Source organism: Erwinia sp. ErVv1, from assembly GCF_900068895.1.
Lineage (GTDB): Bacteria > Pseudomonadota > Gammaproteobacteria > Enterobacterales > Enterobacteriaceae > Erwinia.
On sequence record NZ_CDPK01000013.1, the window covers coordinates 106,524 to 151,639 of the forward strand.

Consider the following 45,116-nt stretch of genomic DNA (forward strand, 5'->3'; position numbering starts at 1 on the left):
GGCCGTGCCGTTGGCGACCACGTTATCGGTGGTGACCGTCAGGTCGCTGACCTGAGCGGTCGTGACATCGCCGATAAAGGTCACTCTGGCGCTTTGTGACGAATCCCCCAGCCCGGCGCTAACGCTGTAAACGGCTGCAGTGGTGCTGGTAGCCGTAAAGGTGGCGGTACCGTCCTTCGCGGTGGTGACGCTGGCAGCGCTGAGCGTGACGCCTTTATCAGCGGCGGTCAGGGCCACTTTCTGATCGGCCAGCAGGTTGCCGTGTTTGTCCTGCACGGTAACGCGCAGGGCGGCTTTGGCCGTGCCGTTGGCAACCACGTTATCGGTGGTGACCTTCAACGCGCTCACCTGGGCGGTTGTGACGTCCCCGATAAAGGACACGTTCGCGTTACGTACGGAATCACCGAGCGCGGCCCTGACAGGGAAGGTGGCTGCGGTAGTACTGGTGGCGGTGAAGGTAGCGTTGCCATCCTTCGCGGTGGTGACGGTGGTAGCGCTGAGCGTCAGCGCCTTATCGGCGCTCAGGCTGATCTTCTGACCGGCCAGCAGGTTGCCATTTTTATCCTGTACGGTAACGCGCAGGGCGACTTTCGCCGCACCGTCAGCGACCACGTTATCGGTGGTGACCATCAGGGCTGTAATCTGGGCGGTCGTGACGTCCCCGATGAAGGTCACGGAAGCGTTGCGCACGGACTCACCCAGCGTGGCCCTGATGTTAGAGGTGGTCGCGGTAGTGCTGGTGGCGGTAAAAGTAGTCGTGCCGTCACTGCCAGTTATAACGGTAGCGGCGCTGAGTGTCAGGGTATTATCGGCGTTCAGGCTGACCTTCTGACCGGCCAGCGGGTTACCATTTTTATCCTTGACGGTGACTTTTAGGGCAGCCTTAGCCGCACCGTTAGCGACCACGTTATCGGTGGTCACCGCCAGGGCGGTGATCTCGGCGGAGGTGGCATCGGCGATAAAGTTCACCCTGGCGCTGAGGTTTGATTCACCGATGCTGGCGGTCACGTTTAAGCCAGCGGCGACGATGCTGGTGGCGGTAAAAGTGGCTGTACCGTCACTACCTGTTGTGATGCCCGTTGCCTGCAGTATCAGCCCGGTTTCTGCGCTGAGTGCGACAGACTGGTTGGGTACCGGGTTGCCATTTTTATCCTGCACGGTAACGCGCAGTGCCGCTTTGGCCACGCCGTCAGCCACCACATTATCGGCGGTCACCGTCAGGGCTGTAACCCGGGCGGTACTCCTGTCGGCGACAAAGTGAACAGTAGTCCTGGCATTTTCTGAGGATTCACCAAGGCTGGCGGTAATAGTGAAAGCCGACGCGATACGACTGGTAGCGGTAAAGGTGGCTCTGCCGTCAACGTCGGTGGTAACCACACGGTTACTCAGGCTCACGCCGTTCTCCGCGGTTAGCTGCACTTTCATATTAGCGAGCGCGTTACCCTTCGCGTCGTTAACCCACACCTGTAAAGTATTGGTCGCCGTGCCGTTGGCGACAGCATTATCGGTGCTGACCGACAGCTTACTGATCCTTGCAGTTCGCGTGTCGGCGATAAACGTGATCGACGCATTAGCGGTGGAATCAGCAAGTGAGGCGGTGATTTCATAGGTTGCTGCAGTCAAACTGGTAGCGGTGATGATGGCACTGCCCTCGCTGCCAGTAATGACGCTGTCAGCCCCCAGGGTCAGACGCTTATCACTGCGCAGGTCGACCTTCTGTCCGGCAAGTCTGTTACCGTTCGCGTCGTTGACGATGACGCGCAGCACGTTGCGGATGTTACCGTCAGCGACTGAATTATTGGTCAGCACTTCCAGTGAGTCTATTCGGGCAGTGCGGGCATCAGCAATAAAGTGAACGGTAGCCTGGGCCGATGTCCCGCCGAGGCTGGCACTGACGTGCGAAGCGGCTGCCACCTTACTGGTAACGGAAAAGGTAGCCAGCCCGTCACTGCCTGTGATAACGCGGGTGGCGCTCAGGGTAAGATCGTTGACGGCGTCAGGCGTAACGACCTGATCGGCAAGGGCGTTGCCCCAGGCATCCGTCACGCTAACCTGGAGATCCACAGTGTCGAGACCATCAGCGATAGCATTGTCGTTGAGAACGGTCAGTGCGCTAACCTGGGCGGTGCTACTGTCAGCCATAAAGGTTAGATCTGCGCTGGCCGCCGATGCTCCGACGGAGGCGGTAACACTCATTGTGGCCGCGACGCGGCTGGTGGCGGTGATGATAGCGCTGCCGTCAATGCCAGTAGTGACGCTGGCTGCGGTAAGTTTCAGGCCTTTTGCCGCCTGAAGCGCAACCTCCTGACCGGCAACCGAGTTGCCGTGGGCATCATGTACGATCACCCGCAGGGAGCCTGTGGCGAAGCCGTTAGCGAGGGCATTATTATTAACGACCTGTAGCGTATTGATTTGTGCCGTACTGCGGTCAGCGATAAAGGTAAGGGTCGCATTCGCGGTCGAGGTACCAAGAGTGGCAGTAACGTCTGCGGAGGTGGCGGTAGTACTGGTGACGGCGATGTCAGCAGTACCCTCGCTGCCGGTGGTAACGCTTTTGGCAGGCAGGACCAGCCTCATATCGGCTCTGAGAGCGACAGGTTGGTCAGCCAGAAGGTTGTTATAGGCATCCACGACGGTGACGCGCAGGATACCCGCAGCAACCCCATCGGCGACGGCATTATCTTTGACCACCGTCAGCGAGTCGATCTTCGCGGTAGTGACGTCGCCAATAAAACTGACCGTCTTACTATCGCTGTTACCGTTTTCCATTGCGGCCAGAAGCTGATAATTACCTGCTGTCGTGCCGCGAAAACGAATGGAGACTTCCCCTGCGCTATTGGAGCTAAGCGTGGCTTCGCAGGTCGCGGCATCATTAATGATGCACTGTTTAGAAGGACCGGACAGGGTAAATTTCACCGTCATATTACTGAGTGGGGCGCCAGCTTTATCGGTTAATAATGCGGTAGCCTTTCCTTCATCAATACCGTTGGCGACAATACTTCCGGCAGGCATTTGGGTTAGATGAATAGTATTACTGGAACGAATAACATTTATCAGCGTTTCCTGCTGTGGGGCGGCATTGCCATGCGTATCGGTCGCGACAGCCGTGACCCGCCAGCCGTTATTCCCTTCACCTGAATAGGCTGGAAGGGTAACGGAAAGTGACGTTGGCGAGGTTTTCTGAATTTTCCCACCTGCGCTGATTAATTCCGGCGCTTCCCAGTGAATATCTTTTAAACCGTATTTAGCTCTGACGCTGGCATCAATGGATAACGTCGTCATCGCTTCACCGGTCACCGACGCGGGAAGGGAGAGGGCAATAAGATCCTGTTTACGATATTGCATAACAATATTGTAATTACGATCTACAAAATCATAACGGCTGCCGGCAAGGCTACGCATGATCCCGACCGTTCTGGGATCGATCTGATCCCGCCATGACACGCCGGTTCTATAACTGACCGCAATATTGGCGTAGTTTTCTGAGATAGTGCCTGCCCTGTGACCCGCACTCAGCGTCAGCAGAGGGAAGGGGGTATAATTAATTTCCGTGGTCACGGCGGAGGGAGAATCTTTTAAAGCTGATACACTGGCCGAGTCATTGAGAATAACGCCTTTACCAAAGTATTTTTCATATTTCAGCGCGCCACCCAGCTGTGGGTAAGCGGGCAGCCATGCCTGAGCATTAACGTCGAATCCATTTGCCGGACGCTCATCATAATCCTCCATTACACCCAGGGGGGACTGATGCCATTGTGTCAGGCGAAAATAACCGTTAGCTGAAAGCTTAAGATAATCGGTCCATCCTTCGACGCCAAGGCCGAAGCGGGCATTATCGCCCGTCAGATCGTAATCCCAAAATCCATTAATACCCAGCATCCAGCCGTCGTCTATAAAATGACGCAGGCCGCTGCCGACATTATAGGTTGTTCTCTCACTGTTACGTCTGATACCTATTTGGCTGAATAACAGATTATTTGTACCCTCCCACAGTGGAAGCAGGATATCTGCACTGCCTGTCCCGTTACTGCTGAACTGAAATTTGCTGTTGCTGCTCTGGCCCAGCCAGTCACGCAGTGCATTATCCGCCAGGCCGCTGCCGATGCCTGATATCATATTAATACCCGCCTGCGCGCGACTGTCAGCGCCTAAAACCTGCCACAGGCTCCTGATACCGGTCAGTGAGGGAGGCATTCTCGGGTCCTGTTCTGCCGTGGTGGCGTCAGGGGCAGAGGCGGCGGCTGGTTCAGCCGGTGTATCGGCCTGCGTTTCCCCTAAAGAAGGCAGCGAACTCACTATGCCTGACAGGGCGTTATCGACCGGGATCTTGCCTGAATGAGACGGCTCAGCCGGGCTTTTTTTATCGGTTTTTGCTGGCAGGGCGAACTGTGGGGATAAAAACCAGTCATCACCTTTTTTTGCAGGCTCCGTCTCGGTTTCTGAATAAATTTTAACCGTTTTTCCGGTGGGCTGGGCAGAGGAATCTGCCTTTGCGTCAGGCAGGTCAGGCAGGGAAGGTGCCCCCTCGAGCGTAACGGAAGCGCTCCCGATATCGCCTTTTCTGAGTTCCAGAACCTGTTGGTCCAGAGAGTCAAATGCAGTGATGGCAGCATAAGCAGGCATGCCAGCAGTCAGCATGAGATGATTAAATATGACAAAATAAACTATCGGTCTGAAAAATCTGTTCATTTCCATATGACGGTTACTCATTCCATGAATAAGGCGTGACTTCTCACTGGACCAAATGACAACGGGATAACACCTGTTAGATAAAGTGTTATCCTGTCGTAAATTGTCTCAAAAACTGGCGGTCAGATCTTACTTACCGCCAGCATCTTTTTTCTTATTTCAACAAACGTCTGGCTTTTAACGCGATCGCAAATAAGGTTAAGTTTGTCATTCAGCGTCAGCGTCATTAGCTCGCGTGGATCCTGCTCTAATAGATTTTCATTCTTTTTGTAATAGGAGTGTGAAGCATTGATGGCATCGAACTGTTTACGATACATCGTAAAGGCCTCATAGTTCAGGCTCTTAAGAAGATCGAAATTATCCACGCACTGCCTGCCCTCAATTTTTTCTGCTTTAATCACTTTATTGGTAGGTGAAAGCTCAGCTTTAACCGTATTGGGTTTTGTTTCTACGCTGCTACATGATGTGACTAAAACAGACGTAAGAAGTACAAATAATGCTTTCCTGGTTATCATTTCTCGTCATCCTGGTTGAAAGAAATTAATTAAAGTCGCTGCTATTATTACGACATTGCTGACATGTACGATTAAAGAGGGGTGTCTGTTTTTGATACTGTCATTCTACAGGGTGATACTCTGAGACTGGAAAGTGTTTGTTCTTATCGTTCATTACCTATAAGTACATTATTTCCTTTCAGGGGGGGAAGGGCTAAGATGCATTACATTCCCTGGAAATGTTGTATAATGAAAAGTTTTGCAAAATAAAGATGAAATGAAATCCGGCGGGCTGCTGCCAGTCAGCGTGCGGCGTCGCCGTTTACCCACTACGCTTAGTCACGCAGCGGCAAAGGGGGTAAACAGTGCATTGCCAGACTTCCTTACGAAATTCTTACCCGTTGAAGATAGAATTTATTCTAATGAATAACCCATAATGGCAGTGGGCCGGCCTGGCCTGCCTCTTATCGGCGGCGGCATGCAGCTGCCGTTAAATACCTTACTTTGGTTGACTCCACTGAGCCTCATGACCCAGACGACTATTAAAGCCTCATCATCCCGACGTAGAAAAATTATTTTTCTGATCCTGGTTGTTCTTATCGCACTGCTGGCCTGGCATTTCTGGCCCGGTGCCGGTTCGAAGGGGGGAGAAGCCCAGATGCAGGGACCGGGTGGTCCTGGTGGGCCAGGTATGCGGCGCGGGTTGACCACACCCGTTCATGCAGGTGACGTAACCACTGCGGATGTGCCCGTCTATCTGACCGCATTGGGCACGGTCGTCCCCAATGCGACAGTGACCGTGACCAGTCGGGTTGACGGACAGCTAATGCACGTGTTCTTTACCGAAGGGCAGAAAGTGGAGGCAGGGCAGCTGCTGGCGCAGATTGACCCGCGCAGCTACCAGGCGACGCTGGCCCAGTATCAGGGCGATCTTAATCAAAATCAGGCGCTGCTGAAAAGTGCAGAGCTGACGCTGGCCCGTTACCGTAAGCTGTTTGCGCAGGATTCACTCTCGCGTCAGGATCTGGACAGCCAGATAGCCACCGTTGGCCAGTACAGCGGTGCCATTAAGGCTGACCAGGCACAGATTGCGGCGGCAAAGCTAAATATTGATTTTGCACGCATCACCTCGCCCATCTCGGGGCGCGTGGGCCTGCGACTGGTGGATGCGGGTAATATGGTTCACAGCTCGGACACCACCGGCATTGTCACCGTTACCCAGACGCAGCCAGCCGCCGTTACCTTTAGCGTGCCGCAGAATAATATTCCGACGCTGTTAAAGGCGCTGCATAACGATAAGAGCCTTGCTGCCACCGCGTTCGATCAGGATGGCAGCACCGAGCTGGCGCAGGGAAACGTGCGTTTTATCAGCAATCAGATCGACACCAGCACCGGCAGCGTAGAGATGAAAGCGCTATTCGCGAATCAGGACGAGGCGCTCTACCCTAACCAGTTTGTTAATCTGCGATTACAGATCGGGACGCTTAAGCAGGCGGTGGTGATCCCGGCGCAGGCGCTACAGCTGAGCAGCGACGGCAGCTTTGTCTGGCTAATCAATAAAGACAACACCGTAACGAGAAAAGCGGTCAAAACCGGGCCCGCGCTGGGGGACACGCAGCAGGCGATCCTTAGCGGACTGGCGGCCGGTGATCGCGTCGTCACCGAAGGCATCGACCGCCTCAGCAGCGGCAGCAAGGTGTCGATTATCACCGCCGCTGGCATGAATACCGCTGGCGATGCGCCCGCCGCGCCCGTTGATAATATGAACGCTGCCGGTGGCAGCGCGACTCAGGCATCGCCGGGTAAAAATACCCAGGCCGCCAGCGGGAGTGCGAAGGAGAAATGAATCCTTCACGCATCTTCATAGAACGTCCGGTTGCCACTATTCTGCTGATGGTGGGCGTGCTGGTCTCTGGGCTTTTTGCCTACCGTTATCTCTCTACCTCTGCGCTGCCGCAGGTGGATTATCCCACCATTCAGGTGACGACACTCTATCCCGGTGCCAGCCCGGACGTGATGGCGTCCTCGGTCACTGCGCCACTCGAACGTCAGCTGGGTGAGATGGCTGGCCTGAGCCAGATGGCCTCCAGCAGCGCCAGCGGTTCGTCGGTGATTACGCTAAAATTCTCTCTCGACCTCTCGCTGGACGTAGCCGAGCAGGAGGTGCAGGCGGCGATAAACGCGGCAAATAACCTGCTGCCCAGCGATCTGCCCAATCCGCCGACCTATAAAAAGGTTAACCCGGCGGATACCGCCGTCATTACCCTGGCGGCCACCTCTGACACGCTGCCGCTGATCAAAGTGCAGGATCTGGTCAATACGCGCATTGCCCTTAAGCTGTCGCAAATTTCAGGTGTGGGGATGGTCACGCTGGCGGGCGGGCATCAGCCTGCTATTCGGGTCAGGGTCGATCCCAACGCGCTGGCGGCGCACGGCCTGACGCTGGAAGACGTTAACACGCTGATCGGCAACAGCAACGTAAACGGTTCAAAAGGCGGCTTTGACGGCCAGTATCATTCGGTCACCATTGACGCTAACGATCAGCTCCGTACGGCAAAAGAGTATGGCAATCTGATCCTCACCTGGCAGAACGGTGCGGCGCTGAGGCTGCATGATATTGCACACATTGAAGAGGCACCGGAGAACACCTGGCAGTCTGCCTGGGCAAATAACCGTCCGGCCATTGTAATCAGCGTCCAGCGCCAGCCAGGAGCCAACGTTATCTCGGTGGTTGACGCCATCAAAGCGCAGCTGCCCGCGCTCCAGGCCGCCCTGCCGGACGGCGTCAAAGTCCAGGTACTTTCTGACCGCACGCAGACCATTCGCGCCTCAATCAGCGACGTGCAGTTTGAGCTGATGCTGTCGATTGCGCTGGTGGTGATGGTAACTTTCCTGTTTCTGCGCAACGTGGCGGCCACCCTTATCCCAAGCGTGGCGGTGCCGCTGTCGCTGGTCGGCACCTTTGGCGTAATGTATCTGGCCGACTTCAGCCTGAATAACCTTTCGCTGATGGCGCTGACCATCGCCACCGGCTTTGTTATTGATGATGCTATCGTGGTGGTTGAGAACATTTCCCGGCGGCTGGAGCAGGGTGAAACGCCGATGGAAGCGGCGCTGAAAGGTTCGGCGCAAATCGGTTTCACCATCATCTCGCTGACCTTTTCACTGATTGCCGTCCTGATCCCGCTGCTGTTTATGGGCGATGTGGTGGGGCGGCTGTTCCGGGAATTTGCCATTACCCTCGCGGTCTCAATCCTGGTATCTATGGTCGTTTCGCTTACGCTTACGCCGATGCTTTGCGCCTTCCTGCTGCGCCACATCCCGGAGGAGCGTCAGAGCCGCTTTTATCGCAAGGGCGGACAACTCTTTGACCGTCTGATCGCCGGATACGATCGTCTGTTAACTATTGTGCTTAATCACCAGCGGCTCACTCTGCTGGTCGCACTGGCCACGCTGGTGTTTACCGCGCTGCTTTACCTTGTCATCCCGAAAGGCTTTTTTCCCTCGCAGGATACCGGCCTCATTCAGGGCGTGACTGTCGCCTCGCAGGATGTCTCATTTGGTGAAATGGCGAAACGTCAGCAGCAGCTGGCGGAAATCGTGCTGAAGAATCCGGCGGTAGACAGTCTGACCTCTACTATTGGCATTGACGGCACCAACACCAGCCTTAACAGCGGACGGCTACAGATCAACCTGAAGTCGTTTGATAACCGTGATGAACGCGCCGATAAGGTGATAGCCGAGCTGGCGCAGGCGACCCGCAGCGTGCCCGGTATCCAGCTGCATATGCAGGCCTCGCAGGACCTGACCGTTAACGATCAGGTCACGCCGGATCAGTATCAGTTCTCGCTGGATGATGCCGACAGTGAAAATCTGGTGAAGTGGTCACCGAAGCTGGTTGCCGCGCTACAGCAGCAGCCCGCGTTCAGCTCGGTGGTCAGCAATCTACAGGATCAGGGGCAGGTCGCCTACGTTGAACTGAATCGCGATGCCGCTGCACGCTTTGGCATTACCGCCGCCGACGTGGATACCGCGCTGTATAACGCTTTCGGTCAGCGGCTGGTTTCCACCATCTTTACCCAGTCGAATCAGTACCGTGTGGTGCTGGAAGTTGCGCCTAAGTTTCAGCAGTCCCCGGCCTCCCTTAACGATATCTGGCTGGCGACATCGAACAGCAGCACATCCTCTTCCAGCAGCAGCGCGTCGGGCAGCAGTTCGACCTCCACCTCATCAGACAGTACGACGTCATCCGGCAGCACCGATGGTATGGTCAGGCTGACCTCTGTCGCCACCATTCATCAGCGCACCGGGTCGCTGGTGCATATGCGGATCGATCAGTTTCCGGCGGTAACGATCTCCTTCAACCTCAATAAGGGCTACTCGCTGGAGGATGCGCAGAAAGCGATCGCTGAAACCACCCACAGCCTGGCGCTGCCGTCCAGCATAACGCTGCGCTATCAGGGCGAAACGGCGGCGTTTCAGAGCGCCACCAGTAACACGCTGTGGCTGATCCTTGCGGCGCTGATGACCATGTACGTGGTGCTCGGCATCCTTTATGAAAGCTTTATTCATCCGGTCACGATTCTGTCCACGCTGCCATCCGCTGCGGTGGGGGCGCTGCTGACGCTGCTGCTGGCGGGAACCGAATTCAGCCTGATTGCCCTTATCGGGGTGATTCTGCTGATCGGCATTGTGAAAAAGAATGCGATCATGATGATCGACTTTGCGCTGGACGCCGAGAAGCACCAGCACCTCAGCCCGCGCGAGGCAATCCATCAGGCCTGTCTGCTGCGCTTCCGCCCCATTCTGATGACCACCATGGCCGCGCTGCTCGGTGCGCTGCCGCTGATGCTGTCGTCGGGTTCCGGCGCTGAACTCCGTCAGCCGCTGGGGCTGGTGATCGTTGGCGGCCTGATCTTTAGCCAGGTCCTGACGCTGTTCTCCACGCCGGTTATCTATCTGTGGTTTGATCGCCTGGCCGAGCGGGGACGTCGGCGGATACGCAAAGTGGTCGATCGCGGATGAACATCACCCGCCTGTTTATCTTCCGGCCGGTGGCGACGCTGCTGCTGACCCTGGCGTTGCTGCTGCTTGGCGCGCTGGGCTATCGCCTGCTGCCCGTCGCGCCGCTGCCGCAGGTGGATTTTCCCACCATTATGGTCAGTGCCAAACTGGCGGGGGCCAGCCCGGAGACGATGGCGGCCACCGTAGCCACGCCGCTGGAGCGCTCGCTGGGGCAAATCGCCGGGATCACCGAGATGACCTCCAGCAGTTCACAGGGCTCAAGCAACATTATTTTGCAGTTCGAGCTGTCGCGTGACATTAACGGCGCGGCGCGGGATGTCCAGGCGGCGATCAACGCCTCCCGCAGTCTGCTACCCAGCAGTATGGCTTCGCTGCCGACCTATCGAAAGGCGAATCCCTCCGATGCGCCCATTGTGATGCTGGCATTAACCTCGTCTACCCGATCAAACGGGGAGCTGTACGATATTGCCGACAGCAAAATCGATCAGAAGATCGCCCAGGTGCAGGGCGTCGGTGACGTTTCCCTGATGGGCAGCGCGCTGCCCGCGGTGCGCATCGATCTTCAGCCGCAGCAGCTGACCCATTTTGGCCTGTCGCTGGATACGGTACGCAAAGCCATTGCCAACAGCACCACCAATCTCCCTAAGGGGATCCTGCAGGGCGACCGGCAGTCGTGGGTGGTCGACAGCAATGGTCAGCTCGATAAGGCCCGGCAGTACGCCAACCTGGTCATCAGCTATCAGGATGGCAGGGCGGTGCGACTGCGTGACGTGGCGACGGTGTACGATGCCGTCGAGGATAAGTACAACGTCGGCTACTTTAACCAGTCGCCATCGGTGATGATTGGGGTGACGCGCCAGGCCGGGGCGAATATGCTGGAAACCATTGATGCGATCAAAGCCCAGCTCCCGGCGCTGCAAAAGGATCTGCCTGCCGATGTGACGCTTAAAATTGTGCTGGATCGCGGGCCAAACGTTCGCGCCTCGCTCTATGACACCGAGGAGACGCTGCTGGTGGCGGTGCTGCTGGTGATCGGCGTGGTGTTTGTTTTCCTGCGTAACGTACAGGCGGTGCTGATCCCGGCGCTGGCGCTGCCGGTGTCGCTGATTGGCACCTGCGCGGTGATGTATCTGCTGGGCTACAGCCTGGATAACCTGTCGCTGATGGCGCTGATTATCGCCACCGGCTTTGTGGTTGATGATGCTATCGTGGTACTGGAGAACATTACCCGCTATATCGAAGAGGGGCTGAGCCCGGTTCGCGCCGCAATCAAGGGCGCGCATGAAGTGAGCTTTACGGTGCTGGCGATGACGCTGTCGCTGGTGGCGGTGTTTATTCCGATCCTGCTGATGGGCAGCATCGTGGGACGTCTGTTCCGTGAGTTTGCCGTCACGCTGACCGTTTCGCTGATTATCTCGATGCTGGTCTCGCTCAGCCTGACGCCGATGCTCTGCTCGCGGCTGCTGAAGAAAAAGCCAAAGGTTACCGTGCGCCCACATCCGCTGTTTCAGTGGATCGAGCGTGGGCTTAACCGGCTGCTGACCGCCTATGCCACCGCGCTGAACTGGGTGATGCGCCATCAGCGGCTCACCCTGTTTAGCCTGATCCTGACCGTTATTCTCAACCTGTTTCTCTACTCCGTGGTGCAGAAAGGCTTTTTCCCCAATCAGGATACCGGACTGCTGATGGGCATGCTGCGGGCCGATCAGAACGTCTCTTTCCAGGCGATGAAGCCAAAACTCCAGGCCTTCGCCAAACTGATCCAGCAGGATCCGGCGGTGGACGGGGTCATGTCTTCCATGGGCAGCGGGGCGTTTGGTTCGCGCAATACTGCCAACTTCTTCGTCCGCCTGAAGGATCTCGATAAGCGCAATGCTACGGCTACCGAGGTGGCGAACCGGCTGAGCGGCAAAACCCGCAACATTCCCGGCGTGGAGCTATTTCTGATGGCCGCGCAGGATATCCATATTGGCGGTCGTAGCGCCAATGCCTCTTACCAGTACAGCCTGCAGGCAGACGATCTGGACACCCTGCGTATCTGGACGCCTAAGGTTAAAGCCGCGCTGGAGGCGATCCCCCAGCTCACCAGCGTGGATTCTGACTCGCAGACCGGCGGTCAGGAAGTGATGATCGCTATCGACCGCGATCGCGCCACGCGGCTGGGGGTCGATGTCAGCATGCTGGATACGCTGTTAAACAACGCTTTCTCGCAGCGTCAGGTCGCCACCCTGTATAAGACGCTCAATCAGTACCATGTGATTATGTCGTTGCAGGATGCCTACACGCGCGATCCGGATATGCTCAACAAACTGTACGTGGTGAATGATAAGGGCCAGCAGATCCCGCTCTCCGCCTTCGCCAGCTTTAGCGGGGCCAATGCGCCGCTGTCGGTGGCGCATCAGGGGCAGTCGGCCACCAGCACCCTTGCCTTTAACCTTGCCGACGGCGTCTCGCTGGAGCAGGCCCAGGCGCTGATAAAAGCGGCGATGATTAATATCGCCCTGCCGGATAACATCCAGGCCGGTTTCCAGGGGACGGCGAAAGCCTTTGCCGACCTCTCGGCATCCATGCCCTGGCTGATACTCGCGGCGCTGGCAGCGGTCTATATCGTGCTGGGGATGCTGTATGAAAGCTATATCCACCCGCTGACCATTCTCTCAACGCTGCCCTCTGCGGGCGTGGGTGCCCTGCTGCTGCTGCTGTTGACCAACACGCAGCTGACGGTCATCGCGCTAATTGGCATTTTGCTGCTGATCGGCATTGTGAAAAAGAACGCCATTATGATGATCGATTTTGCGCTGGCCGCCGAGCGCAATCAGGGGATGTCGCCGCAGCAGGCGATCACTCAGGCCTGCCTGATGCGTTTTCGCCCGATTATGATGACCACCCTGGCGGCCTTTTTCGGTGCACTCCCGCTGGCGCTCGGCAGCGGCGGTGATGCCGATCTGCGCAGCCCGCTGGGGCTGGCTATTGCCGGTGGCCTGGCCCTGAGCCAGCTGTTAACCCTGTTCACCACCCCGGTGGTGTACCTTTACCTCGATCGCGCCAGCCGTGCCACTAAGCGACAGTGGGCACGTCTGCGCCCTGCGGAATAAATGTATTTATGAAACTCACTCCGGTAATAGTGGCGCTGCTGCTGAGCGGCTGCGCCGTGGGGCCTGATTATCACCGGCCCGCGGCGAATGTACCCAGCCAGTATAAAGAGGCGAAGGGCTGGAAAGAGGCCACGCCGCAGGACGCGCAAAGCAAGGGTGAATGGTGGTCGGTCTACCATGACCCGATCCTCTCCGGCCTGCTGCGCCAGGTATCCATCTCGAACCAGAACGTGGCGCAGTACGAAGCGCAGTATCGCCAGGCGAAAGCGCTGGTGTCTGAATCCCGTTCCGATCTCTTTCCCTCGGTGACCGGCACCGGCAGCTCAACGCGCAGCGCCAGCGCCAGCAGTGGGCAGCGCAGCGTCAGTAACAGTCACTCTCTGGAAGCCAGCGCCAGCTGGGAGCTGGATATCTGGGGCAAGCTGAGGCGCACGCTGGAAGAGAACAAGGCCAGTGCGCAGGCCAGCGCGGCGGAGCTGGCGAATATCACCCTCAGCGCCCAGTCAGAGCTGGCGCAGGACTATTTTCAGCTGCGGATTATGGACAGCCAGATTGCGCTTTATCAGCAGAGTATTGACGCTTACCAGCGCTACCTGACGGTCATCAACAATAAATACCAGGCGGGCACTGAATCACGGGCGACGCTGGCTCAGGCGCAAACCCAGCTTGAAAGCGCCCGGGCATCGGCGCTGGACCTGAGCTGGCAACGCGCCCAAACCGAACATGCCATCGCCATGCTTATCGGCACCACCCCGGCGGCGTTCAGCCTGCCGGCGGCACCGCTTACGGCGACGCTGCCCGCTATTCCCTCCGCCATCCCCTCGGAGCTGCTACAGCGACGTCCCGATATCGCCTATGCCGAACGCAACGTCGCCGCCGCGAACGCCGCGGTTGGCGTGGCAATCGCGGGCTACTATCCCGACCTGACCCTGAGCGCCAGCGGCGGCTTTTCCAGCAGCACCTTTCAGCATCTGCTGTCGCTGCCGAATCGCGTCTGGTCGCTGGGGCCGGAGCTGAGCGGTACGCTGCTGGACTTCGGCGCCACCTCCTCCCGGGTTGAACAGGCGAAAGCCGCCTGGGATGCGGATGTCGCCAGCTATCGCCAGGCGGTTTTACAGGGCTTCCAGGAGGTTGAAAACTATCTGGTTGAGCTGAATACGCTCCAGGACGAGGTGCAGGCGCAGCAGCGCGCCAGCGACGCGGCGAAGGAGTCTGCCCGGGTTACGCGCAATCAGTATCAGGCGGGCATGATCGATTATCTGGACGTTGCCACCACCGAAAACACCAGCCTCAGCCAGCAGCAGAGCCTGCTGTCGCTGCAAAGCACGCAGTGGGTAGCCAGCGTACAGCTGATTGCCGCGCTGGGCGGCGGCTGGCAGGGGACAAGCCCGTAGTGCCGGACGGTCTGAATGAAGAGGAGGAAGGTAAATCCTGACACAGGGCGTGAAGCGATCGCGCCTCAGCAAATTGGCAGTCCGGTTATTAATTGTTTTAAAACAATAATGCCCGACCACAAAGAGTATATAGACAAGTCAGCTATAAAGTTTATGTGCGCCGCCATAAAAACAGGCTGAGGAGCGAATATGCGTCAGAGAATCATTGTCTGCCCGATTATTGAGAATGAAGGGGAGTACCTGCTGTGCAGGATGGCCGCCGATCGGGGAGTCTTCCCGGGGCAGTGGGCCCTCTGTGGCGGGGGAATGGAGCCGGGTGAAACCATTGATGCTGCCCTCAGACGAGAGATCCGGGAAGAGCTGGGTGAAGCGCTGGAGATAACAGATGTGAGGCCCTGGACGTTTCGCGATGACACCCGCTGCAAAACCTACGCAGACGGCACCCGCGAAGAGCTCTACATGATTTACCTGATCTTCGACTGTATCAGCGCCAACCGGAATATTATCTTCAATGAGGAGTTTCAGGAGATCGCCTGGGCATCGCCTGCGAAGATAAAAGAGATGGATCTCAATGAGGCCACACGGGTTACCTTTACCCAGAAAGGGCTGATTTAGCGCAGCCTGTCGGGTTTACACTGCCTTACCAGGGGAAGGTGGCCTTTCTGTTCACAGCATTACTCGCAAAATTGCAGATTTCTCCTTAACCTGCATTGAGTTGTTCCGCTATATCCTGCATGGTTGTAGCCAACTTTTTTATGCTAAGGAGTTGGCATGTTGTTCACTTTTTTCCGCCTGCTGTTCAGACTCTGCTTCCGCACGCACTTAAGCGGCGATACGTCGGGTCTATATAAAGAAAAAGTTCTGATCGTTCCTAACCATATGTCTTTTCTGGATGGCATTCTGCTGGCTGTTTTTCTGCCGGTAAAACCCGTTTTTGCCGTCTACTCCTCGGTCAGCGAACAGTGGTATATGCGCGCGCTGCGTAAATTTATCGATTTCGTCCCGATGGATCCGACTAAGCCGATGTCGGTCAAACAGCTGGTGAAAACCATCAATCAGGGGCGGCCCGTGGTGATCTTCCCCGAAGGGCGCATCACGGTGACCGGCTCGCTGATGAAAATTTACGAGGGTGCGGGTTTTGTAGCCGCAAAAACCCAGGCGACCCTGGTCCCCCTGCGCATTGAAGGGGCCGAGTTCACCCCCTTTGGCCGCCTCGCGGGAGTCTTTAAGCGCCGTCTGTTCCCGCGCATCAGCCTGACGCTGCTACCGGCCACCCATATTCCGATGCCGGAGGCACCCAGGGCGCGGGATCGCCGCAAGCTGGCGGGCGAGCATCTCCAGCACATCATGATGGAAGCCCGCATGGCGGTCCGTCCGCGCGAGACGCTGTATGAAGCCTTCCTTGCCGCTCGTACGCGATACGGTCTGTTTAAACCCTGCATTGAAGACGTTAACTTCACGCCAGACAGCTACACCGGGCTGCTGAAAAAGTCACTCGGCGTGGGGCGCATACTGGAGCGCTACAGCGCACCGGGAGAATATATCGGCCTGCTGCTCCCCAACGCGACGGTGGCGGCGGCGGCAATTTTAGGCGCGTCAATGCGCGGCCGCATACCGGCGATGCTGAACTATACCGCCGGTGTAAACGGGCTCAGCAGCGCCCTGAAAGCATCAGGGGTGAAAACCGTCTTCACTTCACGGCAGTTCCTTGATAAGGGCAAGCTGTGGCATCTGCCTGAACAGGTCACGCAGGCACGCTGGATCTTCCTGGAAGATCTGAAGGATACGGTCACCACCCAGGATAAGCTGTGGATCCTTGGACATCTGCTGATGCCACGCCTCGCCGCAGTTAAACAGCAGCCAGAGGACGCGGCGATGGTGCTGTTTACCTCCGGCTCCGAAGGCAATCCGAAAGGCGTGGTGCATTCGCATAAGAGCCTGCTGGCGAACGTCGAACAGATCCGCACCGTGGCGGATTTCACCCCGCGCGACAGGTTTATGTCGGCCCTGCCGCTGTTTCATGCCTTTGGCCTGACGGTAGGGTTATTCACGCCGCTGATGACCGGTGCGCAGGTCTTTCTTTACCCCAGTCCGCTACACTACCGTATCGTGCCGGAGCTGGTTTATGACCGGAACTGTACCGTCCTGTTCGGCACCTCAACCTTCCTTGGCAACTATGCCCGCTTCGCCAATCCCTACGATTTTGCCCGCCTGCGCTACGTGGTGGCCGGTGCTGAAAAATTGCAGGAGGCGACGCGTCAGACGTGGATGGACAAGTTTGGCATCCGCATTCTGGAGGGTTATGGCGTAACGGAATGTGCGCCGGTGGTTGCTATCAACGTGCCGATGGCCGCCAAAAATCACACCGTTGGCCGTATTCTGCCAGGGATGGACTCGCGCCTGATCGCCGTGCCGGGCATTGAGCAGGGCGGTCTGCTTCAGCTGCGCGGCCCGAACATTATGAAGGGCTATCTGCGGGTGGAGGCGCCCGGGGTACTGGAAGCACCGCAGGCCGATAACGGAGAAGGGAAGATGGAGCCAGGCTGGTATGACACCGGCGATATCGTCAGCTTTGACGATCATGGCTTTTGTCAGATCCAGGGCAGGGTTAAACGCTTTGCTAAAATCGCCGGGGAGATGGTTTCGCTGGAAATGGTTGAACAGATAGCGCTGAAAGCCTCGGCAGAAAAACAGCATGCCGCTTCGCTGCGACCGGATGGCAGCCGCGGTGAGGCACTGGTGCTGTTTACCACCGATGCGGAACTGAGCCGGGAGCAGCTGCAACGTGCGGCCCGCGAACTGGGCAGTCCTGAACTGGCGGTTCCTCGCGATATCCGCTACCTGAAGCAGCTGCCCGTGCTCGGCAGCGGCAAGCCGGATTTTGTTACGCTACGCGGCATGGCTGAACAGGTGGAGAGTCGCGATGAGTGACGGCACCCGCAGCGAGGGGCTGTTTTCCCGGGGAATGCTGGCAGTAATTGCCGCGCAGTTTCTGTCGGCATTCGGCGATAACGCCCTGCTGTTTGCCACCCTGGCGGTGCTTAAGCAGCAGGTCTATCCCGACTGGAGCCAGCCGGTATTACAGATGGTATTTGTGGCGACCTACATCCTCCTCGCGCCTTTTGTCGGGCAGGTGGCAGACAGCTTTGCCAAAGGGCGGGTAATGATGTTTGCCAACGCCCTCAAGCTGCTGGGCGCACTGGTTATCTGCTTCGGCTTTAACCCCTTTATCGGCTACAGCCTGGTTGGCGTGGGCGCGGCGGCCTACTCCCCAGCCAAGTACGGCATCCTGGGCGAGCTGACCAACGGCGAGACGCTGGTAAAAGCCAATGGCCTGATGGAGTCATCGACCATTGCCGCTATTCTGCTGGGTTCCATTGCCGGAGGCGTACTGGCGGACTGGCACCTGATTGCGGCGCTGCTGGCCTGCGTGGTGGCTTATGGACTGGCCGTGGCGGCCAACGTCATGATCCCCAAACTGGCGGTGGCGCGTCCCGGCCAGCCGTGGCATCCGGGTAAAATGTCTGCCTCCTTTTTCAGCGCCTGCCGGGCGCTGTGGCGCGACGGCGAAACACGCTTCTCGCTGGTGGGCACCAGCCTGTTCTGGGGCGCGGGCGTTACGCTGCGCTTTCTGTTAGTGCTGTGGGTACCTGTGGCACTGGGCATCACCGACAATAAAACGCCTACGCTGCTGAACGCCATGGTGGCAATCGGGATTGTGTTTGGTGCTGCGGCGGCGGCAAAGCTGGTCACGCTGAAGACGGTAGGGCGCTGCATGCCGGCGGGCGTACTGATCGGCGTGGCGGTGGTGTTTTTCTCACTGCAGCATGCAGAGGTGGGAGCCTACCTGCTGCTGATCCTGATAGGCGTGCTGGGTGGGTTCTTTGTCGTGCCGCTTAACGCGCTGCTGCAAATGCGCGGCAAGGCCAGCGTGGGCGCAGGCAATGCGATTGCGGTGCAGAATCTCGGTGAAAACAGCGCCATGCTGCTTATGCTGGCGCTCTATACGCTGGCGATAAAGCTGGGTGCGCCGCCGGTTGCCACCGGCGTAGGTTTCGGTGCGCTGTTTGCTCTGTCGATGGCGGTGCTGTGGGGCTGGCATCTGGCGCAAAAAAAGGCCAGCACGCCTGACCTGTAATCTTATCGGGTGACGCGCCTGCGTCACCCGTCTCGCTTTGCCACCCGGGCCGGCTTACGGCGCCGGGTAGGTGTAACGACGGTGAATCGCTTCCAGCCCCTCTAATACTTCTTCATCCAGCGTCAGCGCATAGCTGTCAATATTGATCTGTAGCTGCTCCAGCGTGGTCGCGCCCAGCAGGGTACTGGCCACGAACGGCTGCTGGCGGACAAAAGCCAGCGCCATTTTAGCGGGATCCAGGCCATGTTTATTAGCCAGCGCGACATATTCTGCAATCGCCAGCTCTGCCTGCTCGCCACTGTAGCGCGTAAAACGGCTGAACAGGGTATTACGCGCGCCCGCGGGTTTCGCACCGTTGAGGTATTTTCCACTCAGCGTACCAAAGGCCAGGCTCGAGTAAGCCAGCAGCTCTACCCCTTCGTGCTGGCTGATTTCCGCCAGGCCCAGTTCAAAGCTGCGGTTTAGCAGGCTGTAGGGGTTCTGGATGCTGACAATGCGCGGCAGCTCGTGCTTTTCAGCCAGCTGCAAATAGCGCATCACGCCCCAGGGCGTTTCATTCGAGACGCCGATATAGCGAATTTTGCCTGCGCGGACCTGCTCATTGAGGGCTTCAAGCGTCTCAAGCAGCGTCACGGGCGCCGTATTATCACTGTATTCATAGTTCAGCTTGCCAAAGAAATTGGTCTGGCGCTGGGGCCAGTGCAGCTGATAAAGATCGAGATAATCGGTGTTGAGACGTTTGAGGCTGGCATCCAGCGCTTCGCGGATATTCTTACGATCCAGCGCCTGCTGTGGTCGGATAGAGGCATCGGCACCGCGAACCGGGCCGGCCACCTTGGAAGCCAGTACGATCCTGTCGCGGTTACCGCGCGCCTTCAGCCAGCTGCCAATATATTTTTCGGTTAATCCCTGAGTTTCAGGGCGCGGCGGCACCGGATACATCTCGGCGGTATCAATCAGGTTAATACCGGACTGTACGGCTAAATCGAGCTGCGCGTGCGCATCGGCTTCGCTATTTTGCTCACCAAACGTCATGGTGCCCAGCCCCAGAGAACTGACTTCCAGGCTGCTGTGGGGGATACGGTGATAGTGCATTTGCCGGCTTCCTTTTTCATTATTAAAAGCTGAACCTGAACATCGCGCTGCGGATGCTGACACAACGCTGCGCGTTACGATCCGGCACCTGACTATAACCGTCGGGCGCAGCAGGGGGAAGGGGGGATTAGTCGGGAAATGTTTCTCGCGCCACCGGCGAAGGAATACAGGTGGCGGTAATAAACTTATCGCTCAACGATGGAGGAAACGTCGTCACCGTTGATTTGTAATTCGTGGCCGGATCGATCGGTATATTTCACCAGTCCGGTCTCTTTATCAATCTCAGGCTTACCCTGGGTCATAATCATCTTGCCATCCCTGGTTGCCATCACGTAATCGCTGCTGCACCCGCTAACCAGCAAGGCCAGCATCAGCGCCGCCGCGCCAAACATATATTTCATTCTCCGCTCCCGTAAGCCTGTGACTGGAGCAGTAGTAATAGCGCATAAAACGGTAAAAGGTAACCGTATCACTCTGAAAATGCGTAATGAGCACGGGCCGCCATTGACTTTTTGGCTAAAATCTCCGTGGCAGCCCGGCCTAACCCGTTGAATTCAGGCTGTGCGCCGGTTAGCGCGCAGCAGGTTGAGGCACTCCACGACCATCGAGAAAAACATCGCGAAATAGATATAGCCTTTTGGCACATGCAACTCAACGCTTTCGAGGATCAGGGTGAAGCCCACTAAAATAAGGAAGGCCAGCGCCAGGATTTTAATCGAAGGATACCGCTCAACAAATTCACCAATAGATTTCGCAGCAAACATCATCACGCCCACCGCAATAACCACCGCCGCCATCATTATAATCAGGTGATCCGACAATCCTACCGCCGTGATGACCGAGTCCAGGCTGAAAATAATATCCAGCAGCACGATCTGTACGATGGCACCCATAAAAGAGTTAACCTGGGTTTCATGCGTTTCGTCACTGCCTTGAATGGTGTCGTAGATCTCTTTACCGGATTTCCACAGCAAAAAGAGTCCACCCGAGAAGAGGATCAGATCGCGTGCGGAAAAAGGGTGTTCCACCAGGGTAAATAGCGGCGTCGTCAGGCGCGTAATCCAGGCGATGGAGGCGAGCAGGGCAAGGCGCATTAGCATTGCGCCCGCTAAACCGGTGCGGCGCGCGGCATTTTGTTGGTTTTTCGGAAGCTTAGCCACAACCAGGGTGAGGAAAATAATATTATCAATGCCGAGGACGATCTCCAGAATCGTCAGCGTACCCAGTGCCAGCCAGGCGTTCGGGTCTGCAATCCATTCAAACATACAGGCGTCTTATCCTAAACGAAAGTTAAACGAGGAGTATACGCATCAGTACGCTAAGCTAAAGCAAAAAATGGCGGGCCAGCAGAGAAGCCGTGAAGTTTTTCTTCAGATAAAAACCACGAGGCAGAGTCGCAATCGGTTGACCGTTTTCACCAATGCCTTCGGTAAGCGCCTTACTGTTGGCGGCCTTAGGGCGGATCTGCAATACCTCGCCGTGCCGGGCGGTAATCCGTTCAACCTGACCCAGTACAATCATATCCATCAGCTCTTCCCAGTCTCGCCGGAGCTGAGCTTCTTCTTCCCGGTCCGGGCTCCACAGCAGCGGTGCACCAACCCGGCGCTGCGCCAGCGGTATGGCGCGCTCGCCTTCAACCGGCACCCACAGCACTCTCGCCAGCTTATGACGCACATGGCTGGTTTGCCACACCACGCCGCTATTGCCGGTAAGGGGAGCGACACAAACAAACGTGGTCTCCAGCGGACGGCCCCGCGCATCAATGGGGATCGTTTTTAGCTCTACGCCAATCTCCGGAAAATCCTGCTGGGGTTTACTGCCCGCGCTGGCACCCAGATAGATTTCCAGCAGCATCCCCACCCAGCCCTTATCTTTTTTCAAATTCTGCGGTATGGGAAGGCCGGCCCTTTGCGCCAGTTCACCCAGCGTATAGCCCGCCAGACTGCTGGCGCGTTCGAGGAGCAGGTCTTCATTTTCCGGCGGGGGCAGGGGGATGAAATCAGGGGACATGAATAACTCCCGGTTATTGTTCAAAAAAACAGCACTCTTTTCTGCCGCAGTAAAAGTTTGTTCCCGGGCTGCGGAAAACAATAATAATAGCATGATAAACCATGCTTTTTTATCTTTGCAAAAGGGGAGAACCTCAGCACGGCAGGATCTTATGCCCCGGTTGTCGGCCACAATGAACAGGATCTCACCCCCTGTTATCCACAGAAAAATGGGATAACTCATGATTTACCTTAACACTGTTTCGATTTACAGCCTTGACGGCGGCACTTTTGCCATATTTCAGTCAATTTATGCCTGGGATACCAGCATAACCTGTGGATAAAAACTCCAGTGCTCGATCTTTCACCAGCTAAGGATCTTTCTAAGCTGTGCGCAGTTTGATCCTCCCCGAAATCACCGTGACATGCAGATAAATCCTATGCACGATAAGGGGTTAATGTCATTACAGCGAGACGGCTGTAAAGGGCTTCAGAAAGTTTTCCCCAAACGGTAAATGAGTTCTGCACAAAGCTATCCACAGAAAAGGTGAATAAGATCGGTCAAAATCGACGATTTCTGTTTATAACTTTGTTGAGCGGTCTGAGTTATCCCTTATCAGGCCGCTATTCAGGGTGTAAAGCAGTGGTTTACCGCCTGTAAGGAGTATGAAACAATCAGAACATCCGAGTTTTAGTTTGAGGTAGTCCAGTGATCGATGATGATGGCTACCGCCCGAATGTTGGTATCGTAATTTGTAACAGACAGGGACAGGTGCTGTGGGCCAGGCGTTATGGTCAGCACTCCTGGCAGTTCCCGCAGGGGGGGATCAACCCTGGCGAGACGGCGGAACAGGCCATGTACCGCGAACTCTTCGAGGAGGTTGGCCTTCATCGTAAGGATGTTCGTATTCTTGCCTCAACCCGAAACTGGTTACGATACAAATTGCCAAAACGTTTGGTGCGTTGGGACACAAAGCCGGTGTGTATCGGCCAGAAACAGAAATGGTTTCTACTGCAGCTTATGTGCAATGACGCGGACATCAACATGCAGACCAGCAGCACGCCGGAGTTCGACGGCTGGCGGTGGGTCAGCTTCTGGTATCCGGTTCGCCAGGTTGTCTCTTTTAAACGCGACGTCTACCGCCGGGTGATGAAGGAGTTTTCCGGCGTGGTCATGCCGTTACAGGAGATCCCCGTACAGCGAAATGCGCTCTATCGACGGAAGAGAGGTTAGGCCACCCGGATTATGCTCACACAGCTACGCGAAATAGTTGAAAAAGTTGCGGGCGCCCCACGGCTTACCGAGGCGCTCGATATTCTGGTCAACGAAATCTCTCTGGCGATGGATATCGAGGTCTGTTCGGTTTATCTTGCCGATCATGACCGCCGCTGCTATTACCTGATGGCTACCCGCGGGCTGAAAAAACCGCGTGGTCGTACGGTTGCGCTGGCCTTTGACGAAGGGATCGTCGGGCTGGTAGGACGGCTGGCCGAGCCGATTAACCTGGCAGATGCGCAGAGCCACCCCAGCTTTAAATATGTTCCTTCCGTAAAAGAAGAGCGCTTTCGCTCGTTTCTTGGCGTCCCCATCATCAGCCGTCGCCAGCTGCTCGGCGTGCTGGTGGTCCAGCAGCGTGAGCACCGACAGTTTGACGAGAGCGAAGAGTCGTTTCTGGTCACGCTCGCCACGCAGATGGCGGCGATTCTTTCGCAGTCGCAGCTTAACGCGCTGTTTGGGCAATACCGACAAACCCGCATAAAAGCGCTGGCCGCATCACCCGGCGTCGCCGTGGCCGAAGGGTGGGTGGACAGTACGCAGCCCTCGCTGGATAACATCTTTGCCGCCTCTACGCTGGATGCGCAACGCGAACGTGAGCGGCTGTCGCTGGCGATGGATGAGGCTTCAGCTGAATTCCGTCGCTACAGTAAACGCTTCACGGCGGGGGTGCACAAAGAGAGCGCGGCGATCTTTGATCTTTACTCGCACCTGCTGAGTGATGCCCGCCTGAAAAAGGATCTCTTTGCTGAGATCGACGCTGGATCGGTGGCTGAATGGGCGGTTAAAAAGGTCATCGAAAAATTCGCTGCCCAGTTTGCCAGCCTGCAGGATAGCTATCTGCGCGAACGCGCGGGCGATCTGCGCGTGCTGGGGCAGCGGCTGGTCTTTCACCTTGATGATACCATTCAGGGCACCAATACCTGGCCTGAGCGCTTTGTGCTGGTGGCTGATGAGCTGACCGCGACCACGCTGGCCGAGCTGCCGCACGACAGGCTGGCTGGCGTAGTGGTCAGGGATGGCGCATCCAATTCCCACGCGGCCATTATGGTCCGCGCCATGGGGATCCCAACGGTGATGGGCGCTGATATCCAGCCTGAACTGCTGAATGGCAGGCTGCTGATCGTCGATGGCTATCGCGGCGAGCTGCTGGTGGATCCGGAACCGGTACTGGTGCAGGAATACCAGCGGCTTATCAGTGAAGAGAACGAGCTGAGCAAGCTGGCAGAAGACGTGGTTGAGCGGCCGGCCCTGCTAAAAAGTGGCGAACGGGTGAAGGTGATGCTTAATGCGGGTCTGAGTGCCGAGCATGAAAAGTCGCTTGGCAGCTGGGTGGATGGCGTCGGGCTGTACCGCACTGAAATTCCCTTTATGCTGCAAAACGGTTTCCCCTCGGAGGAGGAGCAGGTGGCGCAGTACCAGGGCATGCTACAGCTGTTTCTGAGTAAGCCGGTAACGCTGCGCACCCTGGATATCGGAGCCGATAAGCAGCTCCCTTATATGCCGATCAGCGAAGAGAACCCCTGCCTGGGCTGGCGGGGGATCCGCCTGACGCTGGATCAGCCGGAAATTTTCCTCGTGCAGGTCCGGGCAATGCTGCGGGCCAACGTCGCCAGCGATAACCTCAGTATTCTGCTGCCGATGATCACCAGCATTGATGAAATCGACGAGGCCAGGCGACTGATCGACCGCGCCGCGCGTGAGGTGGAAGAGATGCTGGGATACGCTATCCCGGTGCCGCGTATTGGCGTGATGATTGAGGTTCCCTCAATGATCTTTATGATCGGGCATCTGGCGCAGCGCGTTGATTTTGTCTCGGTGGGGACCAACGATCTCACGCAGTATCTGCTGGCGGTCGATCGTAACAACACGCGGGTAGCCAGCCTGTATGACAGCCTGCATCCAGCGGTTTTACGGGCCTTACAGACTATCGCGACGGAGTGCGAACGGGCGGGGCTCGAGCTCTGCCTGTGTGGTGAAATGGCGGGCGACCCGATGAGCGTCACGCTGCTGGTGGGGCTGGGCTATCATCACCTCAGCATGAACGGCCGCAACGTGGCGCGGGTGAAATATCTGCTGAATCATATCGACCTGGAGCAGGCCCGCAGGCTGGCCGGGCAAAGCCTGAAGGCCACGACGGCGGCTGATGTCCGTCACCTTGTCTCCGCTTTTATGGAGCGAGGCGGCCTTGGCGGCCTGATCCGTGGCGGTCGTTAGGGCGCTGTCCACCGGCAGCAGTAAAGCAGCGTAAACCCGTTGTGGTAAGGCGGGTACGAGCTGGCTCGCAGAAGTCTGCATAAAAGTCCCGGCGACGTGCTTTGAGGCCAGCGGCTTACAAAGTTTACAGTTCCCACAAACCGCAATAATCACGGCTGTGCTATGATGCGCGCCTTAAAGCGCTGCGCGCACTGGTTGATTAATTCCGTCGCCTGCTGGTCAGGACAGACATTAACAATGGTGAAAGATGACTAACGGCTATCTGGCTTTCCCTCAATTTGATCCGGTAATTTTCTCTATCGGCCCGATTTCGCTGCACTGGTATGGTTTGATGTACCTGGTGGGCTTTATTTTTGCGATGTGGCTGGCGGTTCGCCGCGCGAACAAGCCCGGCAGCGGCTGGAAAAAAGAGGAAGTTGAAAACCTGCTCTATGCGGGTTTTCTCGGCGTATTCCTTGGCGGTCGCATCGGCTACGTTCTGTTCTACAACCTGCCGCTGTTCCTTGATAATCCGCTCTATCTGTTCAAAGTCTGGGACGGCGGCATGTCGTTCCACGGTGGCCTGATTGGGGTTATCTGCGTGATGCTGTGGTTTGCCCATCGCACCAAACGTAACTTCTTTCAGGTATCTGACTTTATTGCTCCGCTGATCCCCTTCGGCCTGGGAGCCGGTCGCCTGGGTAATTTTATCAACGGCGAACTGTGGGGACGGGTGGCACCGGATCTCTCCTGGGCGATGCTCTTCCCGGGTTCAAGAAGTGAAGACGTGGCGCTGGCCGCGACTCACCCCGAATGGCAGCCACTGCTGGCCACCTACGGCGTGCTGCCGCGTCACCCTTCGCAGCTTTATGAGCTGGCGCTGGAAGGCGTGGTCCTGTTCATTATTCTCAACCTGTTTATCCGTAAAAGCCGCCCGATGGGAGCCGTGTCCGGGCTTTTCCTGATTGGCTATGGCGCGTTCCGGATTATCGTCGAGTTTTTCCGTCAGCCGGATGCGCAGCTCGGCCTGTTTGATAACGCCATCAGCATGGGCCAGATACTCTCTCTGCCGATGATTCTGGCGGGTGTGATTATGATGGTATGGGCTTACCGTCGCCGTACACAGCAGCATGTGAGTGAGGGAAAATGAAACAGTATCTGGCGTTAATGCAAAAAGTGCTCGATGAGGGCACGCCGAAAAACGATCGCACCGGTACCGGTACGCTGTCGATATTTGGTCATCAGATGCGTTTCAATCTACAGGAAGGCTTTCCACTGGTGACCACCAAGAAGTGTCACCTGCGCTCAATTGTTCATGAGCTACTGTGGTTCCTTAACGGCGACACCAATACCGCCTATCTGCGGGAAAATAAGGTCACCATCTGGGATGAGTGGGCAGATGAAAACGGCGATCTCGGCCCGGTTTACGGTAAGCAGTGGCGCAGCTGGGGGGTGGCAGATGGCCGCCAGATCGATCAGCTCGAAAAGGTGCTGCAACAGCTGAAAACCGATCCGGATTCGCGTCGTATTATTGTGTCTGCCTGGAACGTGGGTGAGCTTGACGAGATGGCGCTGGCTCCCTGCCACGCCTTTTTCCAGTTCTACGTGGCTGACGGCAAACTCTCCTGCCAGCTTTATCAGCGCTCCTGCGATATCTTCCTCGGCCTGCCGTTTAATATCGCCAGCTATGCGCTGCTGGTGCATATGATGGCGCAGCAGTGCGACCTTGAGGTGGGCGACTTTGTCTGGACCGGCGGCGATACGCATCTGTACAGCAACCATCTGGAACAGACCCGCCTGCAGCTTACCCGCGAGCCACGCTCGCTGCCGAAGCTGACCATCAGGCGTAAACCCGCTTCGCTGTTCGACTATCGCTTTGAAGATTTTGAGATTGAAGGCTACGACCCTCATCCGGGCATCAAGGCGCCTGTCGCTATCTGACCCCTGCCAGGAGCGGAAGCTTTCCGCTCCTGATTTTACCTCCGACATCCTGTACCAGAAACACCCTTAGTCTGGTACGTGCCGGATCCTCAATGTTCTGAAAATCCCCCTCCGATTCAGCCGTTTCTCTCTTCTTTGAGCACCCAGGTCAGTTCAGCGCTACGCTTATAGCCGGGACTAAACCACAGGGAATACCGATGAAAAACAGCTCACTCCTCACGCTTGCGATATTATGCGGATTTTCCGCTCTCTCCTCTGCCAGTGCCAGTGCCAGTGCCGGGCCCGGCGTTCACCCCGTACGCGCAGATGCGCCTGAGCAGACCATCAGCAATGGAAAAACGCAGCCTCCGGTGAAATTCGCCAGCGTATGGGCCGATAGCGAGGGCGCGACCCATATCGGTCACTGCCGCTTTGAAGGGTTAGAATACAAAAGCTATGCGCCCCCTTCTGCGCCACAGTGGATTGGCGTGTCACCCGACGAGGTGGAAAGTATTGCTTATGCCGTTCTGCCCCCCGGGTACGTCGGCAGCTGGCATCATGCTCCGGGTCCACAGTGGGTGATCACCCTTTCCGGGAAATGGTCCGTTGAAACCACGGACGGCACCACGCTGGTCCAGGGGCCGGGCGAGGTCCAGTTCAATGCGGACAGCAGTTCACATCCGCGGCCTGGCGATAATCGGGTGGGCCACATATCCCGTACGGTAGGGAATGAACCCAACGTGCAGCTGATTATTAAACTCAAGCCCGGCGCGCAGAACACCGGTATCTGCACCCGCTGAGGGGATATTTCCCGGAATGCGCCTCGCAACAGTCAGGATTGATGCTGGTTAATGCCCGTTCATCGCGCCATTCTGCAGGAATGAAAAACGCATCCGGTTTTACCCTGCTGGAACTGCTGGTGGTGATGGTTATCGCCAGCGTGCTTGGCTTTGGCGCCGTCAGCGGCTGGCATCGCTGGCAGCAGCATCGGCATCTGAATGACACGGCAGCGCAGATCCAGCATTTTCTGCTGCGTCTGCGCAGCGAGGCGAACTGGCACAACGATACCCGCCTGCTGTGGCATCTGCCCGGTCAGAAATGGTGCCTGGGGAGCGCGGCCGTTCAGCTGCGCTGTAACGGTAGAAGCCGCCATACGCTGCTTGCGCCCTGGCAGGAGGTCAGGCTGCTGTCGCTTACTGAGGGCGTGGGTTTCTATGGTCGTCGCAGCATGGCTAAACCCGGGCGGATTGTGATTTCCTGCGACGCAGGGGAGCGGCACATTATTGTCTCCTCCCGGGGCCGCATCAGGATTTGTCAGCCAGCGGAGGGACTATGTGGATGAGAAATGCGGGCTTCAGCCTGCCTGAAATGCTGATCGCGCTGGCCATTAGCAGCATATTGATGCTGGGGGCCGCCCGTTTGCTGCCTGTGCTGCAAATGAATAATCTGCGCAGCCTGATGGCCTTTCAGCTACAGGAAGAGCTGCAGCAGATGATGGCCTCGCTGGAAAAAACGGTGCGCCGCGCGGGCTATTGCCCGGGCCAGTGCCTGGGGGAAGGGTTGAGTATCCACGGAGCATCGGGGAGCTGCCTGCTCATTCGCTGGGACGAAAACAGTAATGGTCGATGGGAGGCGGCAGGACGGGATGACAGCGATTATCATGGCTATCGCCTGCGCAGCGGCAATCTCGAAATGCAGCGCGGGGTAACCGACTGCGAAAGCGGTGGCTGGGAGAAGCTTAACGATCCGGCGGTAATAGCGATTGATAGGTTTCAGGTGACTCAGCGGGCGGGGCAGGTAAGGCTGCTGCTGGCGGGCTATGCACTTATCTGGCCGCAGCATCCGCTGGTGATTGAGCGCTGGGTTACGGCGGTCAACCTGTGAACGCACAGAGAGGAAGCGGTTCGCTGTTAGCGGTCATTATTCTGCTTATGATGTCGGCTACCCTGCTGCATGCTACCCGCATACAGCTTGATGACGCACTCGGCCTGCTGGCAGATGAGCGCCAGTTTTATCTCCAGTACAGCCGCGCGGCTTCTGCGCTGGTCTGGGGAGGCGAGCAGCACTGGACAATCAACGCCGCGGGATGGGTCTGCAAAGCCGATCCCGTTTATGGCCGCGCCTGCCTGAGTATGCAGGGCGAAAATAGCCTGCTCCTGCGCGGAGATGCGGGCAGCGGAACCCTTGCGCACTACCGCTGGGTTGCCCCGACGGGCAGTGCGGGAAGGATTAGATCGGTGCCGCACGGCTGGATCGACTACTGCCCGTTGGCTTTACCCGCAGCGTGCCAGCCAGAATGAGTCGCCAGCTTGGGTTTAGCCTCCCTGAAACCCTGGTCGCTTTGCTGCTGCTTACCCTGAGCATCAGCACGTTAATGCGCTATCAGCTGGTGCTGGCTCAGGGATTTATGCGCCAGACCGAGCAGCGGGAAGCCTGGCGGCAGGCTGCGTCAGGGTTTGAAGGCTATCAGACACCCGGCTGGCAAACCGAGCTGACAGAGCAGGCGGGTCCCGGTGGCTGTCGGGTTAGGGTTTCAACGGCGACAGGCCCAACCGGCCGACGAGCGCAGCTAACGCTTTTGCAATGCCCCCAAACGGCAATTCATTAGTTTCCCGTGCATTTGCAACGGATGCAAGAAGGGTTACAGTGTCCGCGCAGAGCAAAATTATGCTTAAGGAGCAGAGATGTTTACGGTCTACCACTCAAATCAGCTGGATTTGCTGAAAACGCTGGCGGCATGGCAAATTGAAAATCAGCCGCTGCGCGATCCCTTCCAGTCTGAAGTGATTCTGGTGCAAAGTCCCGGCATGGCGCAGTGGCTGCAAATGTCGCTGGCTGCGCAGTTCGGCATTGCCGCTAATATCGCCTTTCCTCTGCCCGCCACCTTTATCTGGGATATGTTTGTGCGCGTCCTGCCGGGGATCCCAAAAGAGAGCGCCTTTAACAAATCCAGTATGAGCTGGAAGCTGATGGCTATCCTTCCAGAGATGCTGACGCGCCCGGAATTCGCGATGTTAAGGCACTATCTGACCGACGATGAAAACAAGCGTAAGCTTTTTCAACTGGCCTCCCGCGTGGCTGACCTCTTTGACCAGTATCTGGTTTATCGGGCCGAGTGGCTTAACAGCTGGGAGAAAGGCCAGCTGATTGAGGGGTTGGACGATGCGCAGCAGTGGCAGGCGCCGCTCTGGACCGCTCTGGTGCAGTACACCCGCGAGCTGGGACAGCCCGAGTGGCACCGGGCAAATCTTTATACGCGCTTTATTTCGGCTCTGGAAAATAGCCGTGAGCGCCCAGAAAATCTCCCCGATCGCGTTTTTATCTGCGGCATATCTGCGCTGCCGCCGATCTATTTGCAGGCGCTCCAGGCGCTGGGCAGGCACATTGATATCCATCTGCTGTTCACTAATCCCTGTCGGCACTACTGGGGCGATATTCAGGATTACGCATTTCTGGCAAAGCTGCAAAACCGACGGCGACAGCACTTCGGGCAGCAGCGTGAAAGCGCCCTGTTTCGCGACGAGGATGCCTCCGGCCTGTTTAACGAGCAGGGGGAGCAGCAGCTCAGCAACCCGCTGCTGGCCTCCTGGGGCAAACTGGGGCGGGATAACCTCTATTTACTGGCGCAGATGGAGTGCCAGGAAATTGACGCCTTTGTCGATATAGAACCCGCCACACTGTTGCAAAGCCTTCAGCGCGATCTGCTGGAGCTGGAAGATAACGCAGTGATGGGTCTGAATCAGCAGGAGTGGCAAACNCCCGCCACACTGTTGCAAAGCCTTCAGCGCGATCTGCTGGAGCTGGAAGATAACGCAGTGATGGGTCTGAATCAGCAGGAGTGGCAAACCAGTCAGCGCAAACGCGTGCTGGATCCCGCCGATCGTTCAGTCAGCCTGCACCTGTGTCATAGCCCACAGCGTGAGGTAGAAGTGCTCCAGGATCGCTTATTAGAAATCATGGCCAGCGATCCTACCCTCTCCCCACGCGATATTATTGTGATGGTCGCCGACATTGATGCTTATACGCCCTTTATTCAGGCGGTATTTGGCAATGCGCCCGGCGATCGCTACCTTCCCTTTGCCATTTCTGACCGCCGGGCCAGCCAGGCGCATCCGGCGTTACAGGCATTTATTTCACTGCTAAGCCTGCCGGACAGCCGCTTCGCCTCGGAGGAGGTGCTGGCACTGCTTGAAGTGCCGGCGGTTGCCAGCCGCTTTTCCATTGATGAAGAAGGGCTGAAGCGGCTGCGCCACTGGGTCGCAGAGTCGGGCATTCGCTGGGGGCTGGACGACGAAACGATCCGTGAGCTGGACCTTCCTGCCGGTGGGCAGCATACCTGGCAGTTTGGCCTGACGCGCATGCTGCTCGGCTACGCGATGCACAGCGAGGCCGGGGACTGGCAGGGGATCCTGCCCTATGACGAGTCCAGTGGCCTGATTGCGGAGCTGGCGGGTAATCTGGCTGAGCTGTTAATGCGGCTGCGCGACTGGCGCGATCTGCTAACGGCACCGCGCGCGCTCGAGAGCTGGCTGCCGCTGTGTCGCGAGCTACTGAACGATTTCTTCGCTGGCGATGCAGATACCGAAGCGGCGCTGGCGCTGATTGAGGAACAGTGGCAGCAGGCGATCGGTTACGGTATACAGTCGGCTTATCAGCAGGCGATCCCGCTCTCGCTGCTGCGAGACGAGCTGGCATCCCGGCTGGATCAGGAGCGCATCAGCCAGCGCTTTCTTGCCGGGCCGGTGAACTTCTGCACCCTGATGCCGATGCGATCCATCCCCTTTAAGGTGGTCTGCCTGCTGGGGATGAACGACGGCGTTTATCCCCGTACGCTGCCGCCGCTCGGTTTTGACCTGATGAGTCAGCAGCCGAAAAAGGGCGATCGCAGCCGTCGTGACGACGATCGCTACCTGTTCCTGGAAGCGCTGAGCTCTGCCCAACAGCAGCTCTATATCAGCTATATCGGACGGACAATCCAGGATAACTCGGAGCGTTTCCCCTCGGTGTTAGTGAGCGAGCTGGTGGAGTACATCAGCCAGAGCTTCTGTCTGCCAGAGCACCAGGACAGCGATGTGGACACCAGTGCAAAGGCGGTTGAAGCCCATCTGCAACATTTGCACAGCCGGATGCCGTTCGCCGCCGAAAACTTCTCGCCCCGGGCGGAGTTTCGCAGCTATGCATCAGAGTGGCTTCCGGCCGCAAATGCCAGCGGTGTCGCCCATCCACCCTTTATGCAGCCCCTGTCAGGACTGGAATTGACGGAGCTGAATGTCGAACAGCTGGTAAGGTTTTGGCGACATCCGGTACGCGCTTTCTTCAGCCAGCGCCTGGGCGTCAGCTTCCAGCTGGAGGAAACCGAACTGCCCGATACCGAACCTTTTACCCTGGATAATCTCAGCCGCTATCAGGTAAATGCGCTGCTGCTAAATACCCTGATTGAGGATCGCTCAGATGAGCCTCTCTATGCCAGGCAACGCGCGGCCGGGCATCTGCCCTATGGTGCCTATGGTGAACTGTTCTGGCAGGATCAGCTGGCAGATATGACCGAGCTGGCGAACCGGGTGCGTGAACAGCGCAGGGATGCCGTGAGCTGGGAAATAAACCTGACCGTGGGCGGCATTCAGCTGAACGGCTGGTTACCGCAGGTGCAGGAGGATGGACTGCTGCGCTGGCGTCCCGGCCACCTCAATTTTACCGATGGTCTGGCGCTGTGGCTGGAGCATCTTATCTACACCATGCTGGGCGGCAAAGGAAGCAGCCGCATGTATGGCCGCAAGGAGAGCCAGTGGTGCTTCCCGCCGCTGGAGGTCACCACAGCGACTCGCTGGCTTGAACGCTATATTATCGGCTATCAGCAGGGGATGAGTGCGCCCCTGCTGCTGCTGCCTAAAACGGGCGGCGCCTGGCTTGAGGCGAGCTATGATGAAAAAGCCTCAGCGGTGCTCCATGATGAAGCCAGCCAGGCGAAGGCCAGAGTCAAACTGCTTCAGGCATGGCAGGGGAACTATCAGATTGAGGGTGAGAGCAGCGATCCCTATCTGGCACGTTTATTCCGAACCCTGGATGAAGAGACCCTGCAGGAGATTACGCGTAACGCTGAGGCGTGGCTGCTGCCGCTGTTGCAGATGAATGTTACCGCCAGTGAGGTCTGAAATACGGCGCTAACCGGCAGTGGGGGCGGAAGTTTAAGGACAGAGTGCAGGACATCCTGTAGTGTTATTTTATAACCATTGAACCGTTTTTTTACTCGTCTTCACCACCGGGGATGAAGGCGAAATACTCAGGGGAAGGATCTGCTGAACGGTTTTTCCTGTCAGCAGAAAATGAGATCGTCAAGGAGTTTGAATGGGTCGTTATGCAGTCTGGATCGGCACGCTGGTTGTGCTGGTTAATTTGTGGAGCCCGCTAAGCCAGGCACAGTCGGGATGGCAACCTATCCCGGAAACCATCCGCAAAAGTGAAAAAGACCCGCGACAGTATCAGGCGGTCAGGCTTGATAACGGCATGACGGTGCTGCTGGTCTCCGATCCTCAGGCGACGAAATCCCTCGCCGCGCTGACATTGCCGGTAGGATCGCTGGAGAATCCGCGTAATCAACAGGGACTGGCGCATTACCTTGAGCATATGCTGCTGATGGGGTCGAAGCGTTATCCACAGCCTGATAACCTGGCTGAGTTTTTAAAGAGGCACGGCGGCAGTCACAATGCCAGTACCGCTTCTTACCGCACGGCCTACTATCTGGAAGTCGAAAACGATGCGCTGCAGCCTGCCGTCGATCGTCTTGCTGATGCCATTGCTGAACCGCTGCTGGATCCGGTTAATGCCGATCGTGAACGCCATGCGGTTAATGCTGAACTGACGATGGCCCGCTCACGCGACGGTCTGCGGATGGCCCAGGTTGGTGCGGAGACGCTTAATCCTGCGCATCCCGGGTCGCTATTCTCCGGCGGTAATCTGGAAACCCTGAAGGATAAACCGGGCAGTAAACTGCATGATGCGCTGAAAGCGTTTTATCAGCGCTATTACTCGGCGAATCTGATGAAAGCGGTCATTTACAGCAATAAGCCTATGGATGAGCTGCAAAAAATAGCCGTCAGTACCTTTGGACGCGTAGAAAACCGAAATGCGACGGTGCCGGATATCACCGTGCCGGTGGTGACCGATAAGCAAAAGGGCATCATTATTCACTACGTTCCGGCTCAGCCGCGTAAGCTGCTGAAAATTGAATTTCGTATCGACAATAATAGCGATAAATTCCGCAGCAAAACGGATACGCTGATTGCCTATCTTATTGGTAATCGCAGTAAAAATACGCTCTCTGACTGGCTACAAAATCACGGCCTTGCCGATTCAATTGATGCGGGAGCGGATCCGGTTATTGATCGTAATGGCGGCGTGTTCTCTATCTCCGTATCGCTAACGGATACCGGCCTGGCTAACCGTGACCGGGTGATTGCTGCCGTATTCAGCTACCTGAATAAACTGCGCGCCGACGGCATTGATAAGCGTTATTTTGATGAGGTCGCCCACGTTCTGAATCTGGACTTCCGCTACCCCTCAATTACCCGCGATATGGATTACATCCAATGGCTGGTCGATACCATGCTGCGCGTACCCATTGAAGACACGCTTGATGCCTCTTATATTGCCGATCGCTACGATCCTGCGGCGATTAAGGCGCGGCTGGACGGCATGACGCCTCAGAATGCCCGCATCTGGTTTATCAGTCCCGATGAGCCGCATAACAAACTGGCCTACTTTGTCGATGCGCCCTATCAGGTGGATACGATTACACCGCAGCGATTTGCCGCGTGGCAGGCCGCCAGCGATAAAATCGATCTTTCCCTGCCAGTGCTTAACCCCTACATTCCGGACGACTTCAGCCTGATAAAGCCTGGGAAAAAACAGGCTCACCCGGAAGAGCTGGTTAATCAGCCCGGCCTGCGGATATTCTATATGCCGTCGCAGTTTTACGCCGACGATCCTAAAGCCAACATCACGCTGGCGCTGCGGAATAAAGCGGCCATGAGCACGGCGAAAAATCAGGTGCTGTTCGCTATCAACGACTACCTGGCGGGTCTGGCGCTCGATGAGCTAAATTCACAGGCCTCAGTGGCCGGCATCAGTTTTTCTACCAGTGAAAATGATGGCGTCACCTTTAACGCCAGCGGTTTCACCCAGCATCTTCCCGAGCTGATGAAGGCGCTACTTAAAGGGTATGCCAGCTATCAGCCCGATCGGCAGCAGCTGGAGCAGGCTAAATCCTGGTATCTGGAGCGTCTCTCCTCCGCTGAAAAAGGTAAGGCGTTCGAGCTGGCTATTCAGCCTGCGCAGATGCTGTCACAGCTGCCTTATACCCAGCGGAGTGAACGCCGCAGCCTGGTAGCCGGTATCACGCTTGAGGATCTCCAGGCCTACCGAAAAATGCTGCTACAGCAGTCCACCCCGGAACTGATGGTGGTGGGCAACATGACGGCGGCAGAGGCGACGGCGCTGGGCCGGGATCTCAAAACCCATCTGGACTGCGAAGGCGACAGCTGGTGGCACAGTCAGTATATCGCCATTGATAAAAAGACCTCGGCCAATCTCCAGCAGCAGGGGAGCAGTACCGATTCGGCGCTGGCCGCCCTGTATGTTCCGCTGGGCTATGAAGAGTATGAAAGTATCGCCAGCAGTGCCATGCTCAGCCAGATCGTTCAGCCGTGGTTTTATAATCAGCTGCGTACCGAGGAGCAGCTGGGCTATGCGGTATTTACCTTCCAGATGCCGGTAGGACGCCAGTGGGGCATTGGCTTCCTGTTGCAAAGTAACGTTAAACAGCCCGCCTGGCTGTTAACGCGCTTCCGTGCGTTCTATCCGGTGGCGGAAAAGAGGCTGCGTGAGATGAGCCACGAGGATTTCAGTCAGTATCAGCAGGCCATGATTAACGAACTTAAACAGCGTCCGCAAACGCTGGATGAAGAAGCAGGACGCTTTAGCAAAGATTTCGATCGCGAAAACACCCGTTTCGATACCCGAGAAAAAGTGATTGCCCGTATTCAGGCGCTGACGCCGCAGGGTCTGGCAGACTTTTTCCATAAGGCGGTGATTGAACCACAGGGGCTGACGCTGCTGTCACAGATTTCAGGCAGCCAGCATAAGCAAGCGGACTACGCTAAACCTGAAGGTTTTACTACCTGGCAGGAAGTGTCGAAGCTACAGCAGTCGTTTCCGGTGAAAAGTTAAGATATGAAGTCAGAAGCCCTGAGTCTTGATCCCCTCAAGCTCCCGCTTAAAGGGGAAAGGCTGATTGAAGCCTCGGCGGGAACCGGCAAAACCTTTACCATCGGGCTGCTTTACCTTCGTCTGCTGTTGGGGCTGGGGGGGGAAGCCGCCGCCAGCAGGCCACTGTCGGTCGAAGAGATCCTGGTGGTGACCTTCACCGAGGCGGCAACGGCCGAGCTGCGTGGCCGTATTCGGGCCAATATCCACCAGCTACGCATTGCCTGCGTGCGCGGCTACGCCGCTGACACAATGCTGGCGGCGCTGTTAGCGCAGATTGAGGATCGCAATCAGGCGGCTTTGCGGCTGCTGGCGGCCGAGCGGCAGATGGATGACGCCGGGATATTTACCATCCACGGCTTCTGCCAGCGCATGTTAAATCTGAACGCGTTTGAATCCGGCATGCTGTTTGAGCAACAGCTGATCGAGGATGAGTTTCCGCTGCGCCGACAGGCTGCGGCGGATTTCTGGCGTCGCTACTGCTACCCGCTCTCGCTGCCGGTGGCCAGGGTAATGACGCAGATGTGGCAGGGGCCGGAGCAGCTCCTTGCCACGCTCTCGCCCTGGCTGAATGGTGAAGCCCCCGCGCTGAAATATCCCGCCGATTTAGAGGAGTCGTTCACCGAACGCCATGAAAAAATCATTGGGCGGATAGATGCCCTGAAAACGGCGTGGCTGGCGGCAGGAAATCTGCACGACGTTATTGCCCAGTCGGGTGTGGATAAGCGAAGCTACAGCAGTAAGCACTTACCCAATTGGCTGGAGAAAATAGCCCAGTGGGCCGCAGAAGCCACTGAGGATTACGCGGTTCCTAAGGAGCTGGCGCGCTTTGGCCAGCGGGTACTGCTGGAAAAAACCAAAAAAGGCGAAGCGCCACAGCATCCGCTGTTTGACGAGGTGGATCGCTTCCTCGCGGAACCGCTGTCGCTGCGTGACCTGGTTATCGCCCGCGCGCTGAGTGAGATCCGCTTCACCACGCAAAAAGAGAAAAGGCTTAACGCCCTGCTGGGGTTTGACGACCTGCTGGGACGGTTCGATGACGCCCTTCAGCAGCAGGGCGGAGAGGCGCTGGCGCAGGCCGTTCGCAGCCGGTATCCGGTCGCGCTGATTGATGAATTCCAGGATACCGACCCGCAGCAGTACCGCATCTTCCGCACGCTTTACCGGCATCAGCCCGAGTCTGCGCTATTGCTGATAGGCGACCCCAAACAGGCTATCTACGCCTTTCGGGGAGCCGATATTTTCACCTATATGAAAGCCCGTAGTGAAGTTAGCGCCCACTATACGCTTGATACCAACTGGCGCTCCTCGCCGGATATGGTGAACAGCGTCAACCAGCTCTTTTCCCGGCTGGAAAATCCCTTTTTGTTCCATGAAATCCCCTTTAAGGACGTGACTCCTGCCGGACCTAATGCCGGGCTGACGTTTAGCGTCGAGGGTAAACGCCAGCCCGCCCTGAGATTCTGGCTACAGCCGGGCGAAGGAACAGGCGTAAGCGATTACCAGCAGTTTATGGCCCGGCAGTGCGCGGCAGATATCCGCCACTGGCTGACGGCAGGTCAGCAGGGAACGGCGCTGATCGGCAGAGACGACGATCGGCGTCCGGTGGCGGCATCGGATATTACCGTTCTGGTGCGCAGCCGCGGCGAAGCGTCCATCATGCGCGAAGCGCTGAATGGCCTGAATATTCCTTCTGTTTATCTCTCCAATCGCGACAGCGTGTTCACCACGCCGGAAGCGCGTGAAATGATCTGGCTGCTGCAGGCGGTGCTGGCTCCCGAACAGGAGCGGACGCTGCGCAGCGCACTCGCCACCAGCATTTTTGGTCTGGATGCATTAACGCTTGATGCGCTGAGTAAGGATGAGCGTGCCTGGGACGCGCTGGTGGATGAATTTGACGGCTATCGTCAGCGCTGGCTAAAGCGCGGCGTGCTGCCGATGCTGCGTGAACTGATGGTTAAACGCCAGATTGCTGAAAATTTGCTGGCCTCCGAAAGCGGGGAGCGCAGGCTGACCGACCTGCTGCATCTGGGCGAGCTGCTACAGGAAGCCTCCGCGAGTCTGGACAGCGAACATGCGCTGGTTCGCTGGCTGGCGCAGGAGGTGGCCCAGCCTAATGGTCAGTCCGCCAGCCAGCAGCTACGCCTGGAGAGCGATCGCCATCTGGTGAAGATTGTAACTATCCATAAGTCAAAAGGGTTGCAGTATCCGCTGGTGTGGCTGCCGTTTGTCGCTAACTACCGCGAAGCGGGACAGGGCATTTACCATGACCGGCAAACCTTTCAGGCGCTGCTGGATCTGCGTGACGATGTCGAAAGTATTGAGCTGGCCGAACAGGAGCGGCTGGCCGAAGATCTCCGCCTGCTCTACGTCGCGCTGACGCGTTCAGTCTGGCACTGTAGCGTGGGCATTGCGCCGCTGGTAAAGGGTAACCGGAAAAAAGAAGGGAACAGCGACCTGCATCTCAGTGCGGTGGGTTACCTGCTGCAAAAAGGTGAGGCGGCAGATGCGGCCAGCCTGCGTCAGTCCCTGGTGGAAATGGAAAATGAAGCCGTTGAGCTGGTTATTCCCAGTCATCCTGATGATGAGCCCTGGCGACCACAGCAGGCGGTGCCGGACGCGCTCAGCAGCCAGTCTGTTACCCGCCAGCTTCGCGATGAGTGGCGCATCACCAGCTATTCCGGTTTGCAGCAGCATGGGCATTCCGTCACCTTCGACCTGCTGCCCAGGCTGGATGTCGATGCCGCGGGCGAGGCACAGCCGCAGCTGGCTGTTCAGCTGACGCCGCATACCTTCCCGCGCGGCGCGGCACCGGGAACATTTCTTCACGGCCTGTTTGAAAATATTGATTTCACCCAGCCGGTTGAGGAGGCATGGCTGGCTGAACAGCTCACCTCGCAGGGGCACGACGCGGCCTGGCTGCCGGTAGTGAAGCAGTGGCTGATGCGTATTCTGCAAACGCCGCTCAACGAGACCGGGGTGACGCTCAGTCAGCTGGCCCCCGACAAGCGTCAGGTGGAGCTGCAATTTTATCTGCCTATCCAGCGGTTAATGAGCGCGGAGAGTCTTGACCGGCTTATTCGCCACTACGATCCGCTCTCAGCGGAGTGTCCGCCGCTTAACTTCCAGCAGGTGCAGGGCATGCTGAAGGGCTTTATCGACCTGGTCTTCGTCTGGCAGGGTAAATACTATCTGCTGGACTATAAATCTAACTGGCTGGGGGCATCCGGCGACGACTACACGCCCCAGGCAATGGCGCTGGCGATGCAGTCCCACCGCTACGATTTACAGTATCAGCTCTATACGCTGGCGCTGCACCGCTATCTGCGCCACCGACTGGCCGACTATGATTTTGAACAGCATTTTGGCGGCGTTATCTATTTGTTCCTGCGGGGCGTGGACGGAACGGCCAGTGACAATGGCCTTTATCGCACGCGGCCATCGGCTGAATTTGTTAACGCGCTGGACGCGTTATTTGCAGGGAAAGAGCTGGAGGGCGCATGGCTGAAATAGCGGAACTGCTGCTGGCTGCCAGTCAGCAGAAACTGCTGCGAGCGCTGGACGTGCAGTTTGCCAGAATGATTGCCAGCGAGGCGCAACCCGCGCTGATGCTGGCGGCAGCCTGGGTAAGCGCAGAGGCAGGAGAGGGGCACGTGTGTCTGCCGCTTACCACTTTTACCGAGCAGTCGCTGTTTGGCGGACGGCACCCGGAGCTGGCCCGCCTGATGTGGCAGGCCGCGGGGGACCCGGACTGGCTTACTCTTCTGCCCGACGAGGCGGCGGTGGGCGACGGTTCAACCGCCACGCCGCTGGTGCTTCATCAGCAGCGTCTCTACCTGCATCGGATGTGGCTTTCTGAAGGGCAGGTGGCCCGGTTTATTCTCGGTCAGGCTGCGGCTCACCGACTGGATGAACGCGCGCTGCGCGCTGCGCTGGACAGGCATTTCGGCCAGCAGGCCGATGACTGGCAGAAAATCGCCGCCGCCGTGGCGCTGACCCGTCAGATTTCGATTATTTCGGGTGGCCCGGGTACCGGTAAAACCACCACCGTCGCCAAATTACTGGCCACGCTTATCTCGCTAACGGATTCGCTACGCATCCGGCTGGCAGCGCCGACCGGCAAGGCGGCGGCCCGTCTGACCGCATCCCTCGGGGCGGCGCTACAGGGTCTGGATATTGATGAAGCGGAGAAGCAGCGGTTCCCCACTGAAGCGACGACCCTGCACCGACTGTTGGGCGCGGTGCCGGGCAGTCAGCGGATGCGCTATCATGCCGGTAACCCACTGCACCTGGATTTACTGGTGGTGGATGAAGCGTCAATGGTCGATCTGCCAATGATGGCAAATCTGATTGCGGCGCTGCCCCAGCAGGCAAAAGTGATTTTTCTGGGCGATCGCGATCAGCTGGCCTCGGTAGAAGCGGGGGCTGTGCTCGGGGATATCTGTCGCTGCGCGGAAGCGGGCTACAGCCGTGAGCGCGCGGCGGAACTTACCCGGCTGACGGGCTGTACCCTCGCGGGCGAGGAGAGTCTACATGCGCCCGCCGTGCGTGACAGCATTTGCCTGCTGCGCAAAAGCTACCGCTTTGATGCCTCTTCGGGTATTGGGCAGCTGGCGCTGGCCGTTAATGGCGGTGACACCCGTCGGATGGAAAAAGTCTTTGCCGCTGGATACAGTGACATTGAACGCTTCCCGCTGAGCAGCAGTGAGGAGTACCAGCATCTGCTCAGCGCCTGCGTGGAGGGCTATCGACCTTACCTGCGAAGCCTGTCTCAGGGCCACAGCCCTCTGGATGTGATTAACGAGTTTGGTCATTTTCAGCTGCTCTGTGCGCTGCGTGAGGGGCCATTTGGCGTAACGGGGCTGAATGAGCGTATTGAAGCGTCGCTCCAGCTTAAGGGCCTGATCCGCCGCGCGCCTGGCTCAGGCAGTAAGTGGTACGTCGGGCGGCCGGTCATGATTGCCCGCAATGATAGCGCCCTGGGCTTATTTAACGGCGATATTGGCATTGCGATGAATGACGAAGAGGGTGCGCTTAAGGTATTTTTCCCGCTGCCTGATGGCAGCATTAAAGCCGTGCAGCCCAGCCGCCTGCCCCCGCATGAGACGGCTTTTGCCATGACGGTGCATAAGTCACAGGGCTCGGAATTCAATCATACGCTGCTGATACTCCCCAGCCAGTTCACGCCGGTGCTGACGCGTGAACTGATTTATACTGCCATCACCCGGGCGAAGCAGAGGCTGTCGCTTTATGCGGACAGTGGGGTACTCAACAGCGCAGTGCGAATGCAGACGCAGCGTCGCAGCGGGCTGGTCGACCGCCTGACGGAATAGGGGGGCTGGCGGCTGGCTGGCGGCCTGACAGAAAAACTTCGCCTGGCGGCCTGGCTGAGCGCTGGACATAATCATTACGCCTGGCGGGCATGGCTGAGCGCCGGACATCATCATTACGCCTGGCGGGCATGGCGCAGATCGGCCATCAGGACCTTTGAGCGGCGCTGGTAGTTATACATCTGCTTTTTACTCTCGGGCAGCTTATCGATATCTACCGGCATAAAGCCGCGCTCCTGGAACCAGTGAATGCTGCGGGTGGTCAGCACAAACAGCTTTTTCAGCCCCATCTGCCGTGCCTGAAGGGCTACGCGCTCCAGCAGTGCCTCGCCTCGTGACGAGCTGCGGTAGTCAGGATGCACCGCAACGCAGGCCATCTCGCCAATTTCCTCTTCCGGGAAGGAGTAGAGGGCTGCACAGCCAATGGTCAGGTTATCGCGCTCGATGATGGTAAATTTATCAATCTCCATCTCAAGCTGTTCGCGGGAACGGCGTACCAGAATTCCCTGCTGCTCAAGCGGGCGGATAAGTTCCAGAATTCCGCCGATATCATTGATGGTGGCGCGGCGGATCTGCTCGGCGCTTTCCATGACGATCTGGGTGCCAATCCCATCGCGTGAGAACAGCTCCTGAAGCAGGGCGCCATCTTCCTGATAGCTAATCAGATGGCTGCGGCGCACGCCGCTGCGGCAGGCTTTGACCGCACCGCGCAGAAAACGCACCGTCCCTGACAGGTAGTCATCTTCCTTTTCCAGCGCCTCAATGCGCTGCTGTGCGTCATTAGGGAAAAGCTCGGAGATAACGTTGCCTTCGCTGTCCGTGACGCCCTGACCGGAACAGAAGCCAATCATCTTCTCTGCCTTAAGCTTAATCGCGAGCTGCGTCGCCACCTCCTCTGAGGTGAGATTGAAGCTCTCCCCGGTGACGGAAACGGCCACCGGCCCCATCAGCACAATTGCGCCGCTGTCCAGCTGCCGGTGAATCGCCTCTTCATCAATACGGCGTATGCGCCCGCTATGACAATAATCCACGCCCTCATCCACCCCCAAAGGCTGCGCAATGATGAAGTTGCCGCTCACCACGTTGATATGAGCGCCCTGGAGAGGGGTGTTATTGAGACTCATCGACAGGCGGGCGGTGATATCAAGCTGCAGGCGTCCGGCTGCCTGCTTGACCAGCTCCAGCGACTGCGCATCGGTGACGCGGGTATACTTGTGGTAAAGGGGTTCAAGCTGGTGTTCGGCCAGGTTCGCATCAATCTGTGGGCGCGCACCGTAGACCACCACCAGGCGAATGCCCAGGCTATGGAGCAGCCCAATATCATTAACGATGCCGGAAAAATTTTCATGCTCTATGGCTTCGCCGCCAAGCATGATGACGAAGGTTTTACCACGGTGGGCATTGATATAGGGGACAGTATGGCGAAAACCCTGAACCAGCTCGGTACTCCGTTCCTTCACGACAGACCCTTAATGAATTATTATTCGGTAAAAGTGTATTTTTATTCTTTTTAGCCTGCAGAAGCAAGCGGCAATTGTTACCGACTTTCAATCAACGTGATTACACAGTTAACCAGATGTGCAACCGGGCCTCGCAATTTAGAGATGACACTGGCAGCCTGTTTCGCTACAGTTTTCACCCTGCACGCTATCTGGCTGTTTTTACCTCATAGTAGACCAGACTGGATTTTTTAACCCATGGAACAGCACACTGGAATAGCATGACCGATTTACCTTCACCTGGCCGACGCCGCTGGCTTAAGTGCGCGGGAGCTGTCTGGCTGCTCAGCGTCAGCAAGATTGGCCTGGCAGCCACCCCGCTGGTGGCGATCCGCATCTGGCCTTCTTCTACCTATTCCCGTTTGACGCTGGAATCCACCTCACCGCTTAAGTACCGGCAGTTCGCACTCAGTAAACCCGAGCGGGTGGTGGTGGATATTGAAAATATGCATCTCAATGCCCTGTTGAAGGGCGTGGGAAATCTGGTTCGCAGCGACGATCCCTATATAAAGAGTGCGCGGGTGGGGCAGTTCAGCGCCAATACCGTCAGGCTGGTACTGGAGCTCAAGCAAAACGTTACGCCGAAAGTCTTTACGCTGGCTCCGGTCGCCGGGTTCAAAAACCGGCTGGTTGTGGATCTCTATCCGGCCAGTAATATGAGTCATCACCACGAGGACGACCCGCTGCTGGCCCTGCTGGACGAATATAATAAGGGGGATTTAGCGCAGCACACGCCTGCCAAAACGCCGCTACCGGGCAGGGCAGGTAAAGACCGGCCAATGATTATCATGCTTGATCCGGGCCACGGAGGCGAAGACTCCGGCGCGGTGGGCAAACACAAGACACGCGAAAAAGACGTGGTGTTGAAAATTGCCCGCCGTCTGAAAAGCCTGATTGATAAACAGCCCAATATGCGCGCTCTGATGACGCGTAATGAGGACGTTTTTATTCCGCTACAGGTCAGGGTAGCAAAGGCGCGCAGGCAGCGTGCGGATCTGTTTATCTCCATTCATGCCGATGCCTTTACCAATCGCGCGGCGCGCGGCTCCTCCGTTTTTGCGCTGTCGACGAAGGGGGCCACCAGCGCTGCGGCGCGTTTTTTGGCCCGCACGCAAAACGAATCCGACCTGATAGGCGGCGTCAGTATGAGCGGTGACCGCTATCTCGACCACACCCTGCTGGATATGGTGCAGCGTCTGACCATCAACGACGGCCTGAAGCTGGGTAAGGATGTGCTAAGGCATATGGGGAAAATCAACCACCTGCACAAGAAAACCATCGACCAGGCGGGTTTTGCGGTGCTGAAAGCCCCGGATATCCCCTCAATTCTGGTCGAGACGGCGTTTATCAGTCACCCCGAGGAGGAGAGAAAACTACGTACCGCCCATTTTCAGCAGCAGGTCGCCGAAGCCATTCTGGCGGGGATTAAAACGTGGATCGCCAGCAGCGCTGCCCATCACCGGGTAAAATAACAGAATCAGTAAGACAGCGTCCTTTTCCGTGGGGCGCGAGTGGGCATATGCGACGGCGTTAGCCCTGCGGGAGCGGATAAGAGTGCAGTTAGCCTGGCGGGAGGGGATAAAAGAGGTTTGGCAAACGCCAGAAACAAAAAAACACCCGTTAAGGTGTTAAGTTGGTTGCGGGAGCCGGATTTGAACCGACGACCTTCGGGTTATGAGCCCGACGAGCTACCAGGCTGCTCCATCCCGCGTCCGT

Annotated in this window: 27 protein-coding genes, 1 tRNA gene and 1 pseudogene; 21 read left to right on the forward strand and 8 right to left on the reverse strand. The window is 57.3% G+C overall.

The window, feature by feature from the left end; genetic code table 11:
• Positions 1-84 precede the first annotated feature (84 nt).
• Positions 85-4,710 (reverse strand): annotated as a pseudogene (locus A1830_RS23020) (Ig-like domain-containing protein); the annotation flags it as partial.
• Positions 4,711-4,811: 101 nt separating this feature from the next.
• On the reverse strand, positions 4,812-5,204 hold the full coding sequence (locus A1830_RS23465; RefSeq protein WP_067708971.1) for a hypothetical protein: 393 nt from the start codon (positions 5,202-5,204) through the stop codon (positions 4,812-4,814).
• 505 nt (positions 5,205-5,709) lie between these two features.
• Here A1830_RS23465 and A1830_RS16885 point away from each other — a divergent pair.
• The 7 genes from A1830_RS16885 (at position 5,710) to lplT (ending at position 18,835) form a co-directional block, all read left to right on the forward strand.
• The gene (locus A1830_RS16885) at positions 5,710-7,029 is read left to right on the forward strand and encodes an MdtA/MuxA family multidrug efflux RND transporter periplasmic adaptor subunit (protein WP_082804201.1); all 1,320 of its coding nucleotides are present in this window, start codon (positions 5,710-5,712) and stop codon (positions 7,027-7,029) included.
• Positions 7,026-10,208, forward strand: coding sequence for an efflux RND transporter permease subunit (locus A1830_RS16890; protein ID WP_067708973.1), 3,183 nt, complete (start codon positions 7,026-7,028; stop codon positions 10,206-10,208). The genes A1830_RS16885 and A1830_RS16890 overlap by 4 nt, the downstream gene beginning before the upstream one ends.
• Positions 10,205-13,303, forward strand: coding sequence for a multidrug efflux RND transporter permease subunit (locus A1830_RS16895; RefSeq protein ID WP_067708975.1), 3,099 nt, complete (start codon positions 10,205-10,207; stop codon positions 13,301-13,303). The genes A1830_RS16890 and A1830_RS16895 overlap by 4 nt, the downstream gene beginning before the upstream one ends.
• A gap of 8 nt (positions 13,304-13,311) precedes the next feature.
• Complete coding sequence (locus tag A1830_RS16900; protein WP_067708977.1) at positions 13,312-14,697, forward strand: efflux transporter outer membrane subunit; 1,386 nt, start codon at positions 13,312-13,314, stop codon at positions 14,695-14,697.
• A gap of 189 nt (positions 14,698-14,886) precedes the next feature.
• Positions 14,887-15,312, forward strand: a complete 426-nt coding sequence (nudI, locus tag A1830_RS16905; protein ID WP_067708979.1) for a nucleoside triphosphatase NudI — start codon at positions 14,887-14,889, stop codon at positions 15,310-15,312.
• Positions 15,313-15,468: 156 nt separating this feature from the next.
• Positions 15,469-17,628 (forward strand): bifunctional acyl-ACP--phospholipid O-acyltransferase/long-chain-fatty-acid--ACP ligase, encoded by a 2,160-nt coding sequence (gene aas / locus A1830_RS16910; protein ID WP_067708981.1) that lies wholly within the window; start codon positions 15,469-15,471, stop codon positions 17,626-17,628.
• The gene (lplT, locus tag A1830_RS16915) at positions 17,621-18,835 is read left to right on the forward strand and encodes a lysophospholipid transporter LplT (protein WP_067708983.1); all 1,215 of its coding nucleotides are present in this window, start codon (positions 17,621-17,623) and stop codon (positions 18,833-18,835) included. Before aas ends, lplT begins: the two co-directional genes overlap by 8 nt.
• Positions 18,836-18,889: 54 nt before the next feature.
• Here lplT and A1830_RS16920 read toward each other — a convergent pair whose 3' ends face one another.
• The 4 genes from A1830_RS16920 to mutH all read right to left on the reverse strand — a co-directional run bounded on the left by A1830_RS16920 (position 18,890) and on the right by mutH (position 21,940).
• Positions 18,890-19,930 (reverse strand): NADP(H)-dependent aldo-keto reductase, encoded by a 1,041-nt coding sequence (locus tag A1830_RS16920; protein WP_067708989.1) that lies wholly within the window; start codon positions 19,928-19,930, stop codon positions 18,890-18,892.
• Positions 19,931-20,115: 185 nt separating this feature from the next.
• Positions 20,116-20,331: a YgdI/YgdR family lipoprotein gene (locus A1830_RS16925; protein WP_067708991.1), complete on the reverse strand. Its 216-nt coding sequence runs from the start codon at positions 20,329-20,331 to the stop codon at positions 20,116-20,118.
• A gap of 153 nt (positions 20,332-20,484) precedes the next feature.
• Positions 20,485-21,195: a TerC family protein gene (locus A1830_RS16930; protein ID WP_067708996.1), complete on the reverse strand. Its 711-nt coding sequence runs from the start codon at positions 21,193-21,195 to the stop codon at positions 20,485-20,487.
• Positions 21,196-21,253: 58 nt separating this feature from the next.
• The gene (mutH, locus tag A1830_RS16935) at positions 21,254-21,940 is read right to left on the reverse strand and encodes a DNA mismatch repair endonuclease MutH (RefSeq protein ID WP_067708998.1); all 687 of its coding nucleotides are present in this window, start codon (positions 21,938-21,940) and stop codon (positions 21,254-21,256) included.
• A 687-nt stretch (positions 21,941-22,627) separates the two neighbouring features.
• On the opposite strand from mutH, the gene rppH reads away from it, so the two are divergent.
• From rppH to recD, 13 genes are all read left to right on the forward strand, one after another.
• Complete coding sequence (gene rppH / locus A1830_RS16940; protein WP_067709000.1) at positions 22,628-23,152, forward strand: RNA pyrophosphohydrolase; 525 nt, start codon at positions 22,628-22,630, stop codon at positions 23,150-23,152.
• 12 nt (positions 23,153-23,164) lie between these two features.
• Entirely contained in the window at positions 23,165-25,411 is a 2,247-nt protein-coding gene (ptsP, locus tag A1830_RS16945; RefSeq protein ID WP_067709002.1) for a phosphoenolpyruvate--protein phosphotransferase, read from the forward strand.
• A 247-nt stretch (positions 25,412-25,658) separates the two neighbouring features.
• Positions 25,659-26,540, forward strand: coding sequence for a prolipoprotein diacylglyceryl transferase (gene lgt, locus A1830_RS16950; protein WP_067709004.1), 882 nt, complete (start codon positions 25,659-25,661; stop codon positions 26,538-26,540).
• Entirely contained in the window at positions 26,537-27,331 is a 795-nt protein-coding gene (gene thyA, locus A1830_RS16955) for a thymidylate synthase (RefSeq protein ID WP_067709006.1), read from the forward strand. The genes lgt and thyA overlap by 4 nt, the downstream gene beginning before the upstream one ends.
• Before the next feature lie 197 nt (positions 27,332-27,528).
• Positions 27,529-28,110: a cupin domain-containing protein gene (locus A1830_RS16960; RefSeq protein ID WP_067709008.1), complete on the forward strand. Its 582-nt coding sequence runs from the start codon at positions 27,529-27,531 to the stop codon at positions 28,108-28,110.
• An 80-nt stretch (positions 28,111-28,190) separates the two neighbouring features.
• Positions 28,191-28,652 carry a prepilin peptidase-dependent protein gene (locus A1830_RS16965; RefSeq protein WP_067709038.1) on the forward strand — a complete coding sequence of 154 codons (462 nt, stop codon included), beginning with the start codon at positions 28,191-28,193 and terminating at the stop codon, positions 28,650-28,652.
• On the forward strand, positions 28,643-29,194 hold the full coding sequence (locus A1830_RS16970) for a prepilin peptidase-dependent protein (RefSeq protein ID WP_067709010.1): 552 nt from the start codon (positions 28,643-28,645) through the stop codon (positions 29,192-29,194). The genes A1830_RS16965 and A1830_RS16970 overlap by 10 nt, the downstream gene beginning before the upstream one ends.
• Positions 29,191-29,610 carry a DUF2509 family protein gene (locus tag A1830_RS16975; RefSeq protein WP_231877657.1) on the forward strand — a complete coding sequence of 140 codons (420 nt, stop codon included), beginning with the start codon at positions 29,191-29,193 and terminating at the stop codon, positions 29,608-29,610. The genes A1830_RS16970 and A1830_RS16975 overlap by 4 nt, the downstream gene beginning before the upstream one ends.
• Entirely contained in the window at positions 29,607-29,918 is a 312-nt protein-coding gene (locus A1830_RS16980; RefSeq protein WP_067709012.1) for a prepilin-type N-terminal cleavage/methylation domain-containing protein, read from the forward strand. Before A1830_RS16975 ends, A1830_RS16980 begins: the two co-directional genes overlap by 4 nt.
• Positions 29,919-29,994: 76 nt before the next feature.
• Positions 29,995-33,462, forward strand: a complete 3,468-nt coding sequence (recC, locus tag A1830_RS16985) for an exodeoxyribonuclease V subunit gamma (protein ID WP_067709014.1) — start codon at positions 29,995-29,997, stop codon at positions 33,460-33,462.
• Positions 33,463-33,655: 193 nt separating this feature from the next.
• A complete protein-coding gene (gene ptrA / locus A1830_RS16990) occupies positions 33,656-36,535 on the forward strand; it encodes a pitrilysin (RefSeq protein WP_067709016.1) in 2,880 nt (959 codons plus the stop codon).
• Positions 36,536-36,538: 3 nt separating this feature from the next.
• On the forward strand, positions 36,539-40,084 hold the full coding sequence (recB, locus tag A1830_RS16995) for an exodeoxyribonuclease V subunit beta (RefSeq protein ID WP_067709018.1): 3,546 nt from the start codon (positions 36,539-36,541) through the stop codon (positions 40,082-40,084).
• The gene (recD, locus tag A1830_RS17000) at positions 40,072-41,904 is read left to right on the forward strand and encodes an exodeoxyribonuclease V subunit alpha (RefSeq protein WP_067709040.1); all 1,833 of its coding nucleotides are present in this window, start codon (positions 40,072-40,074) and stop codon (positions 41,902-41,904) included. Before recB ends, recD begins: the two co-directional genes overlap by 13 nt.
• A gap of 113 nt (positions 41,905-42,017) precedes the next feature.
• Here recD and argA read toward each other — a convergent pair whose 3' ends face one another.
• The gene (gene argA, locus A1830_RS17005) at positions 42,018-43,361 is read right to left on the reverse strand and encodes an amino-acid N-acetyltransferase (RefSeq protein WP_067709021.1); all 1,344 of its coding nucleotides are present in this window, start codon (positions 43,359-43,361) and stop codon (positions 42,018-42,020) included.
• Positions 43,362-43,621: 260 nt separating this feature from the next.
• On the opposite strand from argA, the gene amiC reads away from it, so the two are divergent.
• Positions 43,622-44,872 (forward strand): N-acetylmuramoyl-L-alanine amidase AmiC, encoded by a 1,251-nt coding sequence (gene amiC / locus A1830_RS17010; RefSeq protein ID WP_067709022.1) that lies wholly within the window; start codon positions 43,622-43,624, stop codon positions 44,870-44,872.
• Positions 44,873-45,034: 162 nt separating this feature from the next.
• On the opposite strand, the gene A1830_RS17015 is transcribed toward amiC, so the two are convergent.
• Positions 45,035-45,111, reverse strand: a tRNA-Met gene (locus tag A1830_RS17015).
• Positions 45,112-45,116: the final 5 nt, after the last annotated feature.

What these genes read in the sequence shown, in the direction of transcription:
- A1830_RS23465 (WP_067708971.1), bottom strand. Translation starts at nt 5,204, where the DNA reads ATGATAACCAGGAAAGCATTATTTGTACTTCTTACGTCTGTTTTAGTC.
- A1830_RS16885 (WP_082804201.1), top strand. Translation starts at nt 5,710, where the DNA reads ATGACCCAGACGACTATTAAAGCCTCATCATCCCGACGTAGAAAAATT.
- A1830_RS16890 (WP_067708973.1), top strand. Translation starts at nt 7,026, where the DNA reads ATGAATCCTTCACGCATCTTCATAGAACGTCCGGTTGCCACTATTCTG.
- A1830_RS16895 (WP_067708975.1), top strand. Translation starts at nt 10,205, where the DNA reads ATGAACATCACCCGCCTGTTTATCTTCCGGCCGGTGGCGACGCTGCTG.
- A1830_RS16900 (WP_067708977.1), top strand. Translation starts at nt 13,312, where the DNA reads ATGAAACTCACTCCGGTAATAGTGGCGCTGCTGCTGAGCGGCTGCGCC.
- nudI (WP_067708979.1), top strand. Translation starts at nt 14,887, where the DNA reads ATGCGTCAGAGAATCATTGTCTGCCCGATTATTGAGAATGAAGGGGAG.
- aas (WP_067708981.1), top strand. Translation starts at nt 15,469, where the DNA reads ATGTTGTTCACTTTTTTCCGCCTGCTGTTCAGACTCTGCTTCCGCACG.
- lplT (WP_067708983.1), top strand. Translation starts at nt 17,621, where the DNA reads ATGAGTGACGGCACCCGCAGCGAGGGGCTGTTTTCCCGGGGAATGCTG.
- A1830_RS16920 (WP_067708989.1), bottom strand. Translation starts at nt 19,930, where the DNA reads ATGCACTATCACCGTATCCCCCACAGCAGCCTGGAAGTCAGTTCTCTG.
- A1830_RS16925 (WP_067708991.1), bottom strand. Translation starts at nt 20,331, where the DNA reads ATGAAATATATGTTTGGCGCGGCGGCGCTGATGCTGGCCTTGCTGGTT.
- A1830_RS16930 (WP_067708996.1), bottom strand. Translation starts at nt 21,195, where the DNA reads ATGTTTGAATGGATTGCAGACCCGAACGCCTGGCTGGCACTGGGTACG.
- mutH (WP_067708998.1), bottom strand. Translation starts at nt 21,940, where the DNA reads ATGTCCCCTGATTTCATCCCCCTGCCCCCGCCGGAAAATGAAGACCTG.
- ptsP (WP_067709002.1), top strand. Translation starts at nt 23,165, where the DNA reads ATGCTCACACAGCTACGCGAAATAGTTGAAAAAGTTGCGGGCGCCCCA.
- lgt (WP_067709004.1), top strand. Translation starts at nt 25,659, where the DNA reads ATGACTAACGGCTATCTGGCTTTCCCTCAATTTGATCCGGTAATTTTC.
- thyA (WP_067709006.1), top strand. Translation starts at nt 26,537, where the DNA reads ATGAAACAGTATCTGGCGTTAATGCAAAAAGTGCTCGATGAGGGCACG.
- A1830_RS16960 (WP_067709008.1), top strand. Translation starts at nt 27,529, where the DNA reads ATGAAAAACAGCTCACTCCTCACGCTTGCGATATTATGCGGATTTTCC.
- A1830_RS16965 (WP_067709038.1), top strand. Translation starts at nt 28,191, where the DNA reads ATGAAAAACGCATCCGGTTTTACCCTGCTGGAACTGCTGGTGGTGATG.
- A1830_RS16970 (WP_067709010.1), top strand. Translation starts at nt 28,643, where the DNA reads ATGTGGATGAGAAATGCGGGCTTCAGCCTGCCTGAAATGCTGATCGCG.
- A1830_RS16980 (WP_067709012.1), top strand. Translation starts at nt 29,607, where the DNA reads ATGAGTCGCCAGCTTGGGTTTAGCCTCCCTGAAACCCTGGTCGCTTTG.
- ptrA (WP_067709016.1), top strand. Translation starts at nt 33,656, where the DNA reads ATGGGTCGTTATGCAGTCTGGATCGGCACGCTGGTTGTGCTGGTTAAT.
- recB (WP_067709018.1), top strand. Translation starts at nt 36,539, where the DNA reads ATGAAGTCAGAAGCCCTGAGTCTTGATCCCCTCAAGCTCCCGCTTAAA.
- recD (WP_067709040.1), top strand. Translation starts at nt 40,072, where the DNA reads ATGGCTGAAATAGCGGAACTGCTGCTGGCTGCCAGTCAGCAGAAACTG.
- amiC (WP_067709022.1), top strand. Translation starts at nt 43,622, where the DNA reads ATGACCGATTTACCTTCACCTGGCCGACGCCGCTGGCTTAAGTGCGCG.